The 56,489-nt window shown below is 70.9% G+C and carries 48 protein-coding genes, 1 tRNA gene and 4 pseudogenes (1 of these 53 running past the window's edge); 22 read left to right on the top strand and 31 right to left on the bottom strand.

Translation table 11 applies throughout. The features are described 5' to 3' along the window. The 6 genes from tdh to ACFWIA_RS24110 form a co-directional block, all read left to right on the top strand. Positions 1-888: the 3' portion of an L-threonine 3-dehydrogenase gene (tdh, locus tag ACFWIA_RS24135; RefSeq protein ID WP_387008391.1), read on the top strand. The gene continues 141 nt to the left of window position 1, outside the view; the window shows 888 of its 1,029 coding nt (coding positions 142-1,029); the start codon falls outside the window, past its left edge; the stop codon is at positions 886-888. A 66-nt stretch (positions 889-954) separates the two neighbouring features. Next, positions 955-2,184 carry a glycine C-acetyltransferase gene (locus tag ACFWIA_RS24130; protein ID WP_387008389.1) on the top strand — a complete coding sequence of 410 codons (1,230 nt, stop codon included), beginning with the start codon at positions 955-957 and terminating at the stop codon, positions 2,182-2,184. A 139-nt stretch (positions 2,185-2,323) separates the two neighbouring features. After that, entirely contained in the window at positions 2,324-3,256 is a 933-nt protein-coding gene (locus ACFWIA_RS24125) for a LysR family transcriptional regulator (RefSeq protein ID WP_387008387.1), read from the top strand. 110 nt (positions 3,257-3,366) lie between these two features. Further along, positions 3,367-3,960, top strand: coding sequence for a GNAT family N-acetyltransferase (locus tag ACFWIA_RS24120; RefSeq protein WP_387008385.1), 594 nt, complete (start codon positions 3,367-3,369; stop codon positions 3,958-3,960). Positions 3,961-4,031: 71 nt separating this feature from the next. After that, a complete protein-coding gene (locus ACFWIA_RS24115; RefSeq protein WP_387008383.1) occupies positions 4,032-4,391 on the top strand; it encodes an MmcQ/YjbR family DNA-binding protein in 360 nt (119 codons plus the stop codon). A 406-nt stretch (positions 4,392-4,797) separates the two neighbouring features. Further along, the gene (locus ACFWIA_RS24110) at positions 4,798-6,123 is read left to right on the top strand and encodes an MFS transporter (protein ID WP_387008381.1); all 1,326 of its coding nucleotides are present in this window, start codon (positions 4,798-4,800) and stop codon (positions 6,121-6,123) included. On the opposite strand, the gene ACFWIA_RS24105 is transcribed toward ACFWIA_RS24110, so the two are convergent. Continuing rightward, a complete protein-coding gene (locus ACFWIA_RS24105; RefSeq protein ID WP_387008379.1) occupies positions 6,120-7,178 on the bottom strand; it encodes an aldo/keto reductase in 1,059 nt (352 codons plus the stop codon). The genes ACFWIA_RS24110 and ACFWIA_RS24105 overlap by 4 nt on opposite strands. Positions 7,179-7,284: 106 nt before the next feature. On the opposite strand from ACFWIA_RS24105, the gene ACFWIA_RS24100 reads away from it, so the two are divergent. Next, positions 7,285-7,953 carry a TetR/AcrR family transcriptional regulator C-terminal ligand-binding domain-containing protein gene (locus ACFWIA_RS24100; RefSeq protein WP_387008377.1) on the top strand — a complete coding sequence of 223 codons (669 nt, stop codon included), beginning with the start codon at positions 7,285-7,287 and terminating at the stop codon, positions 7,951-7,953. On the opposite strand, the gene ACFWIA_RS24095 is transcribed toward ACFWIA_RS24100, so the two are convergent. The 4 genes from ACFWIA_RS24095 to ACFWIA_RS24080 form a co-directional block, all read right to left on the bottom strand. Then, on the bottom strand, positions 7,896-8,678 hold the full coding sequence (locus tag ACFWIA_RS24095) for a fibronectin type III domain-containing protein (RefSeq protein WP_387008375.1): 783 nt from the start codon (positions 8,676-8,678) through the stop codon (positions 7,896-7,898). The two genes, ACFWIA_RS24100 and ACFWIA_RS24095, sit on opposite strands and share 58 nt — an antisense overlap. Positions 8,679-8,694: 16 nt before the next feature. Then, entirely contained in the window at positions 8,695-9,309 is a 615-nt protein-coding gene (locus ACFWIA_RS24090; RefSeq protein WP_387008373.1) for a hypothetical protein, read from the bottom strand. Between the two features lie 438 nt (positions 9,310-9,747). Next, positions 9,748-10,683 (bottom strand): transketolase family protein, encoded by a 936-nt coding sequence (locus ACFWIA_RS24085; RefSeq protein ID WP_387008371.1) that lies wholly within the window; start codon positions 10,681-10,683, stop codon positions 9,748-9,750. A gap of 17 nt (positions 10,684-10,700) precedes the next feature. After that, the gene (locus ACFWIA_RS24080) at positions 10,701-11,462 is read right to left on the bottom strand and encodes a transketolase (protein ID WP_387008369.1); all 762 of its coding nucleotides are present in this window, start codon (positions 11,460-11,462) and stop codon (positions 10,701-10,703) included. A gap of 125 nt (positions 11,463-11,587) precedes the next feature. Here ACFWIA_RS24080 and ACFWIA_RS24075 point away from each other — a divergent pair. After that, positions 11,588-11,661: transfer RNA gene (locus tag ACFWIA_RS24075), tRNA-Pro, on the top strand. A 77-nt stretch (positions 11,662-11,738) separates the two neighbouring features. On the opposite strand, the gene ACFWIA_RS24070 is transcribed toward ACFWIA_RS24075, so the two are convergent. From ACFWIA_RS24070 to ACFWIA_RS23995, 16 genes are all read right to left on the bottom strand, one after another. Continuing rightward, a complete protein-coding gene (locus ACFWIA_RS24070; RefSeq protein WP_387008420.1) occupies positions 11,739-11,999 on the bottom strand; it encodes a helix-turn-helix domain-containing protein in 261 nt (86 codons plus the stop codon). 335 nt (positions 12,000-12,334) lie between these two features. Next, positions 12,335-13,102, bottom strand: coding sequence for an SDR family NAD(P)-dependent oxidoreductase (locus ACFWIA_RS24065; protein WP_387008418.1), 768 nt, complete (start codon positions 13,100-13,102; stop codon positions 12,335-12,337). After that, entirely contained in the window at positions 13,102-14,676 is a 1,575-nt protein-coding gene (locus ACFWIA_RS24060) for a GMC family oxidoreductase (RefSeq protein ID WP_387008367.1), read from the bottom strand. The genes ACFWIA_RS24065 and ACFWIA_RS24060 overlap by 1 nt, the downstream gene beginning before the upstream one ends. Next, positions 14,663-15,292: a D-glycero-alpha-D-manno-heptose-1,7-bisphosphate 7-phosphatase gene (locus ACFWIA_RS24055; RefSeq protein WP_387008365.1), complete on the bottom strand. Its 630-nt coding sequence runs from the start codon at positions 15,290-15,292 to the stop codon at positions 14,663-14,665. Before ACFWIA_RS24055 ends, ACFWIA_RS24060 begins: the two co-directional genes overlap by 14 nt. Next, positions 15,289-16,533 carry an MFS transporter gene (locus ACFWIA_RS24050; RefSeq protein ID WP_387008363.1) on the bottom strand — a complete coding sequence of 415 codons (1,245 nt, stop codon included), beginning with the start codon at positions 16,531-16,533 and terminating at the stop codon, positions 15,289-15,291. Before ACFWIA_RS24050 ends, ACFWIA_RS24055 begins: the two co-directional genes overlap by 4 nt. A gap of 113 nt (positions 16,534-16,646) precedes the next feature. Then, positions 16,647-17,522, bottom strand: a complete 876-nt coding sequence (locus ACFWIA_RS24045) for a sugar phosphate isomerase/epimerase family protein (RefSeq protein ID WP_387008361.1) — start codon at positions 17,520-17,522, stop codon at positions 16,647-16,649. Between the two features lie 38 nt (positions 17,523-17,560). Beyond that, entirely contained in the window at positions 17,561-18,988 is a 1,428-nt protein-coding gene (locus ACFWIA_RS24040) for an FAD-dependent oxidoreductase (protein ID WP_387008359.1), read from the bottom strand. 104 nt (positions 18,989-19,092) lie between these two features. Further along, the gene (locus ACFWIA_RS24035; RefSeq protein WP_387008357.1) at positions 19,093-20,088 is read right to left on the bottom strand and encodes a GNAT family N-acetyltransferase; all 996 of its coding nucleotides are present in this window, start codon (positions 20,086-20,088) and stop codon (positions 19,093-19,095) included. Positions 20,089-20,185: 97 nt separating this feature from the next. Continuing rightward, positions 20,186-21,382 (bottom strand): DegT/DnrJ/EryC1/StrS family aminotransferase, encoded by a 1,197-nt coding sequence (locus ACFWIA_RS24030; RefSeq protein WP_387008355.1) that lies wholly within the window; start codon positions 21,380-21,382, stop codon positions 20,186-20,188. A gap of 118 nt (positions 21,383-21,500) precedes the next feature. After that, positions 21,501-22,547, bottom strand: a complete 1,047-nt coding sequence (locus ACFWIA_RS24025; RefSeq protein WP_387008353.1) for a GNAT family N-acetyltransferase — start codon at positions 22,545-22,547, stop codon at positions 21,501-21,503. Further along, entirely contained in the window at positions 22,544-23,554 is a 1,011-nt protein-coding gene (locus tag ACFWIA_RS24020) for a glycosyltransferase family 9 protein (protein WP_387008351.1), read from the bottom strand. Before ACFWIA_RS24020 ends, ACFWIA_RS24025 begins: the two co-directional genes overlap by 4 nt. 27 nt (positions 23,555-23,581) lie before the next feature. Then, complete coding sequence (locus tag ACFWIA_RS24015) at positions 23,582-24,151, bottom strand: GNAT family N-acetyltransferase (protein ID WP_387008349.1); 570 nt, start codon at positions 24,149-24,151, stop codon at positions 23,582-23,584. Further along, positions 24,148-25,146: an NAD-dependent epimerase/dehydratase family protein gene (locus ACFWIA_RS24010; protein ID WP_387008347.1), complete on the bottom strand. Its 999-nt coding sequence runs from the start codon at positions 25,144-25,146 to the stop codon at positions 24,148-24,150. Before ACFWIA_RS24010 ends, ACFWIA_RS24015 begins: the two co-directional genes overlap by 4 nt. 5 nt (positions 25,147-25,151) lie before the next feature. After that, a complete protein-coding gene (locus ACFWIA_RS24005; protein ID WP_387008345.1) occupies positions 25,152-27,257 on the bottom strand; it encodes a PfkB family carbohydrate kinase in 2,106 nt (701 codons plus the stop codon). Then, a complete protein-coding gene (locus tag ACFWIA_RS24000; RefSeq protein WP_387008416.1) occupies positions 27,254-27,661 on the bottom strand; it encodes a VOC family protein in 408 nt (135 codons plus the stop codon). Before ACFWIA_RS24000 ends, ACFWIA_RS24005 begins: the two co-directional genes overlap by 4 nt. A gap of 440 nt (positions 27,662-28,101) precedes the next feature. Beyond that, positions 28,102-29,355, bottom strand: a complete 1,254-nt coding sequence (locus ACFWIA_RS23995; protein ID WP_387008343.1) for a PucR family transcriptional regulator — start codon at positions 29,353-29,355, stop codon at positions 28,102-28,104. Between the two features lie 518 nt (positions 29,356-29,873). Here ACFWIA_RS23995 and ACFWIA_RS23990 point away from each other — a divergent pair. From ACFWIA_RS23990 to ACFWIA_RS23970, 5 genes and pseudogenes are all read left to right on the top strand, one after another. Next, a pseudogene (locus tag ACFWIA_RS23990) lies at positions 29,874-30,074 on the top strand (transposase); the annotation flags it as partial. Between the two features lie 27 nt (positions 30,075-30,101). Next, a complete protein-coding gene (locus tag ACFWIA_RS23985; RefSeq protein WP_387008341.1) occupies positions 30,102-30,614 on the top strand; it encodes a transposase in 513 nt (170 codons plus the stop codon). Between the two features lie 295 nt (positions 30,615-30,909). Continuing rightward, positions 30,910-31,032 (top strand): annotated as a pseudogene (locus ACFWIA_RS23980) (hypothetical protein); the annotation flags it as partial. Between the two features lie 27 nt (positions 31,033-31,059). After that, on the top strand, positions 31,060-31,365 hold the full coding sequence (locus tag ACFWIA_RS23975; protein WP_387008339.1) for a hypothetical protein: 306 nt from the start codon (positions 31,060-31,062) through the stop codon (positions 31,363-31,365). A gap of 696 nt (positions 31,366-32,061) precedes the next feature. Further along, positions 32,062-32,436, top strand: a complete 375-nt coding sequence (locus tag ACFWIA_RS23970) for a nuclear transport factor 2 family protein (protein ID WP_387008337.1) — start codon at positions 32,062-32,064, stop codon at positions 32,434-32,436. On the opposite strand, the pseudogene ACFWIA_RS23965 reads toward ACFWIA_RS23970, so the two are convergent. Then, positions 32,399-33,052, bottom strand: a pseudogene (locus ACFWIA_RS23965) (transposase); the annotation flags it as partial. The gene ACFWIA_RS23970 and the pseudogene ACFWIA_RS23965 sit on opposite strands and share 38 nt — an antisense overlap. Before the next feature lie 62 nt (positions 33,053-33,114). Here ACFWIA_RS23965 and ACFWIA_RS23960 point away from each other — a divergent pair. Further along, positions 33,115-33,261: pseudogene (locus ACFWIA_RS23960) on the top strand (HNH endonuclease); the annotation flags it as partial. Between the two features lie 14 nt (positions 33,262-33,275). On the opposite strand, the gene ACFWIA_RS23955 reads toward ACFWIA_RS23960, so the two are convergent. Beyond that, the gene (locus ACFWIA_RS23955) at positions 33,276-34,085 is read right to left on the bottom strand and encodes a TIGR02452 family protein (RefSeq protein ID WP_387008335.1); all 810 of its coding nucleotides are present in this window, start codon (positions 34,083-34,085) and stop codon (positions 33,276-33,278) included. A 635-nt stretch (positions 34,086-34,720) separates the two neighbouring features. Between ACFWIA_RS23955 and ACFWIA_RS23950 the strand changes: the two genes are divergently transcribed. The 3 genes from ACFWIA_RS23950 to ACFWIA_RS23940 all read left to right on the top strand — a co-directional run bounded on the left by ACFWIA_RS23950 (position 34,721) and on the right by ACFWIA_RS23940 (position 37,640). Beyond that, positions 34,721-35,380 carry a winged helix-turn-helix transcriptional regulator gene (locus tag ACFWIA_RS23950; RefSeq protein WP_387008333.1) on the top strand — a complete coding sequence of 220 codons (660 nt, stop codon included), beginning with the start codon at positions 34,721-34,723 and terminating at the stop codon, positions 35,378-35,380. A 219-nt stretch (positions 35,381-35,599) separates the two neighbouring features. Further along, the gene (locus ACFWIA_RS23945; RefSeq protein ID WP_387008331.1) at positions 35,600-36,037 is read left to right on the top strand and encodes a winged helix-turn-helix domain-containing protein; all 438 of its coding nucleotides are present in this window, start codon (positions 35,600-35,602) and stop codon (positions 36,035-36,037) included. A 433-nt stretch (positions 36,038-36,470) separates the two neighbouring features. Beyond that, the gene (locus ACFWIA_RS23940; protein WP_387008329.1) at positions 36,471-37,640 is read left to right on the top strand and encodes a hypothetical protein; all 1,170 of its coding nucleotides are present in this window, start codon (positions 36,471-36,473) and stop codon (positions 37,638-37,640) included. A gap of 79 nt (positions 37,641-37,719) precedes the next feature. Here ACFWIA_RS23940 and ACFWIA_RS23935 read toward each other — a convergent pair whose 3' ends face one another. Then, positions 37,720-39,315 (bottom strand): (2,3-dihydroxybenzoyl)adenylate synthase, encoded by a 1,596-nt coding sequence (locus ACFWIA_RS23935; RefSeq protein WP_387008327.1) that lies wholly within the window; start codon positions 39,313-39,315, stop codon positions 37,720-37,722. A 201-nt stretch (positions 39,316-39,516) separates the two neighbouring features. Between ACFWIA_RS23935 and ACFWIA_RS23930 the strand changes: the two genes are divergently transcribed. Next, positions 39,517-41,298, top strand: a complete 1,782-nt coding sequence (locus tag ACFWIA_RS23930) for a non-ribosomal peptide synthetase (protein ID WP_387008325.1) — start codon at positions 39,517-39,519, stop codon at positions 41,296-41,298. A gap of 22 nt (positions 41,299-41,320) precedes the next feature. Here the strand turns inward: ACFWIA_RS23930 and ACFWIA_RS23925 are convergent, their stop codons facing one another. After that, positions 41,321-42,535 carry a cytochrome P450 gene (locus ACFWIA_RS23925; RefSeq protein ID WP_387008323.1) on the bottom strand — a complete coding sequence of 405 codons (1,215 nt, stop codon included), beginning with the start codon at positions 42,533-42,535 and terminating at the stop codon, positions 41,321-41,323. Between the two features lie 271 nt (positions 42,536-42,806). Between ACFWIA_RS23925 and ACFWIA_RS23920 the strand changes: the two genes are divergently transcribed. The 4 genes from ACFWIA_RS23920 to ACFWIA_RS23905 are packed head-to-tail and all read left to right on the top strand — an operon-like array spanning position 42,807 to position 46,327. Further along, positions 42,807-43,553: a thioesterase II family protein gene (locus ACFWIA_RS23920; protein WP_387008321.1), complete on the top strand. Its 747-nt coding sequence runs from the start codon at positions 42,807-42,809 to the stop codon at positions 43,551-43,553. A gap of 15 nt (positions 43,554-43,568) precedes the next feature. Next, positions 43,569-44,315 (top strand): SDR family NAD(P)-dependent oxidoreductase, encoded by a 747-nt coding sequence (locus ACFWIA_RS23915; RefSeq protein WP_387008319.1) that lies wholly within the window; start codon positions 43,569-43,571, stop codon positions 44,313-44,315. Between the two features lie 40 nt (positions 44,316-44,355). Further along, positions 44,356-45,609 carry a pyridoxal phosphate-dependent aminotransferase gene (locus ACFWIA_RS23910; protein ID WP_387008317.1) on the top strand — a complete coding sequence of 418 codons (1,254 nt, stop codon included), beginning with the start codon at positions 44,356-44,358 and terminating at the stop codon, positions 45,607-45,609. 1 nt (position 45,610) lies between these two features. Next, a complete protein-coding gene (locus ACFWIA_RS23905; protein WP_387008315.1) occupies positions 45,611-46,327 on the top strand; it encodes a tryptophan 2,3-dioxygenase family protein in 717 nt (238 codons plus the stop codon). Between the two features lie 113 nt (positions 46,328-46,440). Here ACFWIA_RS23905 and ACFWIA_RS23900 read toward each other — a convergent pair whose 3' ends face one another. The 6 genes from ACFWIA_RS23900 to ACFWIA_RS23875 form a co-directional block, all read right to left on the bottom strand. Beyond that, positions 46,441-46,908 (bottom strand): putative immunity protein, encoded by a 468-nt coding sequence (locus tag ACFWIA_RS23900; RefSeq protein WP_387008313.1) that lies wholly within the window; start codon positions 46,906-46,908, stop codon positions 46,441-46,443. A gap of 91 nt (positions 46,909-46,999) precedes the next feature. Continuing rightward, the gene (locus ACFWIA_RS23895; RefSeq protein ID WP_387008311.1) at positions 47,000-47,233 is read right to left on the bottom strand and encodes a helix-turn-helix transcriptional regulator; all 234 of its coding nucleotides are present in this window, start codon (positions 47,231-47,233) and stop codon (positions 47,000-47,002) included. A 12-nt stretch (positions 47,234-47,245) separates the two neighbouring features. Next, complete coding sequence (locus tag ACFWIA_RS23890; protein ID WP_387008309.1) at positions 47,246-48,097, bottom strand: ABC transporter permease; 852 nt, start codon at positions 48,095-48,097, stop codon at positions 47,246-47,248. Further along, positions 48,094-49,068 carry an ABC transporter ATP-binding protein gene (locus ACFWIA_RS23885; protein WP_387008307.1) on the bottom strand — a complete coding sequence of 325 codons (975 nt, stop codon included), beginning with the start codon at positions 49,066-49,068 and terminating at the stop codon, positions 48,094-48,096. Before ACFWIA_RS23885 ends, ACFWIA_RS23890 begins: the two co-directional genes overlap by 4 nt. Positions 49,069-49,282: 214 nt before the next feature. Continuing rightward, complete coding sequence (locus tag ACFWIA_RS23880; protein WP_385494248.1) at positions 49,283-49,504, bottom strand: MbtH family protein; 222 nt, start codon at positions 49,502-49,504, stop codon at positions 49,283-49,285. Positions 49,505-49,615: 111 nt separating this feature from the next. After that, positions 49,616-56,404, bottom strand: coding sequence for an amino acid adenylation domain-containing protein (locus ACFWIA_RS23875; RefSeq protein ID WP_387008414.1), 6,789 nt, complete (start codon positions 56,402-56,404; stop codon positions 49,616-49,618). Positions 56,405-56,489 lie beyond the last annotated feature (85 nt).

Raw genomic sequence — 56,489 nt, 5'->3', positions numbered from 1 at the left:
GACGGCTGGGCACGCCGCACCATCAACACCCCGCTCGTCATCGGTCACGAGTTCGTCGGCGAGGTCGTCGACACCGGCCGCGACGTCCGGGACGTCACCGTCGGGGACCGGGTCAGCGGCGAGGGCCACCTCGTCTGCGGCACCTGCCGCAACTGCCTCGCCGGCCGCCGCCACCTGTGCCGCGCCACCGTCGGCCTCGGCGTCGGCCGGGACGGGGCTTTCGCCGAGTACGTGGCGCTGCCCGCCTCGAACGTCTGGGTGCACCGGGCCCCGGTGGACCTCGACGTCGCCGCCATCTTCGACCCGTTCGGGAACGCCGTGCACACCGCGCTGTCGTTCCCGCTGGTCGGCGAGGACGTCCTGATCACCGGGGCCGGACCGATCGGCCTCATGGCCGCGGCCGTCGCCCGGCACGCGGGCGCCCGCAACGTGGTCATCACCGACGTCAGCCCCGAACGCCTCGACCTCGCACGCAAGATCGGCGTCAGCCTCGCCCTGGACGTCTCCCGCTCCTCCATCGCCGACGGCCAGCGGCACCTCGGGCTGCGCGAGGGCTTCGACATCGGCCTGGAGATGTCCGGCCGACCCGAGGCGCTCCGCGACATGATCGGCAACATGACCCACGGCGGGCGCATCGCCGTGCTGGGCCTGCCGACCGAGGAGTTCCCCGTCGACTGGGCCCGGATCGTCACCTCCATGATCACGATCAAGGGCATCTACGGCCGTGAGATGTTCGAGACCTGGTACGCCATGTCCGTCCTCCTGGAGGGCGGACTCGACCTGGCTCCGGTGATCACCGGCCGCTACGACCACCGCGACCACGAGGAAGCCTTCGCCGACGCGGCCAGCGGACGCGGCGGCAAGGTCATCCTGGACTGGACCACCTGACCGGTCCGCCCGCCCCCGCCCGCCCGCACGACCCCTCCGCAACCCAACGAAGGACTGGACCTGACGATGTTCGACTCCGTGCGTGACGACCTGCGTGCCACCCTCGACGAGATCCGCGCCGCCGGACTGCACAAGCCCGAACGCGTCATCGGCACCCCGCAGTCCGCGACGGTCGGCGTCACCGCCGGCCCCGGCGCGGACGGCACGGCCCCCCACCTGTCCGAGGTGCTGAACTTCTGCGCCAACAACTACCTGGGCCTGGCGGACCACCCCGAGGTCATCGCCGCCGCCCACGGTGCCCTCGACCGCTGGGGCTACGGCATGGCCTCGGTGCGCTTCATCTGCGGCACCCAGGAGGTCCACAAGGAACTGGAGTCCCGGCTCTCGACGTTCCTCGGGCAGGAGGACACGATCCTGTACTCCTCCTGCTTCGACGCCAACGGCGGCGTCTTCGAGACGCTGCTCGGCGAGGAGGACGCCGTCATCTCCGACGCCCTCAACCACGCCTCCATCATCGACGGCATCCGGCTGTCCAAGGCCCGCCGCCTGCGTTACGCCAACCGTGACCTCGCCGACCTGGAGCGGGCGCTCAAGGAGGCGTCCGGCGCGCGCCGTCGACTCGTCGTCACCGACGGCGTGTTCTCCATGGACGGGTACGTCGCCCCGCTGGCCGAGATCTGCGACCTCGCCGACCGCTACGACGCGATGGTGATGGTCGACGACTCGCACGCCGTCGGCTTCACCGGCCCCGGCGGCCGCGGCACCCCCGCGCTGCACGGCGTCGAGGACCGCGTCGACATCATCACCGGCACCCTCGGCAAGGCCCTCGGTGGCGCCTCCGGCGGTTACGTCGCGGCCCGCGCCGAGATCGTCGCCCTGCTGCGCCAGCGCTCGCGCCCGTACCTGTTCTCGAACACCCTCGCCCCGGTCATCGCCGCCGCCTCGCTCACCGTCCTCGACCTCCTGGAGTCGGCCGGCGACCTGCGACGCCAGCTCGCCGACAACACCGCACGGTTCCGCTCCCGGATGACCGCCGAGGGCTTCGACATCCTGCCGGGCGACCACCCGATCGTCCCGGTCATGATCGGGGACGCCGCCGAGGCCGCCCGCACCGCGGAACTGCTGCTCGACCGGGGCGTCTACGTGATCGGCTTCTCCTTCCCGGTCGTCCCCCGGGGCCAGGCCCGCATCAGGGTGCAGCTCTCCGCGGCCCACTCCACCGCGGACGTGGACCGTGCCGTCGACGCGTTCGTGGCCGCCCGGGCGGACCTGGCGGCCGAGCGGGCCGCGCACTGACCGAGCAAGGCCGGGGAGCGCCCCGCACCGCGCGGGCGGGGCACCGGGCCGCTCGGGGCAGCGGACGGGACCGAGTCGTTCCGGGGACCTGCGAGAATCGGCCACATGACCGAGACGACAGCATGACCGGGGCACGCGGGTGATCGAAGCACGACGGCTGCACATCCTGCGTGCGGTGGCCGACCACCGCACGGTCACCGCTGCCGCCGCCGCCCTGTACCTCACCCCGTCCGCCGTGTCCCAGCAGCTCACGGCCCTGGAACAGGAGACGGGGCACCGACTCGTCGACCGGGGCGCCCGCGGCGTGCGGCTCACCCCGGCGGGCGAGATCCTGCTCCGTCACACGCACGCCGTGCTGGCCCAGCTCGAACGCGCCGACGCGGAACTCGCCGCCTACCACTCCGGTGCCGCCGGCACGGTCACCGTCGCGGCCTTCGCCACCGGCATCGCCCTGGTGGTGGCGCCCGCCCTCGCCCTCCTCGCCGCCGAAGCGCCCGGCATCCGGGTCCGCGTCCAGGACGCCGAGGGGGACGCGAGCCTGCCGATGGTCCTGGACCGGCACGTCGACGTCGCCGTGGCCGTCGAGTACCGGGGCGCACCCGGCGCCGACGACCCGCGACTGACCCGGGTGCCGCTGTACGCCGAACCGTTCGACGCCGTCCTCCCGCTCGGCCATCCGCTCGCCGACCCGGACCTGCCCCCGCTCGCCGAACTGTCCGCACTGGCGGACGACCCCTGGATCGGCCCCTACCCCGGCAACCCCTGCCACGACGTGGTGGTCCTCGCCTGCGAACACGCCGGCTTCCCCCCGCGGCTGGAGCACCAGTCGGACGACTTCAGGGCCGTGGTCGCCCTGGCTTCGGCGGGCGCCGGGGTGGCGCTGGTGCCCCGCTCGGCGCTGCGCGGCACCGATCTGAGCGGGGTCGTCGTCCGGCCGGTCGGCGGGGCGGCACCCACCCGGCGGGTCTTCGCCGCGGTGCGCTGCGGGGCGGAGGAACACCCGCTCATCAGCCCCGTGCTGGCCGCGCTCGGGGGCGCCGCCGCGGCCCCCGGGACGACCGGCGTTCGCTAACCCCACGGACGTCACGCCGTAACGGAGCGGAAACGAGCCCGTCGAACACTGGTGCCGAACGTGAGCACGGCCGTACGAGGGGCGCCGGACGCCCGGAAGCTGGTGTCGACATGACCGACGAGGTGATCCGGCTGCGGACCGGGGGCGAACTCCTCGCCACCGCCGATCCGCTGGCCGCACTCCTGGTGGACACCGTGCACGCCGGTGCCTCCCTGGGCTTCCTCGTGCCGCTGGACCACGCGACCGCTGCCGCCTGGTGGCGCGGCCTGGCCCCCGCCGTCGACGCCGGCCTCCACGCGCTCTGGGTGACCCGGGACGCCGAGGGGGTCACCGGCACCATCGGGGTCCGGTTCACCGACCTGCCCAACGGCACGCACCGCGGCGAGGTCGTCAAACTGATGGTGCACCGCCGTGCGCGGGGCCGGGGACTCGGCCGGGTGCTCCTCGCCGCCGCCGAGCGCGGTGCCACCGGCGCCGGGGTCCGGCTGCTGCACCTCGACACCGAGACCGGTAGCTCCGCCGAGGGCTTCTACCGGGCGGCCGGCTGGGAGCGCGCGGGCGTGATCCCCGACTACGCGACCGATCCGTACGGCACTCCGCGGCCCACGACCCTGTTCTACAAGCAGACCGTCGACGGGCGTCCGGGCGCGATCGCCGGCGAAGCCGCGCTCGCGGAGCCGCGGGACGCGCCCGCCCGTCGGTAGGGCCCGGCTCCCCCCCCCGGACGGGGAGGGACGGAGAGCGGTTGTCAGTACCGTTGGCTACGGTTCGTTTCATGTCGGACGCTGACGATGCACGCCGTGTGGCCCTGTCCTTCCCGGACACCACGGAGAAGACCGCCTGGGACATGCCCACCTTCCGGGTCGCGGGCAAGATGTTCGCCACCCTCCCGGAAGAGGGGACCTCCCTGGCGGTGCGCTGCCCCAAGGAGGAGCGCGACGAACTGGTCCTGGCCGAACCGGAGAAGTTCTGGATCGCGGACCACGAGGCGTCCTTCGCCTGGGTCCGGGTGCGGCTGGCCGCCCTGGAGGGCGACGGAGAACTGACGGACATCCTCGCCGACTCCTGGCGGCAGGCCGCGCCCCACCGTCTCCTGGAGGCCCACCCCCGTCTCGGGGTCCCATCGGCGGACTGAAACCCCTTTCCGCGGGCCGGGCGCGGCTGGCATGATCCGGCGAGGGGTCGGGGGACCCCGCGGGGAATCAAAGACCGACGGACCCGGGGGATGTTGGGGAGGGCGGACAGCGATGTCCGGTATATCTATCAGTGGCTTCCGGGGAGGTGTGCCGGGGCCGCGTGGACGCGGGCCCGGCAGTTCCCGGACGCCGGTCCGTGGTACCGCCCGACCGCTGCGGCGGTCCTTCTGGGGACGACTCCACCGTTCCGGCGCGGGCGGGGACGAGGGCGGGGGCGCGGCGCCCGGTGACGTCCCGGGTGCCGTTCCGGTACCGGCCGTCCCCGAGGTCGCCGTCGGCGCAGCGACCGGCGGGCCGGGCCGGGGCCGTCGAAGGTCGCCCAAGGCCGGTGGTTCGGGCACCCGCATGTGGTCCCGGGACTTCAACCTCTTCTTCACCGCCAGGGCCGTGGCGAAACTCGGCGACACCATGCTGCCCGTCGCGCTCGCGGCGGGACTCATCCAACACGGCTACGGGGCCGGAGCGGTCGGCCTCGCGATGGCCGCGTCGGTCGCCTGTTTCGCGGGCCTCGTCATCTTCGGCGGCGTCTTCGCGGACCGCTTCAGCACCAGACTGCTGATGATCGGCTCCGACCTCGTCCGACTCGTCACCCAGGCCCTCACCGCCGGACTGTTCTTCGCCGGGCACGTCGTCCTGTGGCAGATCTGTGTGATCGGCGCGGTCAACGGCGCCGCCTCCGCGATCTTCCAGCCCGGTGTCGCGAGTACGGTGCCCCGCCTGGCCTCCGACGTCCAGGCGGCCAACGGCGCGATCCGCGTGGCCGAGTCCACCGCACACCTCGCGGGCCCCGCCCTCGCCGGCGTGCTCGTGGCCTTCTCGTCGGCCGGCGGGGTCTTCGTGGCCCACGCCGCCACCTACGCGGTGAGCGCGCTGTGCCTGCTCCTCATGCGACTGCCGGAACCCACCCGGGCGGAACGCGTGCACACCAGCGGGTTCCGGGCCGACCTCGTCGAGGGCTGGCGGGAGTTCCGCGGTCGCACCTGGCTGTGGGGCGTCATCGCCGTCTGGTGCGTCTACATGATCACGGTTGCCGGTCCGGCCATTCCGCTGGTCGCCACGGAGGTCATCCAGGACCACGGCCCCCGCGCGTACGGCCTGGTCAACTCGGGGCTCGGCGCGGGCACGGTCATCGGCGGACTGATCGCCCTGCGGCTGCGCCCGCGGTACATGCTCCGCGCCGGGTCGATCGCCCTGTTCGCGTTCGCCGCGCACCCCGCGACCGTCGGGGCCAACCTCCCCGTCTGGGCCATGACCCTGGGCGGAGTTGTCGCCGGGGCCGGGCTGTCGTTCTGGGGCGTGATGTGGGCGACCAGCGTGCAGACCCAGGTGCAGCCCGATGTGCTCAACCGCATCCACGCCTACGACGTGGCCGGGTCCCTGGCCATGGTGCCGGTCGGCCAGGCCCTCGCCGGTCCCGCCTCCACCGCCACGACCGGTGACTCCGTCCTGCTGTTCGGGGGAGCCATGGCCCTGCTCGTCCCGGTCACCCTGCTGCTCGTCCCGGCGATCCGCGGGCTGGTCCGCGCCGACCTCTCGCGCAACGGCCCCGTCACCTCGGGCGGTCCGGTGAACCTGGTGAAGGAGGAACGGCCCGCCCCGCAGGCGGCGTCCCGCAGCGGGAGCGGAAGACCGTCGGGCGGAGGCGGAGCACGGAGCGGGGGAGCCCCCTAGGCTCCCGCGAGGGGCACGGCACCACCCACCGGCGGGTTCAGCCGGGCGAAGCCCTCCTGACGGTGGTACGCGAAGTACGGGTAGGGCGGTGTCGTGCTGCTCGCCGCATCGAGCTTCCCGATCTGCTCGGCCGTCAGGGTCCAGCCGACGGCGCCGAGGTTCTGGCGCAGCTGCTCCTCGTTGCGGGCGCCGATGATGACGGAGGAGACGCCGGGGCGCTGGAGGAGCCAGTTGATGGCGATCTGCGGAACGCTCCGACCGGTCTCCCCGGCGACCTCGTCCAGCGCGTCGACCACGCGGTACAGGTGTGCGTCCTCGACCGGCGGGCCGAACTCGGCGGTCTGGTGGAGGCGACTGCCGGCCGGCAGCGGCTGCCCGCGACGGACCTTGCCGGTGAGCCGTCCCCAGCCCAGCGGGCTCCAGGCGAGCGCGCCGAGGCCCTGGTCGAGCCCGAGGGGCATCAACTCCCACTCGTAGTCCCGGCCGAGGAGGGAGTAGTAGACCTGATGGGCGACGTAGCGCTGGTGCCCGTGCTTCTCGGCGACCGCGAGGGACTTCATGGCCTGCCAACCGGAGAAGTTGGAGGCGCCGACGTAACGGACCTTCCCCGCGCGAACGAGGTCGTCGAGGGTGGACACGGTCTCCTCGACCGGTGTGCCGGCGTCGAAGGCGTGCAGTTGGAACAGGTCGATGTAGTCGGTGCCGAGGCGTCGTAGCGCGTCCTCGCACGCCTTGATCAGACGTGAGCGGGAGGCGCCCGCGTCATGGGGACCGTCGCCCGTCGGCAGGCCGGTCTTGGTGGACACGATCACCTGGTCCCGGCGGCCCTTGATCGCCGCACCGAGGATCTCCTCGGACGCGCCGTCCGAGTAGACGTCGGCGGTGTCGAACATCGTGATCCCGGCCTCGATGCAGATGTCCACGAGGCGCCGTGCCTCCTGCGCATCGGTGCTGCCCCAGGCGCCGAACAACGGCCCTCGTCCTCCGAAGGTGCCCGCACCGAAGCTCAGTACGGGGACCTTGAGTCCGGATGCGCCCAGTTGCCTGTGCTCCATGGTGGGTCCTCTCCCGGGAGTCCAAGATGATTAACGGTACTGTCGTTCCGTTAATGTGGGACCCAACGTAACAGCCGAAGCCAGTTAATGGAACAGGAGTCCCGTTATGGGTTCTGAGGATGCCGACCCGGGAACCGTCCGCCCCGGCGGACGCACCGCACGGGTGCGCGCCGCGGTGTTGCAGGCGGCCGGAGACGCCCTGGCCGAACGGGGGTTCGCCCACCTCGACCTCGCTGACGTCGCCCGCCGCGCAGAGGTGGGCAGGACGACCGTCTACCGCCGCTGGGGAACGGCCACCGCCCTGGTGGCCGACCTGCTGGCGGACATGGCCGAACAATCCCTGCCGCGCACCGAGACCGGCTCGCTGCTCGGCGACCTCCGGGCCAACGCACGGCTCGTGCAGCGCACCCTGGCCGACCCGCGACAGGGGGCCCTCTTCAAAGCGGTGATCGCCGCTGCCGTCTGCGAGGCCAGGACGGCCGAGGCCCTGCACCGCTTCTACGAGGTCCGGGTCGACGAGTGGGCGCCCTGCGTGCAGCAGGCCGTCGACCGGGGCGAGGCCCCGGAGGGCACCGACGCCCACGAGGTGATCCGGGCCGTCTCCGCCCCGCTCTACTACCGTTTGCTGACCAGCGACCGGAGTCTCGACGAGGCCGCCGCCGACCGGGCAGCGGAGGCCGCCGCGACCGCGGCGCGCGCGGGAGCGTACGTACGCGCTCAGCGGGCGGCGGACTTCCCCGTGGTGCGGAGGACCACGTTCGACCGCTCGCCGTAGAAGAACGCCCGGACCCGGACGGTCGCCCGCTTCTCCTGGGGCAGGGTGATCAGCCCCGTGGACTCGATGTCCGGGTCGAGCACCGCGGCGACATGGAAGTCCGTGGCACCCGCCGGCCGGACCTCGACCAGGTACCCGGCTTCGTCGCGGGCCCGATCGCGCCAGGTGAGCAGCACCCCGTTGGCGTGCTTGACGGTCGCCGTGAAGTCATCCGGTGTCGCCCGCACGGCTCCTGCTCCCCGAACGGGATGACGTTCCGCCGCCGACCCCGGCTTCGACAGCTTCCGGGGCGCGGCCCACTCATGCGAACCGCGCTGGTCCTTCTTGCTGAACGCCCCCTTCGGCAGGTCCAGTTCCACCGCCGCCGACACCGGCCCGCCGTAGGCACGCAGTCGGTAGTAGAAAGGGGTCTCGGGCATCAGATCGGGATGCTCGTGGACGCGCTGCCCCTCGGGGGCGAACCGCAAGGTCGTGTACGCCCCCTCGGGCTCGGTGGCGAACTCGACGACCTGTCCCGCGGCGTCACGGGCGTCGCCGCTCCACCGCAGGGTGACGTCGGTCGGCGTGTCGAGCTTCGCCGACAGCGTCACCCCCGCGCCCCGCGGCGCGGCGGACCTTCCGTCCGAGGGCGAGGCCCCGTCGGAGCAGCCGGAGAGCAGAGCGGTGACCAGGGCTGTTCCCAGGAGGGCCCGGCCCGGTCGGCGCAGGGGAGACACAGTCGTCATTCCTTCCTACGCGTCCCTACTTCTGCCACATCTTGACGCCGCCCCAGGTGACCTTCACCGGGCCGTTCCCGCTGTTCGTGCGATAGGCCCCGAGCTTGTCGTAGTACTTTCCGAGAGTGCTGGGGACGTCGGGGCCCGGCGCCTTTGAGCCGTTGATGTACGTCCGGTGCGAGACACCCACTTCGTGCACGGTGTTGACCCGGACCGTAGCGCCCACGGTGGCTTGGTGGCCGAGGGTGGTCCCTCCGTGCACCGAGTAGAGCCGGCCGCCGTTCTCGACGGCGAGCATGTAGTACGCGCCGGCATCCGTGCCGTCCCGGAACGTCTGCTTGAGGCTGATCCGGGTGCCTCCCATGGACTCCACGCGGAAGCGCCCCTCGAACTGGTGCGTTCCGTTTTCGTAGGTCGGGTACCGGTACTCGGCGCGCTGGTCGCCGCTGGCCGTGGAACAGGTCAGTTCGAACACGTTGCCGGTGATCACGCCACAGCCGCGCTCCTGGAGGCTCGGGGTGGGCACGGGGACGATCGGGTTCCAGCCCCCCGGCTCGACCTCGGCGGCGGCGGGCGGCGCCAACAGCACCAGCCCGCAGAGCGCTGCGGACACGGTCATCAAGGGTCGGGCAAGCCTCATGGCCAACTCCTTCCCGGGATTCCCGCATACGCGGAGCCCCGGGCTAGTTCATGGATGACTCCTGCGCCGAGAAGTTATGTGAGGCTTCGAGATCTCGTCAACCATGCATGGTGAAACCTCTTTTTCATGGCCGATTACCAAGCTGTACATCCTTTGGTTAGGTGGGGCTCCCGAAAGGGGGTATGGAAGCGCTATTAGCGATGTCAGCGGGCTGCCAACGGTTCCAAATGCCTTCCTTTCACTCAATGTTTGGCGAGATCCACCACCTTCCCCGTACTCGCACTGGCGCCCCCCCCGAGCGACCTTTCGTAGCCCGATTAATGCGTGGTGTCCGATTTCTCGGGTGGGGATTTAATCCATACTTCCCGGAACCGTTTTCGCGGCGGAGAACCGGGCCCACCCCGCGGGGCGGGCCCGTCCCGGCTGCCGGCCCGGACCTCAGGCGGTGGCCACCGGCTCGCCGCCACCGAGGAACCCGGCGATGCGCTCCCGCAGTGAGCGCGGGTCCAACCCGTGCGCGGCCACGTGTTCCTCCACCGTCCCGTACCGGCGCAACTCGCGGCGGCCGACGCCCAGTCCGAGCACCCGGTGCGGGACCTCGACCAGCGCGTCGTTCGCCACGGCGGTCGACGTCCCGGCGAGATAGGGCTCGACCAGCACGACGTCCGGCGCCCCGCCCGGACCGGCGACGGCCCGCGCCGCCCGGCGCAGTCCGTCCGCGTCGAAGGGGCGCACCGTCGTGGCGTAGAGGACCGAGACGTCCAGGCCCTCGGTGGCGGTCAGCACGTTGCCGAGCGTCGGGCCCACGGCCACCACCACGCCCCGGCCACCCTCCCGCACGGTACGGAACCCCTCCCCGTCGACGGGGAACGCCGCCGGGTTGGACTGGTCCGACAAGCGCACGTACACCTTGTCGTCCCCCGCTGCGACGGCGCGCCGCAGGAGCGTCTCGGCCTCGTCGGGGTGCCCCGGCACGTGCACGGTCCAGCCGTCGAGGGTGTCGAGCAGGGCCACGTCGCCCGGTGACATGTGGGTGAACCCGCCGGACGGCCAGTCGAACGACGCCGCCGCGCTCACCAGCACCCCGCCCACCCCTTGGTGGCCGAAGTCCAACTTGATCTGCTCGAACGGGCGCTCCACCAGGAAGCTCGCGAAGGTGTGCACCACCGGCCTGAGGCCGGTGAGCGCCAGCCCGGCGCCGGTCCCCACGAGGAGCTGCTCGCGGATGCCCACGTCGATCACCCGGTCCGGGTGCCGACGAGCGGCCTCCGCGAAGCCGGCGGAGCCGATCACGGCGAGCACCACGGCGACCCGGGGGTCCTCGTCCAGCAGCTCGGACAGGACGGGGGCGAAACGGTCACGCATCGTGTCCATCGGTCATCTCTCCGGTCTCAGGCGGTGGGGTTCCGGGCGTCTACCCGGGCGACGACGGCGTGCGGGCGCCCTGGATGCGGGGCGGTGAAGGCGTCGTACAGGGCCGCGTGGTCGCGTCCGTCGACGGTCACCGTGGACCAGCCGCCCGCTGCGAAGCGGGCGGCGATCCCGCCGGGCCGTGACTGGCTCGCGGAGGCGTTGTCGATCACCACGGTGTGCAGCCGGTCCAACCCTGCCGGGCCGGCGAAGGCGATCGCCTCGTGGTTGCTGCCCTCGTCCAGTTCCCCGTCGCCGATCAGTACCCACACGGCGGGCCCGGTCAGCCCCTGGGCCCGCAGCCCGAGCGCCGTTCCCACGGCGAGCGGCATACCGTGCCCCAGGGAACCGCTGCCGATCTCCACTCCCGGCACGAGCAGCCGGTCCGGATGGTGCCCGAGCGGCGAGTCGTAGGCCCCGAAGCGGCTCAGCCACTCCACCGGTACGAAGCCCTCGGCCGCGAGCACCGCGTAGTAGGCCATCGGTCCGTGCCCCTTGGAGAGCAGGAACCGATCCCGGTCGGGAGCCTCGGCGGTGGCCGGGGTGACCCGCAGCACCCGGTCGTAGAGCACCCACAGCGCGTCGAGGGTCGACGTCGCCGCCGGCCCGTGCTTCTCGTCCCCGGTGAGCAGCCCCATCAGCCGCTCCAGGTCCCCGTACCCGTACTCTTCCCCGTTCCGGGGGGCCCGCCCGGCCTGCTCCCCGGGCGTCTCACGCCGTGCGGCGTCGGTCACCTTGGTCATGGATCAACTGTGCAACCTCAAGCGCCCTTGAGGTCAACCCACAAAGGGTGCGCGACCACGGCTTCCGGTGCGGTATTGTTTCGGTGCGCGTTCAGCCAGGGTAAAGCCCAGGTCACAGCGGGCAACGGGACGTGGCGCAGCTTGGTAGCGCACTTGACTGGGGGTCAAGGGGTCGCAGGTTCAAATCCTGTCGTCCCGACTTGCATCTGTGCAGGTCGTAGGCGGTATCGGAGGAATCCGGTACCGCCTTTCCGTATGTCTTGGGGACCACGCGGTCTAGCGGCGCTTCCGGGGACGGGCTGGACGGCGAGGCTGAGGGGTGCGCGGACGGGGTTGAGGTGGGCGGTGAGGGCAGCGCCGGCGCCGGTGATCTGGGACATGTCGGGGTGGAGGTAGCGCGGGCACAGACTGCGCCCGTCGGTCCAGCAGATCGCGCTTGGTGTGCTGGAACGCCGCGTTTGCGAGCGCCTCTTTGCTCGGGAAGTACCGGTAGATGCTGCCCACGCCGACCCCCGTGCGCCGAGCCACGGCGGGCATCTGGGTGCCTTCGTAGGTGCGCTCGGCGAACAGGGCGACGGCAGCGTCGATGAGGGACCCGGCGAGGTCCGGCTTTCGGGGAGTAGCAGAATGAATATTCATTCCGGTTGGGGTGGGGTGTCAAGTCCCGCTCTTGCCCTGCTGGTTGAGTGGACGCGACGACCGGGGGCAATGGCTGGGCTCGGCGGTCCGGAGCGGGCCGTGCGGCATCGCTGAGCGGTGTCCGCATCGCGTACAGCCGCGATCCCGTTCCGTGGGCCGTGATTGTGTCGGCCCTTCCGCGCCGACCGAACCGCGCTCCGATTCCAGCGGACCGAATGGACCAGCCCCTGGTCTCACATGGCGAACCCGGACGGATCTCGATCACGCAATGACCCTGGCCCCGCTTCGTACGCGCGTTTTGCGAGGGCGTCCGCGGCGGTGTACCCACCGTCCACGGTGATTTCCGTACCGGTGACAAAGCGAGCGCCATCGGTGAGCAGAAACGCCACGACCGAGGCGATGTCATCCGGAAACCCATTGCGCCCCAGCGGAGTCAATCCGGCTGATTCCGCGGGTGCGTCGCCGTCGATATGGCAGGGTGATACGGCGTTGACCCGGATTCCGGACGGCCCGAGCACATTGGCGAGGCTCTTCGTGAGGTTGGTGAGCGCGGCCTTGCTCGCCGCGTAGGCGAGTGAATCGAATGAGCCCACGCTCCCCGCCGTGCTGGAGATGTTGATGATCGAACTGCCGGGCGGCATGGTCGGGGACAGCGCGATCGCGGTGGCCAGGGGGCCCCGCAGGTTGACGTCCAGCACGCTGTCCCACGAGTCCAGACTGGATGCCCACGGCGTGAACTCGATGACGCCGGCGTTGTTCACGAGCCCGTGGAAGGGACCGGTGGCGGCCAGCCGGCCGAGCGTGGCCGCTGATTCCTCCCGGTCGAGGTGGTTGAGGTGGACCATCTCCCCGACGCCGAGGGCGCGGAGTTCTTCCGCGTCGTCCGCGCCGGTGTGGTACGTGCCGACGACGCTTGCTCCGCGCCTGGCCAGATCGAGCGCGATGCCCCGGCCGATGTCCTTCGACGCTCCGGTGACCAGGATGCGCTTGTCCGCGAACATCACGCGTCCGCCTCCGCTGCCACCCGGTGCGGCTGCGGGCCGTGATCGGCGGCCAGGACGTGGGCCAGCCGCCGCGCCAGAGCCAGGGTGGTGAGCGAGGGGTTGGCGGCACCCATGCGGGGAAAGGTCGCCGGGCCGCAGGCGTAGAGGCTGGGGACGGCGGCGAACATATGGCGGTCGTCGAGTACGTCGCCCAGCGGCAACGTGCAACCCTCGTGGTCCTCGGTGCCCAACAGGCTTGACCAGGTGAAAGGCCCTTCGGACGCCTCCGTGCCGATCGACTCCGGCAGCACGAACGCGTTGGTGCGCAGCGGGCGGTCGAAGTCGTCGAAGGCCAGGGGCGCGGGGGTGAGGCCGAACTCGGCGGCCAGCTGGAGCCACACCTCGTCCAGCACCCGTCGCTGGCGGGCGACCACGTCCCGGTCGACCGGGGCCAGCTCGGCTGTCACAGCGGTGCGCCACGGGAACCCGGGGGTCGGCTCGCACGTCACATGGCTACCGCTCCCGGGCACCTGCTCCCCGGTGAGGCGCACGTCGAATTGAAGGATGCCGGGTTCGGGCCGTACGACCGTGATGAATAGGTTCGACCGGTGGCCGTCCTCGCACGCGGTCACGTACGAGCCGGAGGCGATGTCCGGCAGTCCGCGGGATGCCCGGTCATCGCGCACGCGCAGGAAGAAGCCCTGGACGATGTGGTCGGTCAGCCCGTCCAGCCGGGGCGGGCGGCCGGGGTCGACCGCGCACAGCGCCTGGATGGCTAGCCTGCTGCTCTCGATGGTCCCGGCGGCAAGGATCACCGAGTCCGCGGAAATCCGGCGGGTCTCGGCGTTCGGGCCGGCTTCCCGGACGAGGACGCCGCAGGCTCGACCGTCTTTGACGTCGACCGCGAGGACGTCCGTGTCGCACAGGAACCGGATGCCGCGCGGGGCCTCCAGCGCGGCGCCCGTCACCGGGTCCCGCCAATGGTCCAGCGGGGAGTAGGCGTACCAGCGGCCGTCGTCGCCGAACCGGGTTTCGGCCTGCGGGGTGCGGACGAGACGGAATCCTCCGAGTTTCAGAGCCGGTTGCTGCGAGTTGAGCGGGGCCGGATCTACGCCGAGTTCCGCGGCGACCCGCTCGTAGAGCGGTACGCCGCCCAGCCACGAGCCGCGCAGGTCCGCCACGACCTGCTCCGGCCAGTCGGCCAGCGCCCAGTTCTCCACCGGCAGCGACGCGCCGTACCAGTACAGCGAACGTCCACCGAGGCGCTTGCGCAGGCCGGTGGTACCGGCGTAGTGCGGGGCGGATTCCGATGTCCAGCAACGCTGGAAGTGCGGGTCGACGACGGGGTCGAGGAAGGTACGCAGCGCTTGATCGGGCCGGTGCGCGGAGTTGATGTGCAGCAGATCCCGCGCGGGTCCGCCTTCGATGACCAGGACGTCGTCGATACCGAGAGCGGCCAGTCGCCAGGCTACTTCGAGCCCCGCGAGCCCGCCTCCGACGATCACTATCCGGAAGTGCGGGTCTTCGGCGTCCGGAGCCGCAGCAGGCCATTGCCATGCGGCGGGGCGGGGCGAGAGGTCAGTTGTCGGCACGGTGGTTCCCCATGGAGTTCGTCGGGTCAGGTATGCGGTCTGCGGAGCTTGCCCAGGCCGCGATGGCGGTGAGCGCCTCGGCGGTCGTGGGTCGGTGCAGGGTCGGTGCGATACCGGTGAGGGGCTTCGGACCGACGAGAGCAGTGCGGGTTCCGGCGCGGCGGCCGGCCTCGATGTCACACGCGGAGTCGCCGACCATCCACGAGGAGGACAGGTCGCGGTCGAGGTCGCGGGCGGCCTGGTGGAGCATTCCCGGGGCGGGCTTGCGACACGGGCAGGCGAGGGAGAACCGCGACACGGTACCGCTTCGGTGGTGCGGGCAGAGGTAGATCCCGTCCAGCCGAACCTGGTGGTGCGCCAGGAGTTCCCGCAGCCGGTGGTGCATCGGTGCGATGGCGGCCTCGTCGACCAGGCCGCGGGCCAGTCCGCTCTGGTTGGTGACCACGATCAAGGCGAAACCGGCCTGCTGGAGGACGCGTAGCGGTGGCCCGATGCCCGTCTGGAGTATCAGGTCCTCGGGGCGGGACGGGTAGTGGCGGGGTTCGGTGAGAGTGCCGTCGCGGTCGAGGAACACCGCCGGCCTCCGAAGGGCACGGGTGCGCGCGGGGGCGGTCATTTTGCCACCTGCCCCTTGTGCGGGGTCAGTGGCGGGGCGCTGCGGACGGACGGGCTGATGGTCGCGCAGACCGCTGTGACGAGCATGACGGCGGTGAGGGCGAGGACGGCACCGGTGGGGCCCGCCGTGGTCAGCAGCAGCCCGGCGCCGAGGGAGCCGATGGGCATGGCACCCCAAGCGAGGGTCATTGCCGCGCTGGTGACCCGGCCCAGGATCTCGTTGGGGACCAGGAGCGCGCTGTAGCTGATGATCACGACATTCCACAAGGGGCCGATGAAGGCGGTGGCCGCGCCTATCACCCCGACGAGCAGGGGGTCGGTGGTGAGCAGGAAGAGCGGTAAGAGGGCGGCCCAGATCCAGTTGACCCCGATGATGACCATTCTGGGCGTGAAGGAGCGATGAGCCCGGCCAGCGACCAGTGCGCCGACGAGTCCGCCGCCGGCGTAGATGCCGAGCATGGTTCCGATGGTGCCGGAGGTGGCACCGTGGCGTTGGGCGAGGACGACGATGGTCAGGACGAGTGCCTGGAAGACCAGGTTGGTGGCGGTGATCAGCAGGGTCGCGGTGCGGATGAGCGGGTGGCGCCAGATCCAGCGCAGTCCTGCCATGGTCGCCTGCCGCAGCGGCTCGGTCGGCGCGGTCGTCTTGTTCTGTAGATCCCTGCGGAGGAACAGCAGCGCGATGGAGGCGGCGGCGTAGGAGATCGCATCGGCCAGGAAGGGCAGGGCGCGGTCGATTCCGAAGAGCAGGCCGTCGATCGGTCCGCCGGCCAGGGCGGCACCGCGGTTGCGGGCCTCGTTCTGGGCCACGGCCGCGGGCAGTTGGACGGCCGGGACGATTCTGGGAAGAGCGGCCGTCTCCGCCAGGCTGAAGAACACGAAGCACAGCCCCTGGACGAACGCGACCACAATGAGCTGGGTGATCGTCAGCAGTCCCAGCCAGAGGGTGACCGAAACAGTGGCCAGGGCGAGGCCGGCCAGGATCTCGCTCGTCAGCAGAATCCGATGACGGCTGTACCGGTCCACCAGCGGTCCGGCCGGGAGGTAGGCGATGAGGAAGGGCAGGGTCCCAGCGGCTCCGACCAAGCCCGCGTCGGCGGGCTCTCCTGTCGTGGCCAGGACGAGCAGCGGCATCGCTGTTGAGCTGATCCGGGCGCCGAGGGTGGAAACGACCTGGCCGCTCCAGAGCGTGACGAAGTCGCGGTTGCGCCACAGCGACGGCTCGGCAGCCGTAGAGGTCATGGTTCCTCCGTCGGGTCGGGGGTGGGCAGGGCATGGCACCGCACAGAGATGTACTCCTCGTCGACCCGGGCTCTTCCTGTTCCTGCGGGACGGCCTGCGAAGACGCCTGCGGATCACTGGTGGGACGGGGTGTGAACCCTGATCAGGTCGCGCAGGTGGTCGGCGGCCCTGGCCGTCTCGGCCAGGAGGATCGACCGCGCGCAGTGCGGTTCGAGCGCGAGGTACCCGTCGTAGCCCGCGGTCGCCAGGCTGTCGACGATCGTCGGCCAGTCCACCTCCCCGGCGCCCAGAGGCGCCGTGTCGTAGGCCCTGCCGTGGTCGGTGTACCGGGTCCAGCCATCGGGCGGGTTTTCCGCCGCCGCCGGGCGTGCGTCCTTCACGTGGGCGTAGCGCACCCATGGCAGCAGCGCGGACAGTGCGTCGCGGGCCGGGGAGACCCCCGCGCAGAGGAAATTCGCGGCATCGAAGTTCAAGCCGAAACATGGCGAGTCGACCCGGGCGAACAGCGCCGCCAACGTGGCCGGCCGTCTGCTGATGTCGGAGGCGGCCGGGTCCCATCCGAACGCGTCGAACTCGTTCTCCAGCACGACGACCACTTCTTCGGCCGCGGCATGGTCGAGGACCGGTGCCAGCGCGTCGGCGTACGCCGCGATCGCCCTCTCGTCATCGACCACCGGCGCGTGACCGAAGTAGGTGTTCACCCGGTTGCTTCCGGTCCGTGCTGCCAACGTGATCGCCTCGTGGAGAAGCGGGACGGAGTCCGCCTCGCCGGCACCGTAGAGCTGGCTGGGGGTCGATATGCAGGCTATCCGCAGCCCGGCACGATCCAGCTTGCGGAACGCGGCGTCGACACCGTCCCGCAGGGCGTTCTTCGGATACCAGAACTCCACCGCGTCGCACTGAGCGGACCCGGCCATTCCTATCAGGCCGTCCACGCCGTCGGCTTCCGTGAATTCGGTGCCGGACACCGCGATCGACATTCGTTGCATCGGGGACTCCCTGCCTCCTTGGTGCCTACTGCTGCCCGTCACCGGGCGAGGACCGCTCCCAACCGCTTGCTCAGCGCGAGCGTCGTCATCGACGGGTTCGCCGCTCCGGTGCGCGGCATCACCGACGGACCGCACGCGTACAGACCCGGTACGGCGGTGAACTGCTGTTCGTCGTCGAGGACCTCGCCGAGGGCCAAGGTGCCGGCCTCGTGTTGCTCGGAACCGATCGGGAAGCTGTAGGTACGTGGCGTCGCGGTACGGATCGCTGTCAGCCGGTCGGCGAGGTCCGGCGAACCGTGCCGCGGAGAGAACACAAGGGGGTCGGCCGGAACTCCGAGCGGGCTCGCCACTTCCGCCCACACTTCGTCGAGCAGGCGCTGCTGGCTGGCGCGCACCTCCTCGTCGGCCGCGTCGAGTCCCGCGTGCACCGTCGTCGACCAGGGCCATGCGCCGCTGCCGCCGCACCGCACCCGGCCGTGCGGGCCGCGGCGCTGCTCGCCCATGGTCCAGCTGTCCAAGGTGACCGTGCCGTCCGCGCTCTCGCTGAATCGCACGAACTGGTTGGCCCGGGTACTGGCGGTACCGATGCGATGGTGGATGCGGCCCTCACGAGCAGCCGCCCGGACGGTATCGGGAAGCCGTTCGGCATCGGTGAAGGCGACCGTGAACCCCTGTGAGATCTTGTCCACGAGTCCCGGCAGTTCACGCGGTGCGCCGGTCCCCGAGTCCGCCAGGGCCTGGATCGCCAGCCGGCTGTTCACCACCGTGCCAGCCGCCAGGACCACCCGCTTCGCGCGCAGGTCGCGCAGCTCGCCATCCTCGGTGCGTACCTGCACGCCGATCGCCCTGCCGTGTTCGACACGGACCCCCAGAACCTCATGGCCGGCGAGGATCGGCACCCGGCGCACCCTCGGGTCGCCGTCGTCGCCCTCCCCCCACCATGCCAGCGGGCTGAACGCGCTCCACCCGCCGGCGGGTTCCTCACGGGTGGCGTGCGGCGTGCGGTCGAACTCCAGTTCACCAAGGGTCAGCCTGAGTCCTCCGGGAGGCTTGGCACCCCAATCGACCACGTCGTCGATAACCCGCTGGTACAGCGACGGCCCGCCGTCCCAGGTCTGCGTCAGTTCGGTGGCGATCGCCTCCGGCCACTTCTCGGAGAGGGCCCAGCCCTCGATGGGCAGCAGTACGCCACCCCAGTAGAGCGAGCGGCCACCGACCCGGCGACGCAGGCCGGCCAAGTCCCGGAAAGCCCCGCCGACGGTCTCATACGGACGGCTGAAGTCGGGGTCGGTGTCCGGGCGCAACCAGAGTCGGAGGGCTTCTGCCGAGGAATACTCGGTCTGGATATGGGTGCGGCCTCGTTCAGGGCCGGCCTCCAGCACGGCCACCGAATCCCGGCCTCGGCGGCCGAGCTCTGCCGCCGTCGCGAGGCCGGCCATTCCCGCCCCGACCACGAGTGTCTCCACGTCGACCAACGGTCCCACTGGCACCCCACGGTTGTGTGTCGTCTGATGTGTTTTCGTCATGGGCGGAGAGGCTGTTCCCTGATGCCCGGGGCGACCGCAACGGGTCACACCCTGCATGGCCGCTCCAGGCTCGCCGACATGGTGAGCGCGCGGCTGCTGGGCAGTTCGCGCTTGTACGCGTAGTCGCCGCGCGTCAGGTCGAAGGTGTCCGCCCCTTGGGCCGCGAGCGCGGAGACCATCGCGGCTGTCAGCAGGTGCCCGGGCGAGTCGCGAGCGTGGCCGGCGTCGTAGGCCGCGCGGTAGGTGTAGTACGTGCGGTCGCGCCAGAAGCCGAACCATCCGGCGAGCAGGGTCTCGTCCAGCCACAACTCGTGCAATCGCGCGGCGCTGGACGGCTCGGCGGCGACGGCTGCGTAGGTCCTGTCGACCACGTCGCCGTCGAACGGCGCCACCACGTCAGGCCGATCACGCCACTGCCGCGCATGCAGGTCGATGAAGGCCGGCAGGCGGGCGGCGACCCGCTCCGGGCTGTCCGCGCAGGTCAGCCGGAGCTTGCCGAGTCGCTCGATCCGGCGGCGCTTGCGCTGTATGCCGCGCCGCTCGCTGACGCGTCGGACGACGTCGGGATCGGTGAGGTCGAGTCGGAAGACCGTGTCCGACGGCTGGAGCACGGCGCCTAGTTCGGACACGGCGCGCAGCAGCGGTCCGTCAGCGATCAGGTTGCACAGTTCCAGCCGGGCGCCGAACTCCCGCTGGCACCGGTCGATGGCCTTGGCCACCCCCCCGATGTCGGGCTCGGCGCCGAGGTGCGACGTGTCACCCGCCTCCGCGACCTCGTGGTAGTCGGCCCACGGCCAGGACAAGGGGCGCAGGAGCGCGGTGCCCCCGTCCTGGTGCAACTGCAGTCCGACCACCAAGGTGGGCCGGTCGGGACGCATCGTGTGTACCAGCACCGGGGTCGCGCCTTCGCTCTCCGCCGCCTCACGTATCCACGCTCGCCACCAGCCGCACGTCTGGAACGGCGTACGCGCCGAGAGCCGGTGCGCGTCCAGGAACTCCGTTGCCGCCTGAGCACCGTATGCGAACCCAACCGTGCTCACCCGGTGCTTTCCTTCCAGGGTGACGCGTGCGGGGCTGAGGTCGGCGGCAAGGCCGTCGCGGCCGCTTCGCGTGCGGCGCCAGCATCCCGTTCCCCCCTCATGACACTGCCTTGGCCGCGTCCTCGACGGTGGACCTGAACAGCCGCGCCGCTGCCCCGATCGCCTCGTCGTCGGCGGTCGCGTCGATGCCCACTCCGCTACCGAGGTAGGAGTCGACCACCCCGACGCTCAACGCAATGGTGCGGTTGAGTAGGTCGTCCGTGCGCGGCAGGCTGCCCAGCGGATAGCAGCGCCGTGTGACGGCGCGGTCCGGTCGGCGGGTGCCGGGCGCCGTCGCGACCAGTGGGTCTGGCTGCAATTGGGACATGTTGGCGTAGTGGTGTTTGCCCGACCGGCTCAGGGTGATCGTGCCCAGGCGCGTTGCCACCTCCTCGGCCAGGGCCGCGGAGGTGAACGTGTACGCCTGCACCGTGGCGCAATCGCCCTCCCGGTCGTGCAGAGGGCGGGGCGTCACCCCGGGTAGGTCGCCGATCGCGTGCACGAACTTGTCCCGGTTGGCACGCAGCGTCCGCAGGATGTCCGGCACCTTGCGCACCTGAGCGAGCGCGAACGCGCCGGTCAGCTCGTGCATCCGGAGATTCAGACCGAACAGCGGCGGCCCGTCGGTGACGCCCAGCCGCAGCGGCGCGGCGCCGTGATCGTGCAGGGCGAACGCGGTCTCGTACAGCTCGTCGTCCTCGGTGAGCAGCACACCGCCGTCCCCCGCTGTGAAGGTCTTGAAGACATTGAGGCTGAACGCGCCGAATCGGCCGAACGTCCCGAGGTGCCGACCGCGGTAGGTGCCGCCACCGGCCTGTGCGCAGTCCTCCACGAGCAGCAGTCCGTGCTCACGTGTGAGGGCATCCAGGGCGTCGAGGTCGCACGGCGCTCCGAGCATGTGCACGGCGAGCACCGCCTTCGTGCGCGACGTGATTCTCGTGGCCACGTCCGCCGGATCGAGCAGCAGGGATTCGTCGATCTCGGCGAGTACCGGCTCGGCTCCCGTATGCACGACCGCGGCGATAGAGGCGATGAAGGTGTAGCCCGGCACGATCACCTCGTCACCCGGACCGACGCCCGCGGCGAGCAGCCCGGCGTACAGCGCGCTGGTGCAGCTGTTCATGCCCAGGCAGTGGCGCGCGCCGGTCAAGGCGCGGAACTCCTGCTCGAAACGCGAAACCTTCGATGGCAGCGCGGAGCCGTCGTGGTCGTCGAAGCGGTACCGGCTGAGCTCTCGCTCGCGTACGACGTCCAACAGCTCGGCCTCTTCTTCGGGGCCGATGCGGGAAAGTCCTGGTCCGGCCATGGTGTTCCTCAATCTCGTCTGGTGCTGTCCTGTGATGCGTGCCCGACTGCGGTCCCCGGGGCCTGGACTACCTGTCTGCCAGGTCGCTCGGGAGCAGATCCATCAGCAGCGCGTCCCGCCATGCACCGTGGTGGCGTTCGTAGGACCGCATCTGGCCGACCTGCTGGAAACCCGCCTTCTCCAGGCATCGCACAGCGGCCCCGTTGTCGGCGTTGGGCGCCGCGGTGACCCGGTGCCGACCGGCCGCGAAGACCGATCCGGCGAACAACTTGAGTGCCCGGGTCCCGATCGACCGGCCCCGGTCGGCCGGGTCGGACACCACCACCGCCTCGATTTCGATGCGTTCGAAGTCCGGATCGGTCGCCGTGCGGTACTCCAGGAAGCCGACGGGGCGATTCCGCTCCAGCACCACGAGGCAGCGCTCGTGCTGGAATCGGCTGAGCACCCCGTCGGTCGGTTCCAGCGCCCGCCACGCCAGGACGTCGGCGTCGCCGAAGGTACGGCGGAACAGTTCGAGGTCTCCCGGTATCGCGCGTCGCAACCCGATGCCGCTCTCGTCGAGCTGGTCGTCCTCGACGACGGCGGCACCGGGCCGCACGGATGCCTGCTCGCTTGCCTCGATCAGCTTTTCGAGCAGGTCGACCAGTTCGGCGGCGTCCTCCGGGCGCGGATTCGGCACGACGCGACAGGTGGGCGCCTCGAACGCCTCGGGGGTGAGGAACGGGTGGTCGCCCAGGACCAGCAGCGGGCGTCCCGTGTCCAGGGCGAGACCAATCTCGGTGAGCGTGCCGTAACGGCCCTCGAACGCGATCATGCCGTCGCCGCACCAGTTGAGGATGTTGCTCCGAGCCAGGTCCATGGACGTGGGCAGGGCCCAGGTGGTCCCCTCCTCGGCGTCGGACAGACGGTTCCACTTCAGCAACGCGAGTGTGTCGCCGCCGACCGCCTGACAGCCCTTGTTGGTCGCGGCCGCCACGCCGCCCTCTCCGCCGCTCACCACGCCGTAGCCGCGCTTGGCGAGCTCTTCGCCGATCATCTCCGCGAGCAGGAGGACATCGGCTCCCGCGTTGCCGGGCCGGCCACCGAGTACTGCGATAGCGCGTCGCCGGGTCATTCGACCACCTCCTGGCGGCTGAATTGCCGCCTGCTCCATTCCAATTGGTTCAGTTCGATCAGCACGTCAGCCGGGGTCACACCGGCCGCGCACGGGGCCGGGCACCCGGTGTAGTAGAGCCGGCAGGTGCCGTTCGGCTTCATGTGGGAACACGACAGCGCGAGGGCGCTCTGCACGACCCGCGAGACGTCAGGCGGTGCTGCCGGTGACCAGATGTCGCCGTCGGTCGCCAGGTACAGCGTGACCACCGGGCACCCCAGTGCGGCCGCCAGGTGTACGGCCAGCGTGTCGTTGCTGACCAGCACGTCCAGCCCGGCGATCCAGTCGCGGAGGGCTTCCAGCGAGTGCAGATGGACGGTCTTGGTGACACCCGGCTCCGACGACAGCCGATGTGCCAGCACCTGTTCGTCCGCTGCCAGGCCGACGGCGATCTCGACCTTGAGACCCTGGTCGCCCAGCTGCGCGATCAGAGTCGACCAGTCCTCCGTCGGCCAGCGCTTGACCGCGGCACTGGCACCGACATAGCAACCCGTCAGTCCTGGACGTGCCTGCCGCCGGTCGGCGAGCCAGGCCGAGCGGTTCAGGTCGACGGGGACATCGTGTGCGCGCAGAAGACGGGCGGCCTGTTCACCGAAGGGCAGCCGCTGAGGCCCGCCCAATTCATGCAGGTCCCAGCACTCGACCCCCCTTTTCATCGCCTCGGAACGGAAATCGAAGTAGTTTCCGTCCTCTTCGGCGAACTCCATCCTGAGATTGACGACTAGGTCTACGTCATTGCGGTCGATGAAATTCCACAGTTCCTCCCGATCAATCGGTGAGAACCGTCGCCACAGTGCCGGGAACGTCCCGGAAGGACCCTGCATACCGAACGCCGAGCGCACCCATTCCGCCTCAAGTGCGATATTCGGTGCCATAAAGTAGCGCTGCCCCGGGTGGCTTCGCTCCAGCGCCGCCAGGAGTGGCGCCGTGATGATCCCGTTGCCCACGCCTTCGTTGATGAAGACCATTGCAGTAGGCATTTGCGCCCTTCTTGGTCAGTGTCCGTCGGCTTCCGGCGGGGCACTCAAGCGGCTCAGGAGCCGGGGGCTGGCGAGCCGGTCCAGGTACTCGGGCTCGTTCCGCGCGCGCTCGATGCCGGGGCGAAGATCCAGGAGGTAGCGCACCGAGCCCACGTCCTTGCAGCCGACTCCCATTTTCTTCGCCAAGCGGTCGTAGAGTTTCCGCGCGGGAGTGTTATCGGGTTCGGTCTCGCCTTCGGCGTACTCGTAGCCCCGCCGCATCGCCTCCACGAACGCCGCGGCCACTAGAATCGCTCCAATGCCTCGGAAACCACGGAGGGGCTCGGTTACGTACACGTCGTGCACGTACGCCACATTGTCCGCGAACTGGAGGTTCGGAATGGGATCGACCATCACGCATCCCACAGCGACGCCCTCTTCGATCGCGATGATCTGGAAACTCGCATCATTTCCGACGACACCCTCGAAGAAGGCGCGGGTGATGGCGAGGTCGACCTCTCTTCCGCAGGCGCGCTGATGCTCGACGATCAGGGGGATGAGTAGATCCAGTTGATCCCTGCCCACCACGACCGTGTCAATACTCACTTGATCTCCATGCTCGCGGCGACCGCGCTTTCAGCGTGTTTTCCTGTGTTCTCGAAATGCAGGTACAACTCATGGGCGGCGTTGCGCAGGTCGTCCAGACCCGGACGGGGCCGTGCCGGGAGCGCTCTGTCCAGAGCGGACATGTCGGCGCAGGTCCAGTACTGATACCGGCCGATGTGGGGGTTCGGGACCAACCGCACGTTCAGTGGTGTCTCCGCGAAGTCCGAACACCAGTGGAGCAACTCGGCGAAGCTGACCGCATGGCCCGATCCGAGGTTGTAGATGCCGGAGGGCGCCGCGGGATCAGCCATCAGGACGCACGTCCGCGCGACCGTGGCGACGGGAACGTAGTCCCGGCACGCCTCCAACGTGTCGGCGAAGACCGTGAGCGGTTCCTGCCGCGCGGTGGCGAGGAGGAGCTGGCCGATGATGGAGGCCATCGACTCCTTGTGCAGTTCCCCGGTGCCGAAGACGTTGGTGAACCGCAGGCCCGCCCATCCCGGTCCTCCGTGGATGCCGGACCGCGTGGTCATGTGCGTGTCGAACAAGGTCTTCGACTGGGCGTAGGCGTTCAGCGGGCCGGAGCACGCGGGGGAGCCCAGTGCGGTCTCCGGCAGTGCCCGCCGACCGGTGATCCCACCGTAGACGCTGAACGAGGACGCGTAGACGAACCGCGTGCCGCTTCGCTCGCAGCGCTCCGCCAGTGCCGCGGGTCCGGTGACGTTCGTTCGCTCCAGCGCCTGCCAGTCCTCCTCGACGGTGCTGCTGATCGCGCCGAGGTGCACCACCGCGGTGAACTGGCCTGCGGCCACCGCCTGAAGAATCGCGGGGTCGTCGAACGAACCGGTGTGGAAGGCGGTGTCCCGGCGGAGGTCGCAGGGCGGCGTGGCGAGGTCTACCGCGGTGACCTGGTATCCGGCTTCCAGACAGGCCCGCGCCACGTGTCGGCCGATGAACCCGGCAGCTCCCGTGACCAGCACGCTCCGCTGACTCATGCCGGTCACCGGGTCCGCGCCGACTCGATCAGCGACGACGTCGACCAGCCGGCGACGAACGGTACGACCACGGTTCGTCCGCCCAGCGAACCGACCAGCTTGCTCTCGGGAATCCCTATCCCCGAGTAGTCGCCGCCCTTGACCCAGATCGAGGGTCGCAGCGCGCGTATGGCCTCGTCGGGCGTGTCCTCGTCGAACACCAGCACGCTGTCCACGGAAGCGAGTGCTTCGAGCACGAGAGAGCGCTGCGCCGCCGGTACGACGGGGCGCGACGGGCCTTTCAGCCGGGACATCGAGTCGTCGCTGTTCAGACAGACGATCAGGCAGTCACCCAGTTGGCGTGCCTGTTCGAGCAGCCGGATGTGCCCGACGTGCAAGAGGTCGAAGCACCCGCCCGCGGCAACCACGGTGCCGCCCCTGGCCCGGACCGCCTCGGCGAGCTCGACGGCCCCGCGCACTGCCGCCGTGCGCCCGGCCCCCGAGGGCCCGGTCGTCGGTGAGCCGTTGTCGGGCCGGTGGGCCAAGGACCTGGGGCCACCCGCCGCGACGTACTCCGACGCCGCCCGCACCGCCGATGCCACTGCCTCGCTGGGCAACTGACCGCAGGCCAGCATGGCGGCGAGGTGACCGGCGAAGAAGTCGCCGGCACCGCAGGCGTCGGCCTTCCCTCCCGCGGCAGCCTTCGCGGGCACGACCAGCGGCGGCAGATCCGCGTCGGAGAGCAGGACGGCCCCGTGCTCCTGCCGGGTGAGCACCACCTGGACCGGCCCCCACACGCGCCCTACCGCGCGTGCCGCCTCGACGTCGTCCGACAACGCGCCGCTGCCCGGTCGGGAGGCGATGACTCGGGCTTCCCGGCTGTTCGGCGTCACGACGGCGGTATGGGCGACCGGAACCGCGCCGCGCGGATGCGGGTCCCAGACCAGCGGAGAGCGCCGAGCGGCCTCAGCGAGGAGGTCACGCAGGCCGGTGTGCGCGGTGACGCCTCGACCGTAGTCGGACACCAGGACGCCGTCGGCAGCCGTCAGTACGCGCCGTGCCGCGGGTAACGCTGTGTCGCTCTCCCGCCCGATCGGTGGGCAGACATCGTGCTCGTCCAGCATCATCAGGGTGCGCGCGGCGGCGCGTATCCGCGTCTTCACCGCAGTCGGGCCGTCCAGCCCGAGATCGACCACCTCGACTCGCGCTTCGTCCAGCAGCGTGCGCAGTTGGTCGCCCACCGCGTCCTCTCCCAACGCGGTGACGAGGGTGACCGCGTGGTCCTGTCTCGCGCTCATGACGGCCGCCAGTGCGGCACCGCCGGGGCGCATGCGCGTGGTGCCACCGCTCACGACCAGGGCCGGTTCATCGGAGGCGACCCGCTCCACCCGGCCGGTGTGGTCGCGGTCGAGGAACGCATCGCCGACCACCACCAGGTTCGTGCGGACTCCGGGTGCCGCAGCCGGTCGGCCCTCCTCGACCGGCTCCGATGGCGAGGAGGCGGCCAACGAAGAGAGCGGCGCGGACGGGTGGGAACCCACGGCGTCTGCGGCGGTGGAGCCCTTGGCGGCGATGGCGTCGTCCATGGCCGCGCACATCAGGTGGATCACCACGAGGTGGCATTCCTGCGCCGTGGATGTCGCCTGTGCCGTCACGGTCACCGCTTCGTCCACCAGCGTGACCAGTGGATTGGGCGCGGGTCCCGTCAGCGCCCACGTCACCGCGCCGACCTCGCGTGCGGCCTCCGCGGCACGCAGCAGGTTGGCACTGCGGCCGGAGCCGGACATGAGCAGCACGATGTCGCCCGGCCGCGCGTGTGCCCGGACTTGCCGGGCGAAGACCTGCTCGTAGCCGTAGTCGTTGCTGATCGCGGTGACTGAGGATGTCTCGGCATGCAGCGCCAACGCGGATATCGGCGGGCGTTCCGTCTGGAACCGGCCCACCAACTCGGCTGTCAGGTGCTGGGCCTGCGCCGCGGACCCGCCGTTGCCGGCCACCAGCAGACGCTGACCGTTGCCGGCCAGTTCGGCCAGCCGTGATCCCCAGTCCGAGACCCGGGACACATCGAGCCCTCGCAGGGAAGAAATGAGCCGGTTCAGGTAATCCGTAGTGGTCGTAATCCCGGCCGTCATACCGATTCTCCTCCTATCGGGCGTCCTAGGAAGTCGTTGAGTTCAATAGTGTGACCATCGGGGTCGGCCACGAATGCCACCGTCTCTTGATGGATTCGATATGGCTCGGTGATGACCCGGTATCCGAGTGCGCGAATATGTTCCACCAACACCGGAACATCGGCGACGCGAAACGCGATGTGCTGAGTAGGGTGCGGGTTCGGCGCAAGATCTCGTTCCTGCCAGAGTTCTACACCTGCTGGCCTGCCGTCCGGCGCCATCTGTGAAATGACCCGGTCGGTCAGATCGTAGCGCACGACGCCGGTGAGCCCGAGTGCGTCGAAATAAAACCGTTCGGCGATGTCAATGTCCACTACATCCAGCCTGATGTGGTCTAAGGCAGTGACCGAGGTAGCTGCGCGCACACGGCCCTGCGATTCGCTGCCCAAAATGATTCTCCTTGAGAAGTGACATCGTTTCCGCCACGTGGTACGGCCGCATCCGCTTTTGGGGAAGGGTCGGGAGCCGACTGATCCGGGCACGGTGACTTGAATACAAGGTTCGCCGCTGCGGTCTTTCCGGTCAATGTGAAGAGGCACTGTCCTGCTCCGCCGCCGGTGTGCTTTTCACAACGTCGTCCGGGTCCATCGTCGAAGACGATCCAGGCGCCGAATTCGGATGGTCGGCGCCCGCTTGGCCGACCGGCAGGGTGCCGCCACCGAACCCGACCGGGCGCTGTCGCCCTCCGGGTCCGACGGTCGCGCCACCGTCGTCGACGGCCGCGCGCTCAAGGGCTCGGCCCGTCGCGCACCGCGACGCGCCGGAAGCCGCTCGCCGCGGTCGCTCACGGCACCTCGGTACGAGGTCAGCGACCTCTCTGCCGGGAGGCCGCGAGCGCCGTCCCCCGGCGGGCGGGGTCGGCCGCCGCGGGCTTCTGCCTGAGTGCGTAGAGCGCGAGGCAGAGTTCGGCGACGTCCTTCGGATCGGCGGGGGAACGGCCGGTGTGCTTGCGGATGCGGCGCAGGCGCAGGCGCACGGTATTGGGGTGGCAGTACATGCGTTTGGCGGTTTCCTCGACGGAGCCGCCGCAGTCGATCCAGGTCTCCAGCGCGTCTATCAACACCTTGCGCTCCGCCTGCGGCAGCTCGTCCAGAGGGCCGAAGACGTGGCCGGCCAGACGCTGGCCGATCTCGGGTACCGCCGCTGCGGCGACCGCCACCAGGTGGTCGTCGAACACGGTCACCGAACGTCCGCCCGGGCCCCTGCTCTGCATCGCGGCCCTGGCGCACCACCGGTGAGCACCGGTGAGGTACAGGTCCTCGTAGACCGGGCTGAGGCCGGCCCGGCGGGTCACGGCGCCCTCCAGTAGTTCGGCGAGTTCCTCAAGCTGCCCGGGCCGGCCGAGCTGGATGATGCCGACCTGGGCGTCCGCCTGAAGGTGCCAGACCGAGTGGAACCCGGACCGCCGCAGCGCCTCCTCGGTCCGCGCGAGGGCGGGAGGGCCGGCCGAAGGCAGCTCCGCCACCAGTACCGCGAACCATCCGTACCGCGGCATGCGCAGCACATCCAAGGTCGCCTGCAACATGCCGAGATCAAGGCTTCGATTGGTCAGCAGGGCGTCCAGCAAAGCCGAATGCTCCTGCGCGGCTGTCCGTATCCGCGCGGTAGCGGCCGCGCGGTAGCCGGACACCGCGGACTCGATCATGATGTCCTGGAAGCGCCAGATCGAGGACGCCGCCGCGACCAGGCCCTTGTCGTCCACCAGGCCGGTAGCCTCGGCCTCGGCTATCAGCAGTTCCCAGATATGACGGAAGCCCATGCGGTAGCCGGTCACCACGACGGCCTCCGGCATGTCCTTCTGGGCGAGCCTGCGCCCGGTACTGGCGCCGATGGTGGTGTACAGCGGAGCCTCACCGGCTAACGCTCGCAGCACATTGCGCAATTCGGCGCGGCAGGAAGCGTGCAGATCCTCCAACGGAAGGCGATGCTCGCCAGCTGCCGAATCGATCAGCTCGGCCAGGGAGTCGCCGAGGTCGTCGACCCGCTCCAGCATGCCTGTGACGATCTTTGCAAGACCGTCGTCAACGGCCGCATCATCGCTGGCAAATGCGTCTGCCATGCGCACATTCCTTTCTTGGGTCTACGATAGAACATAGTGTTCCCCACACGGCCGGATCTCGGGGTCGTCCCGGCTCGCGCTCGGAGTTCTCGAACACGCCTAACTGTCACCGGGATACGAAACGAGATTCGGAATGCAAAACGAGACCGAATCCCGGCACCACGAAGCCATCGGCCGACGCGCCCGTAATTGATGGCTCGCCGGTGTCTTCGAGGGCCTGCGCACATGGAATGGAGCTGTTCAACCCGATGCCATCGAAGCCCCGTTCATCGTGGAGACTCCCGTCGGGGCCAGGGAACCCAAGCCGATGCGAGAGGAATCGGGCCCACCTGGCAGTACATGCTTCATCAGAGGTTCCTTGTTATGCGGCTGCCGGGCCCAGCTGCTGGAGAGGACCGACACCCGTGATGACGACCAGAACGCAGCCGGGGTTCCGTTGCTTCGCAGTGAACCGCCCGGGTCGGGCTCGCCACCGCCGAGCGGAACACCTGGCCTGGCTGCGCGAGCGCGGGCTTGTCGCGCGCATCGCACGGCCCGGCATCGAGTCCGGCGAACGCCTCGGCCGGCACCGCTGGAAGATCGAGCGGTCGATCGCCTGGCTCTTCGGCTACCGCCGCCTCACCGTCCGATACGAACGAAAGGGCTCGCACGTCCTTGCCGTCCTCGGTCTCGCCGCCACCCTGACCTGCTACAAGAAGCTCGCGAAACGCACCACGTGAGACACCCTCTCGCTGGGCGTTTCGTTTATGAAATGTCCTGTCTGCGCCACCCGGCCGGCGCCCACCTTCGGCTGGAAGGCGGCATCAGCAGTCGCGGACGGCACCACGGACCAGGATGTGGTCGGCGGGGTCGACGCCCATGCCGACACCATTCACGTCGCGGTCATCAGCGACAACGGAGGCCACCTCGCGGACGCCGAGTTCGCTACCACCGCCGCCGGATACGCCGCGGCCCTGGCCTTCGTGAACGCCCACGGCCAAGTGAGGGCGATCGGCGTGGAAGGCACCGCCTCCTACGGGGCAGGCTTCACCCGCGCCGCCCGCTCAGCGGGCCTGGACGTCGTGGAGGTCAACCGGCCCGACCGGGCTGAACGCCGCCGCATCGGCAAGTCCGACCCCATCGACGCCTACGCCGCCGCCTGCGCCGGACTGTCCGGACGGGCCTCCAGCGCACCCAAGGGCGACACCGTCACCGGCATACGCGCTTTGCACAACGCCGCCCGCTCCACCGTCAAGGCCCGCACCGCCGCCCTCAACTAGATCACCCACATCCTCGTCACCGCACCCGCGAGCATCCGCGCCAAGTTCGGGCAGCTCAAGGGCGCCGACCGGACCGACGCCCTGGCCCGGCTGCGACCGGCCGGGGACGCGGTCCACACAGCGGTCCTCACCTCACTGAAGAGCCTCGCCCGGCGCGTCAAGCAACTCACCGTCGAACACCAGACCCTGACCCGGGCCCTCGACAGCGAGGTCACCGCCCACAACCCCGGCCTGCGGGCCGCCTACGGCGTCGGCCCCGACACCGCCGCCCAACTGCTGGTCACAGCCGGAGGCAATCCCGAACGCCTGCGGACCGAGGCGTCCTTCGCCGCCCTCTGCGGCCGCCCCCGTCCCCGCCTCCAGCGGCCGCACGAGGCGGCACCGCCTCTCACGAGGCGGCGACCGGGCCGCCAACGCCGCCCTCTACCGCATCGCTCTGGTCCGCATGTCCAGCGATCCCCGTACCCGCGACTACGTGGCACGACTGACCGCCGCCGGCCGAACCAAGAAGGAGATCATCCGGCTGCTGAAACGGGCCATCGCCCGGGAGATCTTCCGCTGTCTGACCACCACGGTCACCATCCCAGGCATTGCAGACCTGCGACCCCTGCGGCAGTCGAAGAACATCACCCTCACCGCAGCGGCCCGCCACTTCGGAGTCTGGCCCGCCACGATCTCCACCCTCGAACGCGGAATCCGCCGAGACGACAACCTCGCCAACACCTACCGCGACTGGCTCACCGCCGCTTGACACCCAATAGGAGCATCAGTCCGCCGGTCAATCCGCCTTCTCCACCCTGCAGGGACCAGAGATGCCAGAGCACGCCTCGTCGCCAGGACGGTGATCCTGGGGACCAGTTGGGGACCACGCGGTCTAGCGGCGCCTTCCGGGGACGGGCTGGGCGGCCAGGCTGGGGTGCGCGGACGGGGTTGAGGTGGGCCGTGAGGCAGCGCCGGTATCGGTGATGTGGGACATGTCGGGGTGGAGGTAGCGCTGGGTGGTGGGCTGGGAGCCGTGTCCGGCGATCTTGCGGAGGACGTGGGCGGGGGGTGTCGAGTTCGTCTTCGGTCTGTTTGTACTGGCGCTGCCAGCCGGTGACCCGGGCCGGGTTGACCGTGATCAGCCCGTCCCGGACCGCCTGCTCCATCACGCGGACGAGGACGGCCGGGCTGTTCTTGACGGTTGAGTGGCTCTGTTCGTCGGCGATCCAGCCGTGGACGGTGCGGTCGACAGCGCCGTTGCTGATCATCCGTACGGGGAAGTGCCCGAGCGCCGGGACCACCCGGCGAGGTACGGATCGAGCGTCTTCAGCTCCAGACCGCGCGGGGCCAGGTTCATCGTTGCGGTCCCGTACGCGGCTAGTGCTGTGACCGGGATGGTTCACCGTGGTCGGGAGACGGCTCACGAGACGAGCGCGGTCCGCGAGGCGAGTGGTATGACTGGTGCATGCAGGAAGAGACCGCGCGGTCCGCGATCGACACGTTCATCTCCGCGTTCAACGCCTCGGACGACAGCTATGTGACTGTGCTGCTCTCCCAGGCCCTCACCTCGGACGTGGTCTTCTGGGGACCGTTGGGCCGCAGTGAGGGGATCGAAGCGGTCGAGCGGTTCGTGCTGGACATCCGGCGCCACCCCGCGGGGACCGGCACGATGGTGCGCTGTTCGGCGGTGGACATGCCGGACGAGTGGGCCCGGTACCAGTGGGTCTTCACGACGCCGGATGGAGGCCCCCGCCTGGCGGGAACGGACGTCGTCCATCTGCGGCAGAGCCTCATCGACCAGGTCATCGTCTTCGCGGGGGACATCGAGCCGTCCGCCTGATGCCCTTCTCGCTTCGGATGCGGGCGTGTTCCTTGCGTTCGGCGGCCGGGACGTCGCGGTGGCGGGCGTTGGCGTTGCGCCAGCGTAGATAGGCGTGCAGGGCTCGTGTCTGCACTGCCTCAGCGGTCCGAAGTGGGCCTCGATGGGGTTGGCCCAAGAGGCGTAGGTCGGGGTGAAGCACAGCTCGACCTTGTGCTTTGTAGCCCAGTGGCGGATGTCGGTGCCTTTGTGGGCGGACAGGTTGTCCAGGATCACGTAGATGGGGGCGCCGTCGGGCCGGGCGGCGGGGATCGACTTGAGTGCGGCCAGCGTGTTCGCGGCACCTTTCTTGCGGCAGGCGACGCCCCACAACATGTCGTCGCCGACCGAGTAGCAGCCGTGGAAGTACCGGACTCCATGGGTGCGGTGGTAGGTGGCCGGCAACAGGTCGGAGTGCTTCCGTTCGGCTGCGGTGGGTCGGGAGTGGGCTGAACTCGTCGAACGCGAAGACCCGGTCGGGGAAACGGTCCAGGACGTGCTCGATCCGGTCCAGCTTCGCCTCGCGGTCGGGGTCGGTGGATTCCTTCCAGGTCTTGGTGCGCTGGAAGGTGACTCCACGGCGGACGAGTAGGCCCCCCTGTGCTGGAGCGCCGGTCTACTGGATTGCCTGACGTGGCGTGCGCGTATGGGGGGGGAGACATGGTTGATGCTCGGTTACTGGGCAAGTCTCATGGGCTTGATGAGCCGTATCCGCTGATGGGGCACTTGCTGGACACTGCGATGGTCGCGGGGGTCGAGAACCTGCTGTGTCTCTGTCCGAACTGCCACGTCCTCTTCGATTCGGGTGATGCGGAACGTCGTCAGCCGGCGAACCTGGCCCGGAAGGCGGTGCGGTTGGGGGAGTCGGCCGAGCGGTCCCAGACGGCGAAGGTGATTCGGGCGAACGGGGCGCCGTGGGTGTGCAGGGCTTTGGCGAACGCGTCCGCCACCTCGGCCGGGTCGTTGCCGAAGACGCCGCAGCCCCAGGCGCCGAGGACGAGTTCGCGCACGCCGTGGTGGGCGGCCACGCCGAGGACGCGGCGGGCGCGTTCGGTGAGAGTGTCCCTGAGGTCGGGCTTCTCGCCCGTCGAATGCCGCGTCAGTTGGCCGGCGTTGGGAGCGGGGGAGGTCAGGAAGGAGACCTGGTACGTCTGGTCGAGCAGGGTGTGGGAACCGTCGCGGATCACCGGTACGTGTGGGGAGAAGATCACCCGGTGGCTGTAGTTGAGGTCGGCGGATGCCCGATGGGCCGCGTAGTAGTCGGGGGCTTCGAGTAGGCACGAGTAGAGGAGGGCTGTGCGGCACAGGTCTTCCTCCTGTGCCTTGGCGCCGCGCAGGTAACCGCCGCCGGGGTTCCGGGCTGAGGCGAAGTTGAGGACGGCGAGGTGTTCGACGCTTTCGTCGGTGAGGCGGCGGGCGGCGCGCAGGCTGTCCTCGTCGGTCACCTCGGCCCGGCCGGTGAAGGGTCCGGTGGGCGCCGGAGCGAAGGCGGGGGAGTGGGAGACGGTCCCGGAGCGGGCGGCGGCGAGAGCAGGGGCTATGGAGACCCGGGCGCCGGTGGAGGTGGTGTAGGTGCCGGTGGTCGCCACGCGTTCGTTCTCGGTGGCGAGGTTTCTCAGACGGTTGCTCATGAGGGGCGATGGTAGCGAGGAATTATTGTCAGAGTGACTATTTTTGAGGGTGCGCAAGGCGGGACCGGCCCAGCCCGTGAGGTTGCGGCTTCGCAGACCACGGCGAGGGGGTGCGCGCCCAAAGCGATTGAAGCGCATTCACCGTTGCCGTCGATCGCGTCTGCGGCGACGGTGGGCGTTGCCCGAGGAAGGCGACACCCTGTTCCGGTGCGGGGCATCCCCTGCGGTCCCCCTGCCGGACCCCTCGGCGTCCTTCGTCGCCTGCTCCACCAGCTCGGGATGGATCAGCACGTCGCCCGCGGCGACGGTGAACGAACGCCCATCTGGCTTGCAGGTCCTCACAAGGGCGTTGGACGTGTCGGTGGGTCATCCCGGAACCGAAGCCCAGCTCCTGGGGCGACCACCCGAACCGAAAGCCACATGATCAAAAACTTCTGTGAGCGCGAACCTGAATCGCTTCGGATCAATAGGCCCCAGTCCCAGTCCCATTCTCATACCCGGCAGCTCTTTCCCCGAGTGCCTGCGTTGTTTTTCTGCTGGGTTCCTGAGATCAGTGTGGTGCTGTAACGGAAAGCCTGGCAAAATTCACGGCCGGATCGTTCCACTGGAAAGCACGACATTCAGAGGGAGAGGAAATGAAGGCCCGGATCAAGGACTGCCCACTGGCGGCGACCGTCGAGCACATCGGGGACTGGTGGACACTGGAACTGCTACACGACGCTTTCGACGGACTCACCCGTCCCGAGGAGTTCCGGGCCAGTCTGGGCACCCCGCCCGACGTACTGGCAGCCCGGCTCGACACCCTCGTGCGGCAGGGGCTCATGACCCGCCGCCCCTGCCCGGGGCAGGACCAGCGGCCCCGCCCGAACGACCCCGACCTCGGCCGGTCGGCGCCCCGGACACAGGAGCCGGACGAGTACCTGCTGACCGGGCCCGGACGCGCACTGCGGCCGTTGCTGCTGGCCATGGCCGCCTGGGTGAACGAGCGGCTGCCACCGCAGGATCGCAGCATGATCCTGGTCGACGCGCGCACCGGCCGCGAGGTCGAACCCGTCGTCGTCGACCGGGCCACCGGTCTGCGCGTCGACACCGCGCACCACGTCTTCACCGCTGGGCCCGCCGCGAGCGCACCCCTGCGGGCCCGCTACTCCGGCCGGCGTGCCGGCGGGGCGTCCCGTCGACAGGACACCGGGCACGAGGCGGCCGGACCACCGCCGCCGCCCGCCCCCTCCTCCGACGCGTCGTCAGATGCCCCGTCAGAAGTCTTGGACACCGTGCCGGAAGAGACCGGCTAATTCGCCGGCGATGGTCATACGCCGAACGCGGTCCGGTTGCCCCGAACACTTCTTGTCCGGGATTGGCGCGCTTGCTAGTGTTCCGTGGCCGTGATCGGAGACCTGCCCTGGGGAGCTTTGGTGTTCAGGAACTCCAACAGTAGTGTCAGATTCGTGCGCTGGCCTGTACAGGCGAACTTACGTGACTACTGTAAAAGAGAGGGAATTCCCTGTCTGCTCGTGGTGGAGGGCGGCGCGGAACCCCCGCTCTGTAGCGATCCGCACGAGGACTGGGTACGCGCGCCGATATCCCGTATCGACCTGGATGCCCGGGTCGCCGCCCTGCGGCACCGCGCGACCAGCCGCCGGACCCCTGTCCTGGACGCCTCGGGCACGCTCTACTACGACACCCGGTCCGTGAGCATCTCCACCACCCAGACCGAACTGATGGCCCTGTTCGTCGAGCGCTTCGAAGCCGTCGTCCACCGCGACGAACTGCGTCGGCGGCTGGCGGGCGCCGCGGAGTGCAGCCCCACCCGCAACTCCCTGGACCTGCACATCATGCGGCTGCGCCGCCGCCTCGACCCGGTCCACCTCTCCATCCGCACCGCCTGGGGCAAGGGATATCTGCTGGAACCCCAGGACCGGTCGGTCCAACCGGAACGTACCTGCGTCTAGTGCTCTGACCGCATCGGTTCGCCGGGTTGGACGTCATGGCGGTTGGACGTGCAGAGACGTCTGATCCGACCGCTGGAGGCGCGGTGGCCGAGCCTGTCCGTGTGCGCAGACTGACCGACCAGGAAGGGCAGAAACAGTGATCGCCCAACTGGTGCAGGCCGACGAGGGCACCGTCCGAGAACGCGCCCGCATCCGCAGCGAGAAAGGCATCCGCCGGGGCGGACGGCCTCTCAAGAGCGCAGCTTGATCCAACCTGGCGGACGTCCTGTCCGGCCGCATCACTAGAGTTTCGGCCATGAGTGACGACGTTCACATGACCGCTTCGGCATCGGGGGCGGAAGGGTGGTGGACGGACCTGCGATGGCTGGTGAACGCTGATCCGGAGCGGGTTGTGGGGTTGCTTGCTTCCGATGCGGATTCCGATGCGCGACTGATGGCTGCGGTTTACCGGGCGTCGGTGGACGTACACCGGGACGTGACACCGTGGGTGCGGCGGCAGCTGCTGGCCCTGGACGCGGCTCGGTACGGGGACCGGGAGTTGTCGGCACGGATTGCCACCGTGTCGGTGGAGGACGTCGAAGCCGAGCCATGGCGGGTGCTGTGGTCCACCGGCGCGCAGAGTGACCCGCACTTCCAGATGAACCCGTCCGGTCACACCGGCGGTCTTGACACGGTAGTGACGACCTTCGCGGACGGCCGCCCCGTCGTGGTCACCGGCAGCGGGGACCAGACGGTCCGGGTGCGGGACCTTGAGACCGGCCAGCCGGTCGGCGGACCCATGAGCGACCTCAACGGCAGAGTGTGGGCGGTGGCGACGGAGGTCGTGGACGGTCGGCCGTACATCGTCACGGCCAGTGACTGGGCGGTACTCGCGTGGGACCTGGCCACCCGACAACAGACGGGCGAGCTGCCGGGGATCAACGGTGAGGTGTGGTGTCTGGGCACGGCTGTCGTCCAGGGGCGACCGTGTGCGCTCGCCAGCGACGACGACGTGTCCGTGCGGGTCTGGGACCTGGCCAGTGGGGAACAGGTCGGCGAACTCACCGGGCACGACGACTTCTTGATGGCCATCGACACGCTGGTGATCGATGACAGGCCCCATGCGGTGGGCTGTACGAGCGGCGGCACGGTCTGGCATTGGGACCTGACCACCGGACAATCGGTCGGGGAACCCCTGCCGGGCCACGACGGCGAGGCGTGGGCGGTCGCGACAGCGGTCGTCGGCAGCCGAGCCCACGCGATCACGGCAGGGCACGACGCCACCGTGCGCGTGTGGGACCTGGTCATGGGACGGGAAGTCAGCAGGCTGGTCGGCCACGAAGGCACCGTGTCCGCGGTGGTGACCGCGGTGATCGGTGGAGAACTCAGGGTCGTCACCGGTGGTTCGGATGGAACGGTGCGCCTGTGGGAGCTGGCGGCCGGGCGGCAGATCGGCCGGGAGCTGGTGTTCCCCGCGCCAGACCATGCGCTGACCGTGACCCCGGAAGGCTCGCTCGTGGTGGGCTTCGGCGGCGACGTCGCGGCCCTGTCCCCGCATGCCGACCCTGGCCCTACCAGAAGACTGCCGACTGCGGGCACTGCGGCTGTCTGGAGGACCCGCTGACGGCGAACCGGAGCATCCTGGAGTTCCTCGCCGCGGGCCGGGCCGGCGCGCCCCGATGACCGCCGCCGCCCGCCCCGGATCAGCCCCGGGCCACCGACGCCCGCAGCGCACCCTTGTCGACCTTGCCGACCGCCGTGTGCGGGAACGCGTCCATCACCACGATCCGGTCCGGCACCTTGTACGTGGCGAGCCCCGAACCGCGCAGGAACGCCTTCAGCGCCGGGGCCCGCAGCTCCTCCCCCTGCCCCACGACGAACGCATAACAACGCTCCCCGAGTACGGGGTCCGCGACCCCGACGACCGCCGCGTCCCGTATCCCCGGATGCGCCAGCAGATGCCGCTCGACCTCCTCCGCCGGGACCTTGTCCCCGACCCGGTTGATGACGTCCTTGATCCGGCCCGTGATCACGATGTTGCCGTCGGCGCGCCGCACCGCCAGGTCCCCCGTCCGGAAGAACCCGTCGTCGGTGAACGCCCGCGCGTTCTGCTCCGGGGCCCGGTAGTAGCCGCGGATCGTGTACGGACCGCGCACCAGCAACTCGCCCTCCCGCCCCGGCGGCAGTTCCTCGTCCGCGGGTCCCGCTATCCGCACCTCGTCCGCGTCGGCCAGCGGACGGCCCTCGGTGTGCAGGATCACCTCGTCCGCGTCCGTGACCCTGGTGTACGTCAGCAACCCCTCGCCGACCCCGAACCACTGGCTGAGACGGCAGTCCAGCACCTTCCGAGCCCGCTCGGCCTCCGCCGGGTTGAACTTCGAACTGCCCACCTGGAGCAGCACGTCCGGCAGCCGAGCCCCGCTCTTCAGCGCCGCCTCCACCCACATCCGCACCAGCGGCGGCACGAGGGTGGTGAAGGTGACCCCCTCCCGTCGCACCAGGGCGAACGCCTCGTCCGGCCGCAGCCCCCCGGCCATCACCGCCCGGCCGCCCACCAGCAGGGTGCCCAGCACACCGGGACAGCCGAGCGCCGCGTTGTGCGCCACCGGGTTCACCGCCAGATACACACTGCCGGCGTCCACTCCCAGCGCCCGCGCGCAGGCCAGCATGTTGTACGCGTAGTCGTCGTGGGTCCGGGGGATCAGCTTCGGCAGGCCCGTCGTCCCGCCCGACAGCAGGAACAACGCGGGCTCCGACGGATCGACCCGCGGCAGATCCGCGGACCCCGCGCGCAGCGAGTCCAGCGCCGTGAACTCCGCCGCGTCACCGTCCACCACCACATGCCGCACACCCGGCACCGCGGCGAGCACCTCCCGAGCCAGCTCCCGGTGGTCGAAGCCCCCGTGGACGTCCTTCACCACGTACGCGACCGCCCCCGAGTGTCCGCACAGATGCGTGATCTCGCTCTTGCGGTGACCCGGCAGCGCCAGTACCGGTATCGCCCCCACGTGCAGCAGCGCCAGGACCACCACCACGAACTCCGGGGTGTTGGGCAACTGCACCACCACCCGGTCCAGCGGGCCGATACCCAGCGCCAGCAGCCCGCCCGCCGTCTCCAGCGACGCCGAACCGAGTTCCCCGTACGTCACCCGGCGCTCCCCGTGCACCACTGCCACCCGATCGGCGTGGGCCGCGCAGGACTCCGCGAGGAGTTCACCGAGCGGCCGACCCGACCAGTACCCCGCACGGCGGTACTCCTCGGACAGTTCGGCGGGCCAGGGCACGCAGCCATCAAGCATGATTCCACTCCCGTTCGGTGGAGGACGCACACCCGACCGGGCAGGTCGGCTGCCGTGATTGTGCGCTCGGCCGGATATCCCCGCGCTCTGCCTTTCGCCCCTCTTTCATCTTCCACCGATCGTCGCGAGCGGACTTCTATGGTGACCGGGTGCGGTGCAAAATCGTGAACTCCCCGACGAGAGGGCCGATCGGTGAAGACGGTGCCCCAGCTATTCGAATCCAGCGTCGCGCGATCGGGTGACGCACCCGCCGTCATCTTCCGCAACACCACGGTGGATTACTCGGAATTGAACGCCCGCGCCAACCGGCTGGCCCGTCGGCTGGTCGCGCGTGGAGTGGGACCCGACACCCTCGTCGCGATCGCCGTACCGAGGTCCGTCGAACTGGTCACCGCCGTCCTCGCCGTCCTCAAGGCCGGCGGGGCGTACCTCCCGCTGGACCCCGCCTACCCGGCACCACGGCTCGCCCACATGCTCGACGACGCCCGGCCCCGGCTCCTGCTGCGCGTGGACACCGTGGACGTGCCGTCCGGGGACGTCCCCGAACTGGTCCTCGACGAGGCCGGGTTCGTGGCCCGCCGCGCCAGCGAACCGACCCACGACCTCACCGACGCCGACCGCCGCGCGCCGCTGCGCCCCGACCACCTCATGTACGTGATCTACACCTCCGGTTCCACGGGCGTCCCCAAGGGGGTCGCCGTACCGCACAGCGGGGTGGCCGACATGGTGGCCACCCAGGCGGCGACGGTCGGCGCGGGCCCCGGCGACCGGGTCCTCCAGTGGGCGTCGATCAGCTTCGACGCGGCGTTCTGGGACCTCACGCTCGGACTGCTCTCCGGCGCCGCGCTGGTGCTGGCCGACGCGGACGACCTGCTGCCCGGCGAGCCGCTGAAGGCCACCCTGCTGCGCCACGACGTGACCCACGCGGTGCTGCCCCCGGTGGCCCTCAGCGTCACCGACAGCGATGAGGTGCTGCTCGGCGGCACCGTCATGTCCACCGGGGACACCTGCACCGGCGCCCTCGTCCGGGAATGGTCACGCGGCAGACGGATGTTCAACGGCTACGGGCCGACCGAGGTGACCGTCGGCGCCACCGTGGCGGGTCCCCTCACCGGCGAGGACGAGACCGGCATCGGTACCCCCTGGACCGGCAATCAGGTCAGGGTGCTCGACGCACGGCTCGCCGTGGTCCCCGACGGCACGGACGGGGAGTTGTACGTGGCCGGCAGCGGACTCGCCCGCGGCTACCTCGGCAGCCCCGGCGCCACCGCCCTGAAGTTCCTCCCCGACCCCTTCGGACCCCCCGGCGGGCTGATGTACCGCACGGGCGACCTGGGACGGCGCCGCGCCGACGGCGAGCTGTTCTTCAGCGGTCGTGCCGACGGCCAGGTCAAGGTCCGCGGCTTCCGGGTGGAACTCGGCGAGATCGAGACCCGGCTGACCGTCCATCCGTCGGTGGGCCTCGCAGTCGCCGCCGTCGAGGGCGGAATCGGTGACGCGCGGATCGTCGCGTACGTCACCGCCGCCGACGGCGCCGACGTCTCACCCGCCGCGCTGCGCCGTCATGTGGCCGAGGCGCTGCCCGAGCACATGGTGCCCTCCGCCGTGGTCGCACTCGACCGGTTCCCCACCACGGTCAACGGCAAGATCGACCGGTCCGCACTGAAGGACGCGGCCCCGGCGGCCACCGCCCGCACCGACGGCCCCCGCGAGGACGGCGACGCGCCCGTCCCGGACAGTGGCGGGGGAGTGGAGGACACGGTGTACGGGCTGGTCGCGGAGATCCTCGCGGTGCCCGCCGCTCGTCCCGGGGACAACTTCTTCGACCTCGGCGGACACTCCGTCCTCGCCGCTCATCTCGCCCGCCGCATCCGCCGCGAGCTGGCGGTCACCGTACCGATGCGCGCCATCTTCGAGGCCCAGGACCTGCGGGAACTGGCCCGCCGGGTAAGGGAGTCGGGAACCCCCTCCACCACCGGCTGAGCGGCCCGCCCGACCGCACCCGTCAGCGGGACGTGAACGCGACCGGCAGCGTCCGGTAGCCGAACAGGAACGTCGAGTAGATCCGCTCCGGCTCCCCGTGCGGTTCGATCTCCCGGACCGTCGCCGCCAGCGCCGACAGCAGCGCCCGGAGCCCGGCCCGCCCCAGATACGCGCCGACGCAGAAGTGGGCGCCGTGCCCGAAGCTGATGTGCTTGTTCGGGGTCCGGGCCAGGTCGAAGGAGCGGGGGTCGGTGAACACCGTCTCGTCGTCGTTGGCCGAGGTGTTCCACAGGGTGACGATGTCCCCCTCGGCGACCGGCTGCCCCGCGAGGTCCAGGTCACGGGTCGCGGTCCGCGCGAAGTGCATCGCCGGAGTGGCCCAGCGCAACACCTCCTCCACCGCCGTGTCCACCGGCACCTCGCCGTCGCGCAGCGCACCCCACTGCTTCGGATGCCCGGCCAGTTCGTGCACCGCCACCAGTGACGACATCCGCGACGACTCGTCGCCGCCCAGGATCAGGCTGTAGCAGTTGAGCGCCAGTTCCTCGGGTGTGAGGCGCTCGCCCTCCACGTCCGCGCTCGCCATCATGCTGATCACGTCGTCGCCCGGCGCGGCCCGCCGCTCCAGTGCCAGATCCATGAAGTACAGGACGATCTCGTTGCGCGCCCCGAGCGAGTCCAGCCCGTCGTCCCCGGGTGCCTGCGACGACAGCGCCATCTTGTTCCACCGCAGCAGTTGCGCCCGGTCGGCCCGCGGCACCGACAGCAGATCGCAGATGGTCGTCATCGGCAGCCGGTCGGCGACCTCGGCCGCGAAGTCGAACGGCCCGCCCCCGGTGAACGACTCCACCAGCTGCGAGGTCCGCTCCGCGATCCCCGCCGCCACCGCGCCGAGCACCCGGGGCGAGAACGCCCGCAGCATCAGCCGGCGCAACTGACGGTGCCGGGGCCGGTCGGTGACGGCAAGCATCTTCCCGCCGGCCGGATCGTCCCCGCGCAGCAGTACGTCCAGCACCGTCCCCCGGCCGGACGCCAGCCCCTGCGCGTCGTTGTACGCGGCCTGCACGTCCCGGTGGCGGGACACCACCCAGAACCCCGGCTTCCCGTTCCTCGCCTCATGCCAGAACACCGGGGCGTGCCGACGCGCCTGCGGCCAGATATCGCGCGGATCGTACCGGGCGAAGGTGAGCGGGTCCGTGAGATCGAGCGAGCGCACGAGCGAAATCGGCAGTTCCATAAGGGACTCTCCTTATTCATCGTGCCGGTCCGGTCCCACGACACCCCGGCTTCGCCGTGCCTGTCCCCGGGATCGTCACCGCCACCGTTCGCCGAATACGGAAACCCTTGCCCAGGTCTTTCACCCCGGCCCCGGAACTGACTGATAGGGGAAAGATTGACGGCGGGTGGAGAAAACCCATGGGACTCTCGCCATTACCGGAGCGGAGGTCCGGAAGGAGGACCCGCGTCGGAACCCGGTCGCGCCGGAAGAAATCGGGGGACGCCTGAGAATGCCTCGCAGAACATGGTTGCGGACACTGGGGAACACACCGCGGGCGCCCGCCGCCCGACTGGTCTGCTTCCCGCATTCCGGCGGCTCGGCGGGCGGCTTCCTGCCCTGGGTCGACGCCCTCCCGCCCGGCACGCACCTGCTGGCCGCGCAGTACCCCGGCCGCGCCGACCGGCTCGCCGAACCCCCCGTGCCCGACGTCCGCGCCATGAGCGCCGCGCTCGCCGGGGAGCTCCTTGCCCTCGCGCCACTGCCGTCCGTCCTGCTCGGCCACAGCCTCGGCGCGCTCGTCGCCTTCGAGACCGCCCTCGCGCTCCAGGCCGCAGGGCACACCCCGCACCGGCTCTGCGTGTCCGGCTGCGAGGCGCCCGCCGGGGCCGCGGGCGGACGCACCCACCGGGCCTCGGACGACGAGCTGTGGTCGGCGGTCGCCGGACTCGACGGTTTCGCCCCCGACCTGGAGGACGACCACGAACTGCGGGAACTGCTGCTCCCAGCGCTGCGCTCCGACGTCACCGCGTACGAGACGTACCAGCCCACGTCCGGACGGCTGCACTGCCCCGTTGACGCTTTCCGGGGCACCGACGACCCGCTCGTCGGGGCGGCGGACCTCGCCGGGTGGGCCGCGGTCACCTCGGGCCGCTTCGTCACGGACGTGCGTCCTGGAGGCCACTTCTACGTCGGCGGCACCGCCGATCTTGCCGCCGCCGTGACGGCGGTCCTGCCCATGGCGGGCACAGGTGTCTGACGGAAGGGGTAAGCGGTGGGTCTCGTCGGAAGATCGGTCATCGTCACCGGGGCAGGCTCCGGGATCGGGGCGGACATCGCCCGGTTCGCCGCCGAACGGGGCGCCCTCCTCACCGTCGTCGGACGCCGGGAGCAGCCGCTGAGGGAACTGGCCGACCGGGTCGACGGGCCCGTGCTGGTGGTCGGCGAGGACCTCACCGAACCCGGCGCCGCGGCCCGCGCGGTCGACGCCGCCGTTGCGCGGTACGGACGGCTGGACGGTGTCGTCAACAACGCCGGTACGGCCCGTTTCGCCCGGCTGGAGGACGCCGACCCGGCGGATCTGGACGCCATGTTCGCGCTCCACGTCCGGGCACCCGCCCAGGTCGTACGGCACGCGCTGCCCGAACTGCGCGCGCGGCGCGGCGCGGTGGTCAACGTGTCCTCGGTGGGCGGTGTCCTCGCGATGCCGGGACGGTCGTTCTACGGGGCGAGCAAGGCGGCGCTGAACAGCCTCACCCGCTCACTGGCCCGTGAACTGTCCCCCGACGTACGGGTCAACGCGGTGCTCCCCGGACCCGTCGACACCCCCATGTGGCACGAGGCGGGGATGAACGCGGCACAGACCGCCGCGCTGCGTGACACGCTCCTCGCCGCGACCCCGATGGGCCGCTTCGGCGAGGGCCACGAGATTGCCCGGTCCGTGTGCTTCCTCCTGGACCCGGAGCAGTCCGGCTGGACGACCGGCGCGCTGCTGCCGGTGGACGGCGGCCGGACGGCATGACCGATCGACATCCCAAGTTGTCCGTTCAAGTGGAGGTGGCATGAGCGCGCACATCCCAGTGACCGAGGAGCCGGGCCTCTCGTCCGTCGCGGCGACGATCCCGTCGTCGTGCCTGCACGACATCTTCCGCGCGGCCGACCGCGCGGAACGGGCCGGCACCGAGGTGATCAAACTCCATGTCGGGGAGCCCTATTTCGGGCCGCCACCCGCTGTGGCCGAGGCCCTGGTGGACGCCGTACGCGGGGGCCGCACCTCCTACACCGAGGTGGAGGGGCTGCTCGCGCTCCGGGAGGCGGTGGTCCACAAGCTCGCGGTGACCGGCGGCGCCGACACCGACCCGTCGCGGGTCTTCATCACCCCGGGTTCCTGCCAGGGCCTGTCGGCGCTGCTACACACCCTGGCGGAGCCGGGGGCGGAGATCCTGCTGCCGGAGCTGCACTGGCCGGTCCATCTCCAGCAGGCCCTGCTCGCCGGGTTCCGGCCAGTCTTCTACCCGCTGGATGAAAACTACCGGCCGGACCCGGAAGGCATCCGCGCCGCTGCCTCGCCCCGTACCCGGGTGCTGCTGGTCAACTCCCCGGCCAACCCCACGGGGGTGGTGCTCGACGCGGCACTCCTCGGCGAGTTGTACGGGGTCGCCCGCCAGGAGGGCTGGCAGATCATCAGCGACGAGGCGTACGAGCACTACGTCTACGACGGCGCCCATGTCGCGCTCGCGTCACTGGAACGCGAGGTGCCGTCCGCCGAGCGCATCGTGCACAGCACCTACAGCTTCTCCAAGAGCATGGCCATGACCGGGTACCGGCTCGGGTACGTCGTCGCGGCGAACGAGCGCACCGCGAAGGCTCTGCGGGTGGTGCAGGAGGCCAGCATCATCGGACCGTCCGCACCCGTCCAGCACGCGGGCGTCACCGCCCTGGGACTGACGGACGCCGCCGACACGCACCGCAAACTGGTCCGGCACAACCGGGACACCGCGCTGGCGCCGCTCGTCGAAGCGGGTCTGCTCCGCGGGCTCCCGGCCGGCGGCTGGTACGCCATGGCGGACATCGGGCGGACCGGGCTGGACGCGGAGGCGTTCACCGAACGGCTGCTGAGCGCGCACCGGGTCGCAGTGGTCGCGGGCGCCGGGTTCGCGATGCGCCCCGGACTCGACGAATTCGGCCGGATCACCTCGACCGCCTTCCCGCCCTGGTCGCGGAGCCTGATCCGGATCGCCTTCTGCGTGGACCCGGAGGCACTGTCGACCGGGGTGGCGCGCCTCCTCGACTTCGTCCGTGACATGGAGCGCTGAGATGGCCCGTCTGACCTACTCCGACTACCTGGGGCTGAACACCCTGCTGTCCCTCCAGGCGACCCGCACCCCGGACACGGCGGACCGGGCGGTGCTCCTGTCGGAACACTTCTTCATCGTCGCCCATCAGTCGTGCGAGCTGTGGCTCAAGCAGATCATCGCCGATCTGGAGGCCGCCGCCGACACCCTCGGATCCCGCTTCGAGGAGGGCGCCGCCGAGCTGGGCGCCGAGTATCTGCACCGGGCCAACGAACTGTTGTGGGTGCTCTACGGGCAGCTCGTCGCCCTGGAACGGCTCCCGCTGCGGCACTTCGCCGAGTTCCGGCCCCATCTGGACAGTGCGAGCGGCGCCGAGTCCGCGCAGTTCCGCCAGCTCGACAAGCTGATGGGGGACGACCAGCGGCCGGGAAGGCTGTACGAGGCGTTCACCGCGGCGCTGGACCACGCGGGGATACCGCTCGCGGAGCTGCCGGGGATGGGGCCCGCCGCCGGGGTCCATCACCGGATCAGTGAGTCGCTGCTGGACATCGCCAACTCGTACTGGCGCTGGAAGGTGGCGCATCTGGTGCTGATGACCAAGCTGCTGGGCAGTCTGCCGGGCACCGGGGGGTCCAGCGGGGCGGCCTTCCTCGCCGGACGGATCACGGTGCCCTTCCCGGAGCTGCGGGAGACCCGGGCGCGACTGCACGAGAGGTTCACCGCAGGTCCCCGGTCCTGACCTGGCGGGCGCGGGAGGGACCGGGGCACACGGGGGAGGGGGCCAGCGGCGACAACGCCTCTGGCCCCCTCCTGCGTTCCGTTTCGGCGCGTTCGGGTCCGGTCCGGGACGGGTCAGCCCTTGGCGGGGAAGGCCGCGGCGCGCAGATGCTCCGGGAGGTGCCCGACCTGCCAGGCGCGTTCGGTGGCGCCCGCATCGCTCGGGGCCACGGCGTACGCGGTGGCCTGCTCGGCGGACACTTGGACGGCGGCCCCCGCGTACGTGGCCGCGTTCACCGCGTACGTTGCGGCGTGCTGGGCGTGGGTGGGCACATGCGCGGTGGCCGCGGCGTGGCCCGCGGCGCGCGCCGCCGCCCGGGCGGCGGCCTGTCCGGCCTCACGGGCCGCGGCGTGCGAGGCGAACGCGGCGGTGCGCGCCGCGGCCATGGTGATCTCCCCGCGGGCCCAGGCGCGTCCGGCCTCCACGGCCTTGCGCGGCCGGTCGTCATCGGGGCGTTCCGCCTCGAAGTGCGCCAGCACGTGCTCCGCGCAGTCGACGGCCCAGAGCGTCAGCGCGGTGTGGTCCTGCTTGTCGAGCGGCATTCCTGATCCCACCTCTTCCCGGCTCCTACCGGCTCAGTGCGGTCCGACCGTGCCATGTCCCGGGCGCGGCCGGTGTGTCGTGGCGGTGTGCTCACACCGCTTCGCTGCCCAGCCGGGGAAACGGCTCGATGGAGAAGACCACCTCGACGGGCACCTCGAAGTACGTCGCGATCCGCAGGGCGAGATGCAGACTCGGGCTGTACTCGCCCCGTTCGAGGTACCCGATGGTCTGGTAGTGCACACCGAGGGCGTCGGCCAGTTCGCGGCGCGATATTCGGCGCTCGGCCCGCAGCATGGTGATCCGGTTGTGGATCGTCTCGCTCATGGTCACTTCGCTTCACATCGGTCGTTGCTCGGCCTTCGCCCGGCGGGCGGCCACGCTCGAACCGGACTCGCGCCGGGCCATCCGGCTCAGTACGACGGGCGCCAACAGGAACCCGAGAGCCGCCCACAGGCCCAGCACTCCGAGCGTCTCGGCGTGCCGCCAGGACTCCCCGATCTCGGCGGCGGCCAGTTCGTCGGGCAGCAGCGCGGACCGCAGACCCAGGGCGAGCCAGTACACGGGGAACACCTGTGCCAGCCACTGTAGCCAGTCGGGGAATCCGTTGATCGGGTAGAAGACCCCGGAGATGGCGACCAGGCCCATCAGGGGCAGCGTGGTGAAGCTCATGCTCTGCGCGCTGTTGAACAGGGAACCGAGGATCGCGCCGAGCGGCAGGGTCGCGAGCAGCCCGAGCGCCAGGACCCAGGTCAGCGTCACCCAGGACATGGCCCGGCCCAGTTCGAGCCCGCCGAACAGGAACGAGGCGGGGACCAGTACGGCGAACAGACTCGCGGCGGTCACCGCGGCCCGACTGACGACCTTGCCCGTCAGATAGCCGAGCACGCCGTTCGGTACCGCCTTGGCCCGCAGCAGGGTGCTGTCCTCACGGTCCATCGTCAGCGCGATGGCGAGTCCCATGAGACCGGTGAGCATCGCGTTCATCGCGAGGATGCCGGGGACCGCCTGGGAGCCGAGGGACGCGTCGGTGCCCGGCACGGTGTTGTCCCGCAGGATGTACATCACCGCCAGCGACACGGCCGGCGGGAACACAGCGCCCCAGATGTCCTGGGAGTTGCTCACGTTCTGTCGGAACTCGATCCAACCGCGATGGAGTCCGGCCCGCAGGGCCACCGCACTAGGATTCACGACGCCACCTCCCGCAACTGGGTCGGCACACCGGCGCGCTGCCCCGACTCGTACTCCCGCACCAGGGCCATGTAGACGTCCTCCAGGCTGGCCCGGCGCACCTCCAGATCGCCGATGGCGTCGCCGTACTGCTCGAACAGCCCGCGGACGTACGAGGTGGCGTCGTCCGCCGCGTGCACGTAGTGCTCGCCGTCGCGGCTGTAGCGCACCTCGGCCTTGCTCGACACCTCGCGGGCGAGTTCGGCGGCGCTGCCGTTGGCCACGATCCGGCCGCCCGCCAGCATCACGATCCGGTCGGCGAGCTTCTCCGCCTCGTCCAGGTCGTGGGTGGTGAGCAGGATCGTGGTCTCCTCCAGGTCCGCGAGCCGGTGCACCAGGTCGTGGAAGTCCTGACGGGCCTGCGGGTCGAATCCGGCCGTCGGCTCGTCCAGGAACAGCAGATCCGGCCGGCCCACGATGCCGACGGCCACGTCGAGGCGTCTGCGCTGCCCGCCCGAGAGGGTGCCCACCCGGGCACCGGCGCGTTCGGTGAGTCCGACGAGGTCCATCAGCTCGGCCGCGTCGTACGGCCGGACCCGGCCCTCGGAGCTGTAGGGGACGTAGTAGCGGCCGAAGTGGTCGAGGAGCTCGCCCACTCGCCACTTCGCGTGGTCGCGCCAGGACTGGAGCACGACACCCAGCCGCGCGCGCCACGCCTCATCGCCGTCGTCGGGGTCGGTGCCGAGGACGCTGACCTGCCCGGCGGAGCGTCGCCGGAAGCCTTCGAGGATCTCGATGGTGGTCGTCTTGCCGGCTCCGTTGGGCCCGAGCAGGGCCAGTACCTCGCCCCGGCGCACCGTCAGGTCGACACCCGTCAGCACGTCGGTGGTGCCGTAGCGCATCCGTAGGCCGCGCGTCTCGATGACGGCTTCGCCGCCGGGCGGTCCCGCGACCTCGCCGGGGACCGCGTCCGGTGCGGTGTTCAGGGCCATGCTCCCCCTCTCCCTCCACGATTCCGATGGTTCCTCAACTGTCTTTCGTAGCAGGGATACTACAGTTGATCCTGTCTCCGCTGTGTCATCCGGAACATTCCGCTCCGGCGGGTGGCGGCCCGTCAGGCGAACGGGCGGCGCCGCGGGCCCGCGGACGCTGCGCGGGGCGGGGCGCCGCCCCGCCCCGCGCCCGGCGGGATCTCGGAGCGGCCCCTCAGACCTGGTCCGCGGCCATCGCCTCCCGCAGACTGCGCGGACGCATGTCCGTCCAGTGCTGATCGACATAGGCCAGGCACGCGGCGCGGCTCTCCTCGCCGAAGACCGCCCGCCAGCCCGCCGGGATGTCCGCGAACGTCGGCCACAGCGAGTACTGCTCCTCGTCGTTGACCACCACGTGGAAACGGCCGTCCTCGTCGTCGAACGGGTTGGTGCTCATCCGGTCCTCCCAGAGACTTGGTTGGGTGTCGGTACTCCTGATGGAACCCCGCGTCCCGGTCACTGCCCCGGGCTCGCGGTCCGCACACCGCCCCGTGCGGGGCGGTAGGCGTCACTCCCCGGCCAGCAACCGGCCGATGACCGCGCCGATCTCAACGGCGTTGGCGGGCCAGTACATCTCCTGGTGCGTGCAGGAGACGGGATACGTCCGCACGCCCCGCGCCACGTGCGGCGCCCACAGGTCGTAGAACTGGTCGTCCAACCGTCGGGGCGCACGGGTCGCCGGATCGAGCAGCGCGTCGAAGAACACCGCCCGCCCGTCGAACACCGGCTGTTCGAACTTCTGCATGAGGACCGTGTGGTCGACCAGGATCGAGGCCGCGGTCTCCACCAGGAACGGATACTCCTCCATCCCGTCGAGATGCCCCATGTAATGCGCGAGGAACTCCCGCACCGACGCCTCGTCGGGCGCGTCGTACCGGGCGAAGTGACTGCTCGGCACGCAGTCCAGCAGCGCCAGCAGCGCCACCTCGTGCCCCCGCCGCTGGAGCTCCGCCGCCATGGCGTGCGCCACCGTGCCACCGAACGACCACCCGAGCAGATGGAACGGCCCGTGCGGTTGCACCGCGAGCACCTGTTCCAGGTAGTCGTCGACCATCTCCTCGATCGACTCGGGTCGCACCGCACCCGGCTGGAACCCCCGCGCCTGCACCCCGTACACCGGCCGGTCGCCCGGCAGGTGCGGGGCGAACCCCAGATACGGCCAGCACAGTCCGCCACCAGGGTGAATCCACCACAGCGGCGCCCGCTCACCCTCGGTGCTGATCGGCAGGAGCACCGCGTACGGGTCGCCCGGCGCGGACTCCCCGCCCTCCGGCAGCAGCTGCCGCGCCAACTCCGCGACCGTCGGCGACCGGAACACCGTACGGATCGGCACCTCCGCGCCCAGAACCTCCCGGATGCGCCAGATCAGCCGGATCACCCGCAGCGAGTGCCCGCCCAGCGCGAAGAAGTCGTCGTCGACACCGACCCGGTCCAAGCCCAGCACCTCGGCGAACAGACCGGCCAGCGCCTCCTCCCGCTCGTCGCCCGGCGCCCGGTAGCCGTCCCCGGCCGCGTCGGGTTCGGGCAGCGCCGCCCGGTCCAACTTGCCGTTCGCCGTCAGCGGCAGCCGGTCGACCACCACGAACGCCCCCGGGACCATGAACTCCGGCAACCGCTCCGCCAACCGCTCCCGCAGCAGCGACGGCAGCCGGGCCGCGCTCCGGGACACCGCGGGCGCGTTGGACGCCCTGGCCCCGGCCGCGGGCACGAGGACCCCGTCCCAGCCTCCGGTGCCCGTGCCGTCGACCACGACCGCCTCGAACCGGTCCGCCGCGTCCGGCGACCAGGTGCACAGCACCGTCAGTCCTCGCTCGGCGCCCCAGGCCCGCAGCGCCCCCGGGTCCACCCCGGCCACCGGGGCGTCCGCGGCCACCGCGCCGTCCGTGGCTGGTGCCCCCTCGCCGACCAGCCGTGCGTTCGGCACGCCCGTCACCCGGACCGGCCCCTGCCGACCCTCCAGCGCCCGCGCGAGACCTTCCGTGCCGTGCACGTCCCGGCCCCACACCAGGACCGGCGCCTGCGCCAGCCGGACCCGTTCCACCGGCCGCTTGTGCACCACCACCTCGTAGCGGTGCCGCGTCAGCTCGTTGTGCCCGGCGGCGTCCTTCAGCCGGATGTCCGTACCGCCCACCTCCCGATGGCCCTCGGCCCACGCCGTGAAGAACCCCGGGTCCAGGACGAGTTCCTTCTCGCCCAGCACCGCCCGCTCCACCGCCGCACGGACCGCGGCCGGCGGGTCCTGCGGATACTGGGCCCGGTGCACCGCGGTCCGGAACAACCGCAGGGTGGCCAGATTGCGGACATCACCCACGAACACCCGCCCCCCGGGCGCCAGCAGCTCCATCGCCAGCTCCAGCACCCGCTCCAGATACGCGGTGTCGGGGAAGTACTGCACCACCGAGTTCAGCACCACCGTGTCGAAGAACCCGCGCGGCAGCCCCGTCCCGTCGTCCGCGGCCTGGCAGCGCAGCTCCACCCGCCCGCGCAGCGCCCCGTCCGCGTCGACCTGGCCGCGCAGCCGCTCCACGACCGGCGCCGAGAAGTCGGTACCCCAGTAGACCTCCGTGTCCGGGGCCAGCGGAGCCAGCAGCAGACCCGAGCCGACCCCGATCTCCAGCACCCGCCGGGGCCGGCCCTCCCGGACCCGCGCCACCGCCGCGTCCCGCCACGACCGCATCTGCGCGACAGGGATCGGCTGCCCCGAGTACGAACTGTTCCAGCCGGTGAAGTCCTCACCCAGCGGGACCGCGCCGTCCCCGGTGCCCCCGTACATCCCGTCGTAGATCTCCCGCCACTCACCGACCTGCTCGGTGGCCTCGCCCTCCGCCGCCGCGGCCTCGTCCGGCACCACGTACGCCACCAGCCGCCGCTCCCCGAGCCGGTCGGCCCGCGCCACCACCACCGCGCGGGCCACCCCGGGCTGCTCCCGGAGCACCGTCTCGATCTCGCCCGGCTCGACACGGAAACCCCGCAGCTTCAGTTGCTCGTCGGCGCGCCCCACGAACACCAGCCGCCCGTCACGGTCCCAGCGCACCAGGTCACCGGTCCGGTACAGCCGCGCCCCCACCGGCCCGAACGGGGACGCCACGAACCGGCCCGCCGTCAGCGCGGGCCGTTCCGCGTACCCCCGCGCGAGCCCGTCGCCCGCCACGTACAGTTCCCCCACCACACCCGGCGGCGCGGGCCGCAGCCCCCGGTCGAGGACGAGCAGCCGCCCGCCGCGCAGGGGCGAGCCGATCGGCACCGACCCGCTGCCCAGGTCCTCCGCCGAGGACAGCGGGTACCGGGCGGCGAACGTAGTGGTCTCCGTCGGACCGTAGCCGTTGACGACGAGCAGGCCCGGATGCGCGGCCAGCATCCGCCGCACCGCATCGGGCGGCAGCACGTCACCACCCGCCCACACCTCGCGGACCCCGTCCAGGGCCGCCGGATGCTCGTCCGCGACGACCGCGAACAGCCCCGCCGTCAGCCACAGCGCGCTCACCCGGCCCTCGGCCACGGTGCGCGCCAGCACGGCCGGATCGGTACGCCCCGGTGGCGCCAACACCACCGTGCCCCCGTTGAGCAACGGCACCCACAGCTCGTACGTCGACGCGTCGAAGGTGTGCGGCGAATGCATCAGTACCCGCCGATGGGCCTCCCCCCAGCAGTCGTCGGCCGTCAGGTCCACGATGTTGCGATGGGTCGTCACGACCCCCTTCGGCTGCCCCGTCGAACCCGAGGTGTACATGAGGTACGCCGCGTTGTCCGCCCTGGCGGACGGCTCCGGCGCGTCCTCGGGGAACCCGTCCAACGGCTCCTCGGCCCACCCGTCGTCGACCACCGCCACCGGACCGCTGTCCGCCAACACGTACGCGACGCGACCGGCCGGATGGTCCGGGTCGACGGGCACGAACGCGGCGCCCGCCTTCAGCACCCCCAGCATCGTGGCCACCAGCGCGGGGGACCGCCGCATCCGCAGCGCCACCCGGTGCTCCGGGCCGGCACCCAGACCGGTCAGCCGGTGCGCGATCCGGTTCGACCACACGTCCAGCTCCGCGTACGACCACGTACGGTCGCCGAGCACCAGCGCGGGATCACCCGGCGCCCGCGCCACCCGCGCAGCGAACAGCTCCGGCACGGTGGCCCCGGAACGCACCGCCTCCCGGGTGCCGCCCGACCACTCCAGCAACCGCTGCCGCTCGGCGGGCGTCACCAGCTCGGCCCGGCCGATCGGGGCGTCCGGGTCGGCGGCCAACTCGTCCAGCAGCCGCCGCCAGCGGGCCAGCAGAGCCTCCACCGTCGTCGCGTCGAACAGATCGGTGGCGTACTCGGCGACTCCTGACAGGCCCGTCAGGTTTCCCAGCTCGTCATGGTGCTCGCTCAGGCTCAGGAACAGGTCGAACCGCGCCGTACCGGTCGGCGCCGACTCGGGCCGCACCCGCAGCCCCGGCAGCTCGAAGTCCGGCCGTGCGTTGTTCTGCAACGCCAGCGCCACCTGGAACAACGGATGATGCGACGTCGAACGCGCCGGATTGAGGACCTCCACCAACTGCTCGAACGGCAGGTCCTGGTGCTCGTAGGCCGCCAGGCTCGTCACCCGCACCCGGCCCACCAGCTCGGTGAACGACGGATCGCCCGAGGTGTCAGCCCGCAGCACCCACGTATTGACGAAGAAACCCACGAGGTCGTCCAGCGCCTCGTCCGTACGCCCCGCGATCGGCGACCCGATCGGCACGTCGTCACCCGCCCCCAGCCGGGACAGCAACGCGGCCAGCCCCGCCTGGAGGACCATCGCCGTCGTCGCGCCGCAGCGCCGCGCCAGACGCTGGAGCCGCCCCGTCAACCCCGCCCCCAGCGAGAAGCCCGCGAGATCCCCCCGGTGCGAGGCCACCGGAGGCCGCTGCCGGGCACCAGGCAGCTCCAGCGACTCCGGCAGCCCCGACAACTGCGCGCTCCAGTAATCCAGCTGACGGCTGTACCGGCTCGCCGGGTCCTCCCGGTCGCCCAGCAGCTCCCGCTGCCACAGCGTGTAGTCCACGTACTGCACCGGCAGCGCGGGCAGATCCGCTGCCCGGCCCTCCCGGCGCGCCCCGTACGCCGACATCAGGTCCCGCGCGAACGGCTCCAGCGACCACCCGTCCCCCGCTATGTGGTGCAACAGCACCAACAGGACCTGTTCCCCGGGGCCGCACCCGAAGAGCCACACCCGCAGCGGAGGTTCCGCCGACAGGTCGAACGTCTCCCGGGCCGCCTCCGCCATCACCGCCGCCAGCCCGGCCTCATCGACGCGCCGCTCCCGCCACGGCACCTCCACCGCCTCCGGCGGCAGCACCCGCTGACAGGGGTGGCCGTCCACCTCGGTGAACACCGTCCGCAACGCCTCGTGACGTGTGACCACGTCCCCCAGCGCCGCGCGCAGCGCCGCCCCGTCCAACTCCCCGGACAGCCGCAGGGCCAGCGGCCAGTTGTAGGTCGCGGACGGACCTTCCAACCGGTGCGAGAACCACATCCGGCGCTGGGCGAACGACAGCGGTACGCGCTCCGGCCGCTCGGCCGCCCGCAAGGGCGGCCGATGCTGCCCGCCGCCCGCCAGATGTCCGGCCAGCCCGGCGGGCGTGGGGGCCTGGAAGACGACCCGCAGCGGGATGTCCACGCCGAACTCGGTGCGGATACGGCTCACCAACCGGGTCGCGAGCAGTGAGTGCCCGCCCAGCACGAAGAATCCGTCGTCGGCCCCGACCCGGTCCGCCCCGAGCACCTCGGCGAACAGGGCGCACAGCGCGCGCTCCTGCGGTGTCGCCGGGGCACGGCCCCCGCCCGACAGGGCGTAGTCCGGGGCCGGCAGCGCCGCCCGGTCGATCTTGCCGTTGGGCGTCAGCGGCACCTCACCGATCGGCACCACGGTCGCCGGAACCATGTACTCGGGCAGCCGCTCCCGCACCCGCTCGCGCAGGGCCGTCGTCAGCGGGCCGATCTCCCGGGCCGCCACCGGGTCGTTCACCAGGTCCCGGCCGGCCGCCGAGGGGATTTCCCCGGCCCCCCCGTACGTTCCGTCGACGGTACGGCCGGGCACCGGCGGCCCGGGAAACAGGACGGCGTCGAACCGGTCGGCGCCCAGCGCCGAGAACGTCGCCAGCGCCTCCCAGCCCCGTTCCAGGGCCCACTCCCGCAGTTCCTCCGGGTCGAGGTCCGGCGCGGCGCCGGTCGACCCGACCGGCAGGCCGAGGGTCCGGGCGTGCGCGGCCTCTGCGGCGAGCCGGGCGTTGCCTGCCCCGCGTATCCGCAGCGGGCGGCCGCGCCCGAGCAGCGCCGCTGCCAGGGCGTCGAGCGAGGAGACGTCGACGCCCCACGTCAGGGGATCGGTACCGGTCAGCGGGAGGGGATCGGCCGCCGCCTTGTGCAGCACTACCTCGTACCGGTGGCGGGTCAGTTCGTTGTGGTCCCGTCCGGTCTTCAGCCGGATGTCCACGGCCGCCTCGCGCGGCGCGGCCCAGTGTGCGAACCACTCGGGTTCGAGGACGAGTTCGCGCTCCAGCAGTACCGCCTGTTCCACCGCGGCGCGGGCGGGCGCCGCCGCGCCGTCCGGGTGCGACACACGACGCGCCGCGGCCTGGAGCAGCCGCAGGGTGGCGGCCCGCCGGACGTCACCCACGATGATCCGGCCGCCCGGCGCGAGCAGCTCCCACGCCCGTGCCAGCACCTTCTCCAGGTACCGAGCGTGGGGGAAGTACTGCACCACCGAGTTCAGCACCACGGTGTCGAAGTGCCCGCTGGACAGACCGGAGACGTCGTCGGCGCTCTGGCAGCGCAACCGCACCCGGTCGGCGAGTCCCGCGTCCGCGACCTGGCTGCGCAGCCGGTCGACGACCGAGGGGGAGAAGTCCGTGCCCCAGTACTCGTCCACCTCCCCGGCGATCCGCGCGAGCACTAGCCCCGTACCGACGCCCAGTTCGAGCACCCGGCGCGGGGACCAGCGGCGCACCAACTCCACCGCGGCGTCCCGCCAGGCCCGCATCTCCTCCAGCGGGATCGGCTCCCCCGTGTAGGCGGACGTCCAGATGCCGAAGTCCTCGCCGAACGGCTCCTCGGCCGACTCCGCGTACGCCTGGTCGTAGACCTGCTGCCACTCCCGCACCTGCTCACCGGTCCGGACGTCCCAGTCGTCCTCACCGGCGCCTTCGGCCGTGCCGCTGCGCGGCCCGGACCGCGTGTCCGGGACCACGTACGCCACCAGCCGATGGTCGTCCGCCTGCTCCTCCCGGGCGACGACGACGGCCTGACGCACCTGCGGATGGCCGCTCAACGCGGCCTCGATTTCGGTGGGTTCGATGCGGTGGCCGCGGATTTTGAGTTGGTGGTCGGTGCGTCCGTTGTGGTGGAGGTGTCCGTGGGTGGTGGTG

It is taken from the genome of Streptomyces sp. NPDC127068, assembly GCF_042724695.1.
In the GTDB taxonomy this organism is placed as follows: Bacteria; Actinomycetota; Actinomycetes; order Streptomycetales; family Streptomycetaceae; genus Streptomyces.
The sequence above is the reverse complement of the archived record's forward strand: the minus strand, read 5'-3'. Positions and strand labels throughout refer to the sequence as shown.

Coding starts and splice junctions, on each gene's coding strand:
- ACFWIA_RS24100 (WP_387008377.1), top strand. CDS start 7,285: ATGGGTTCTGAGGATGCCGACCCGGGAACCGTCCGCCCCGGCGGACGC.
- ACFWIA_RS24095 (WP_387008375.1), bottom strand. CDS start 8,678: ATGACGACTGTGTCTCCCCTGCGCCGACCGGGCCGGGCCCTCCTGGGA.
- ACFWIA_RS24005 (WP_387008345.1), bottom strand. CDS start 27,257: ATGACGGCCGGGATTACGACCACTACGGATTACCTGAACCGGCTCATT.
- ACFWIA_RS23895 (WP_387008311.1), bottom strand. CDS start 47,233: ATGAGCGAGACGATCCACAACCGGATCACCATGCTGCGGGCCGAGCGC.
- ACFWIA_RS24025 (WP_387008353.1), bottom strand. CDS start 22,547: ATGACCCGGCGACGCGCTATCGCAGTACTCGGTGGCCGGCCCGGCAAC.
- ACFWIA_RS23885 (WP_387008307.1), bottom strand. CDS start 49,068: ATGGCCCTGAACACCGCACCGGACGCGGTCCCCGGCGAGGTCGCGGGA.
- ACFWIA_RS24120 (WP_387008385.1), top strand. CDS start 3,367: ATGACCGACGAGGTGATCCGGCTGCGGACCGGGGGCGAACTCCTCGCC.
- ACFWIA_RS23925 (WP_387008323.1), bottom strand. CDS start 42,535: ATGGAACTGCCGATTTCGCTCGTGCGCTCGCTCGATCTCACGGACCCG.
- ACFWIA_RS24110 (WP_387008381.1), top strand. CDS start 4,798: ATGTGGTCCCGGGACTTCAACCTCTTCTTCACCGCCAGGGCCGTGGCG.
- ACFWIA_RS24085 (WP_387008371.1), bottom strand. CDS start 10,683: ATGGACACGATGCGTGACCGTTTCGCCCCCGTCCTGTCCGAGCTGCTG.
- ACFWIA_RS23940 (WP_387008329.1), top strand. CDS start 36,471: ATGGCTGCGGTTTACCGGGCGTCGGTGGACGTACACCGGGACGTGACA.
- ACFWIA_RS23900 (WP_387008313.1), bottom strand. CDS start 46,908: ATGCCGCTCGACAAGCAGGACCACACCGCGCTGACGCTCTGGGCCGTC.
- ACFWIA_RS23920 (WP_387008321.1), top strand. CDS start 42,807: ATGCCTCGCAGAACATGGTTGCGGACACTGGGGAACACACCGCGGGCG.
- ACFWIA_RS23995 (WP_387008343.1), bottom strand. CDS start 29,355: ATGGCAGACGCATTTGCCAGCGATGATGCGGCCGTTGACGACGGTCTT.
- ACFWIA_RS23910 (WP_387008317.1), top strand. CDS start 44,356: ATGAGCGCGCACATCCCAGTGACCGAGGAGCCGGGCCTCTCGTCCGTC.
- ACFWIA_RS23970 (WP_387008337.1), top strand. CDS start 32,062: ATGCAGGAAGAGACCGCGCGGTCCGCGATCGACACGTTCATCTCCGCG.
- ACFWIA_RS24065 (WP_387008418.1), bottom strand. CDS start 13,102: ATGTTCGCGGACAAGCGCATCCTGGTCACCGGAGCGTCGAAGGACATC.
- ACFWIA_RS24055 (WP_387008365.1), bottom strand. CDS start 15,292: ATGACCGCCCCCGCGCGCACCCGTGCCCTTCGGAGGCCGGCGGTGTTC.
- ACFWIA_RS24050 (WP_387008363.1), bottom strand. CDS start 16,533: ATGACCTCTACGGCTGCCGAGCCGTCGCTGTGGCGCAACCGCGACTTC.
- ACFWIA_RS24080 (WP_387008369.1), bottom strand. CDS start 11,462: ATGACCAAGGTGACCGACGCCGCACGGCGTGAGACGCCCGGGGAGCAG.
- ACFWIA_RS24115 (WP_387008383.1), top strand. CDS start 4,032: ATGTCGGACGCTGACGATGCACGCCGTGTGGCCCTGTCCTTCCCGGAC.
- ACFWIA_RS23955 (WP_387008335.1), bottom strand. CDS start 34,085: ATGAGCAACCGTCTGAGAAACCTCGCCACCGAGAACGAACGCGTGGCG.
- ACFWIA_RS23935 (WP_387008327.1), bottom strand. CDS start 39,315: ATGCTTGATGGCTGCGTGCCCTGGCCCGCCGAACTGTCCGAGGAGTAC.
- ACFWIA_RS24090 (WP_387008373.1), bottom strand. CDS start 9,309: ATGAGGCTTGCCCGACCCTTGATGACCGTGTCCGCAGCGCTCTGCGGG.
- ACFWIA_RS24045 (WP_387008361.1), bottom strand. CDS start 17,522: ATGCAACGAATGTCGATCGCGGTGTCCGGCACCGAATTCACGGAAGCC.
- ACFWIA_RS24010 (WP_387008347.1), bottom strand. CDS start 25,146: ATGAGTCAGCGGAGCGTGCTGGTCACGGGAGCTGCCGGGTTCATCGGC.
- ACFWIA_RS23985 (WP_387008341.1), top strand. CDS start 30,102: ATGAAATGTCCTGTCTGCGCCACCCGGCCGGCGCCCACCTTCGGCTGG.
- ACFWIA_RS23880 (WP_385494248.1), bottom strand. CDS start 49,504: ATGAGCACCAACCCGTTCGACGACGAGGACGGCCGTTTCCACGTGGTG.
- ACFWIA_RS23950 (WP_387008333.1), top strand. CDS start 34,721: ATGAAGGCCCGGATCAAGGACTGCCCACTGGCGGCGACCGTCGAGCAC.
- ACFWIA_RS24070 (WP_387008420.1), bottom strand. CDS start 11,999: ATGCCCGCCGTGGCTCGGCGCACGGGGGTCGGCGTGGGCAGCATCTAC.
- ACFWIA_RS23905 (WP_387008315.1), top strand. CDS start 45,611: ATGGCCCGTCTGACCTACTCCGACTACCTGGGGCTGAACACCCTGCTG.
- ACFWIA_RS24020 (WP_387008351.1), bottom strand. CDS start 23,554: ATGGTCTTCATCAACGAAGGCGTGGGCAACGGGATCATCACGGCGCCA.
- ACFWIA_RS24105 (WP_387008379.1), bottom strand. CDS start 7,178: ATGGAGCACAGGCAACTGGGCGCATCCGGACTCAAGGTCCCCGTACTG.
- ACFWIA_RS24130 (WP_387008389.1), top strand. CDS start 955: ATGTTCGACTCCGTGCGTGACGACCTGCGTGCCACCCTCGACGAGATC.
- ACFWIA_RS23975 (WP_387008339.1), top strand. CDS start 31,060: ATGTCCAGCGATCCCCGTACCCGCGACTACGTGGCACGACTGACCGCC.